We start from the raw sequence: 57,671 nt of genomic DNA on the forward strand, positions 1-57,671 counted from the left end.
GAATAGACCACTAACAAATCAAGGAAAGGCCAACACCTTAAAACCAACAACCACCTGCGGCGCAGACCAAAACCAGCAACATCAATCCCGCGCCGACGAAGCCGCCCCATGACTCAACCAATCGAGCACAGCGCTAGCATCATCATCAGCCCCTTGCCTGGCTTTGGCGACCGTCTCCGCGACATCAGCGCTGGGCACAGCACGCCGAATAGCCACTCCAACGGCAAGAATATCGATCATGACGAGATGCAAGATCCGCGAAATCATGGACAACTGCGACTCACGAATTTCAATGTGATCGGTTTCCAAAGCCACAGTAGCCCGCTTAGCCAACGGCGTATTGCTCGAAGTAATAGCAATCACCTTAGCCCCGGCCTGCATAGCCACATCCAGCACGCGCAGCAATTCAGGCGCGCGCCCTGACTTGGACACAGCAACGATCACATCCCCCTTCCCAAGCAAAGCCGCTGACGCCGCCTGCATATACAAATCGCCATAGGCAATAGTAGGAATACCAAACCGGAAGAACTTGTAATGCGCATCCTGCGCGACGATATTCGAATTCCCGAGCCCATAGAACTCGATCCTCCGCGCGCCGTTCAGAAGATCGATAGCCCGCTCGACCTGATCGAAGTTCAAATGCTCGCGCAACTGCAAAATCGCCGACACGGTGTTATCCAGCACTTTCGCGCCGAAGTCCGTCGCGGTATCACCCAGATGCACCTGGCTATGACTCACCGGAATCGTACCGGTTAACCCCGTGGCCAGCTTCAGCTTGAAATCCGACAACCCTTGGCAACCGAGCGAACGACAAAACCGGATCACCGTCGGCTGACTCACATCCGCCTTGCGAGCGATATCGACAATCGGATCATTAATAATCGACCGCGGATGATTCAGCGCGAGATCGGCCACACGTCGCTCGGCTGGCGTCAACGCATCGCGCATCTGCCGAATTCGCTCGAACACCGCTGATGAACTGCCGCCCGCGCGATTCGACAATTGCTCGGCAAGAATCGCCGATACACCGAGAAACGCCGGATATTCAGCGGTAATCACATACGTCGGCACGTTCTGCAGATAAGCCTCGAACCGGCCTTTAGCCTCGAAGCGCTTGCGAAACGACGACCGCGAGAAGAACTCGCCAAGCCGAGGCACGACACCACCGCCGATATAGATCCCGCCCAACGCCCCGAGCGTCACGGCGATATTGCCCGCGAAGGTGCCGAGAATGCCGCAGAACACATCGACGGACTCAGCCGCGAGCGGCTCGCCTTCCAGCGCGCGCTTGACGACCTCGACGGTGTCGACATTTGCCGCCACGCGCTTCTTGTCGCGGCCCGCGAGCGCGCGATAAATCACTTCGATGCCAGGGCCTGCGGCCACTCGCTCGAACGACACATGCGACCATTTCTTGCGCGCATATTGCAGCACGATATCTTCGCGTTCATCAGCCGGCGCGAACGTAGCGTGGCCACCTTCGCTGCCAAGCGCGATCCAGCGGTCGTCAGCGGGAATCAAACCGGACACGCCCATGCCGGTACCCGGACCGAGCAACCCAATCACGCTATTCGGCCGCCGCGCGCCGCCGCCCACCTGCACGCGTTGCTGGTCGGTGAGACCGGGCAGCGCCATCGCCAGCGCGGTAAAGTCGTTCACCACCAGCAGCGTGTCGAAACCAAGCGCGCGTCGCGTGGCTTCGATCGAAAAGCTCCAGTCGTGATTCGTCATGCTCACCTGATCGCCGTCGACCGGGTTCGCAATCGCGATCGCCGCGTGATTCACGCGGCCGATCTTGGTGTCCTTCAGATACTTCTTGATGACTTCGGCAACGCCCGGATAGTCCGCGCACGGATAGACCTTCACCGAGCCGATTTCGCCCGGGCTAGTCTCCAGCGCGAAGCGCGCATTGGTGCCGCCGATGTCGGCCAGCAGCCTCGGTCCATCGGCGTGCTGGCCCGCGCCCGGAACAGCCTTAGTTTGCACACCAGTAGACATCGAGTCTCACTCCCTTGTCGTTTGCCAACTGCGAGATGGCATTTTTTTGTAGCGAAGCGGACGCGGCATTCAGCACGTCCATCTTGCGCGGTCCTGCGATCAGCAAGAACAGATGCTTCACTTCCTTCAACGCGGACATGGACCAACTCACGCGCGCATGCGGCGCGCTGCCGGGGTGCACGGCAACGAAGCGCTCGGTCGTCGTGATCGCGTGGTCCCATTCGGGCGAGTCGGCAAAGATCGACGCGGTGTGGCCGTCTTCGCCCATGCCGAGAATCGCGACGTCCGGCACGACGCTGAAGCGCGAATCGGCATTCAGCGCGGCGACATGCGCGTTCAGATCTTGCGTGGTGTCCACGAGCGGCCAGAAGGTGGCGTCCTTCGCGGCATTCTGCAGCAGCGTGGCGTGCACCAGTTGCGAGTTGCTCGCGCTGTCCGTCTCCGGCACCCAGCGGTCATCGACCAGCGTCACGGCGATGCGCGCCCAGTCGAAGGTTTGCGTGGACAACGTCTGCAGGAACGGGCGCGGACTGCTGCCGCCGGACACTGCAAGCATTGCGGGGCGCGCGCCGGTGGTGGAACCGGCGGCCTGTGCGGCGAGCGACGCATGCAACGCGTCGCCGACCGCTTTCGCCAACGCGTCGGATTGGGCGCGTTGATCGTCGAAAGCGTGAAGCTCGATCACTTCTCCTCCGTGCTGCTTTTTTGTGTGATCTGCGGAATGTGCCGTACTGCTCTCACGCGATGCCTGCAAAGTGGATGACTTGCAGGCGCCCTCGTGATACCGGCGCCATTCCGTTCAGTTCGTCGGTGGGTCTTACGGGCGACACGTCATATTCCATTCAATACGACGCGCCGCCGTGATTCAATTCTCTTCTTCGAGCCAGCAGGTGCCGTGCTGCGCCAGCATCGCGCTCGATGCGGCCGGTCCCCACGTACCCGATGCGTACGGCTTGGGCGGCTTGTTCGACACCTTCCATTCGTTCAGGATCGGTTCGACCCAGCGCCATGCGGCCTCCTGCTCGTCGCGCCGCACAAACAGCGCGAGGCGACCGTTGATCACATCGAGCAGGAGACGCTGATATGCCTCCATCTGTCCTTCGCGGAAGAACTGGTCGAACGCGAGGTCGAGGTGGACGCTGGCCAGGTTCATGCCTTCACCGGGCTGCTTCGCGAGACAGTACAGGCGAATGGTTTCGTTCGGCTGCAGGCGGATCACCAGACGGTTCGCGCCGGCGCGCAATGCGGAGGCGCCCAGCGCTGAATGTGGCACCGCACGAAAGTTCACCACGATCTCGGCGACACGGTCGGCGAGGCGCTTACCGGTGCGCAGGAAAAACGGCACGCCAGCCCAACGCCAGTTTTCGATCTCGACCTTCAGCGCAACGAAGGTTTCGGTCGTGCTGTCCGGTCTCACGCCGGACTCGGTGGCGTACGCCGGCACCGCGGTGCCGCGAATCACGCCCGAATGATACTGCCCACGCACGGCGACCTTGCCGATATCGCGTGGATCGATGGGCTTCAAAGCGCGCAGCACGCGCAGCTTTTCGTCACGCACCGAATCCGAATCCATGGAGTGCGGCGGTTCCATCGCCACGATGGAAAGCAGTTGCAGCAAATGGTTCTGCACCATGTCGCGCAACGCGCCGGTATTGTCGTAGAAGTCGCCGCGCGCTTCCACGCCGAGCTCTTCGGCGATCGTGATCTGGATGCTCTCGACCCACTCGCGGCGCCACAGCGGCTCGAACAGCGCATTGCCGAAGCGCAACGCCAGCAGGTTCTGCACCGGTTCTTTACCGAGGTAGTGGTCGATCCGGTAGATCTGTTCTTCAGCGAAGATTTCGCCGACCGCATCATTAATTGCATTCGACGACTTGAGGTCGTAGCCGAGCGGCTTCTCCAGCACGATGCGCGAATTCTCGTTCAGCCCGACCGATGCCAGCGCATGGCAGATCGGTACGAACAGCGACGGGCCCGTTGCCAGATAGAACACGCGGATGCCCGGCAGATCCTTGATCGCGTCGCGCAAATGGACGAAGTCTTCCGCTTTGCCGAGGTCGATATTCACGAACTCGATGCGCTCCAGAAAGCTCGCCCATGCCGTTTCGTCCACACCGTTCTTCGACACGTGCGGTTTGACGTGCTCGTTCACCCACTCAATGTACTCGCGGCGATCCGTGGCATGCCGCGCCACCGCGACGATCTTGCCGCTGTCGGCCAGCATGCCGCCTGCACGGTGTGCTTCAAACAGTGCGGGCAGGATCTTGCGCATCGACAGGTCGCCGGTGCCGCCGAAGAGAACGAAGGTGAAGCTTGAATCGGTTTGCATGAGTCTCCGTCGATGTCCTGGGGGCCGCGGAAGGTGAGCGAAAGCGCGACCGTAGTCCGATAAAATATTTTTTGACACTGAATTGTAGTTTAACTACAATCCAAATCAAGAGGTAGCGCTAATTCGATGAAAAAAGCGTGCGCTGTGAGTCAAGATGCGCGTTTTCCCGAATCGGCAGGCGTCCCCTGCATGTTAACGGACATTGCGTGTCGGCACGTGCCAGCATGCCCCGGCGGCCCTTACGGAAAGCCGGGGAGCTGAACCGCCGGCAGGGTCTGCCCCAAGTTGACGTGCAAGGCACCTCGAGTCTGCCGCGCGCGACGCGGGCAGGCAAAAATCAAAAGAGGAGACAGTCAGTTGCATCCCGAACCACTCATCTCTTGAGCTTCCAGCGGCCGAAAATCGGTCCGCCGGCACATGCCTAAGGCATGCGCCCGACCGTGCTCGATCGCCCAGTGTTTTGCCTGTTTGAACCAACCACAGCACCCTGGCGACATCAGGGGCCATTTGTTTTTTGTTCAGGTGTCTGGAGGAGATAAGCAATGAAATTTCGCGCGATCATGGGCGCTTTGTGCGCCGCAGGTCTGATGTGTGGCGTCTCGGCTGTGCAAGCCGCCGAGTCGGTCGAAGTGTTGCACTGGTGGACTTCGGGCGGTGAATCGAAAGCCGTCGGCGTCCTCAAGGACGACATGACGAAGCAGGGTTACACGTGGAAGGACTTCGCGGTTGCGGGTGGCGCCGGCGCGGCTGCCATGACGGCACTCAAGACGCAGGTGATCTCGGGCAACGCACCGAGCGCTGCGCAGATCAAGGGTCCTCTGATCCAGGACTGGGCGTCGCAAGGCGTGCTGGTGCCGATCGACTCCGTCGCGGGTGACTGGAAGAAGAACCTGCCGCCGGAAATCGACAAGATCATGCACGCGGACGGTCACTACGTCGCGGCGCCGTTCTCGGTGCACCGCGTGAACTGGCTGTACATCAACAAGGCAGCGCTGGACAAGGCGGGCGGCAAGGCGCCGACCACGTGGCCTGAGTTCTTCGCGGTGGCCGACAAGATGAAGGCCGCGGGCATCCAGCCGATCGCGATGGGTGGCCAGCCGTGGCAAGACCTGACGCTGTGGGAAGACGTCGTGCTGTCGCAAGGCGCGGGCTTCTACAAGAAGGCGCTGGTTGATCTCGACGAGAAGACGCTGACGTCGGATCAGATGGTCGGCGTGTTCGACACGGTCCGCAAGATTCAGGGTTACTTCGACGCGGGCCGCACGGGTCGTGACTGGAACCTGGCAACGGCCATGGTCATCAACGGCAAGGCCGGCATGCAGTTCATGGGCGACTGGGCGAAGGGCGAATTCGCCAACGCCGGCAAGAAGTCGGGCTCGGACTACATCTGCGCCGCTGTGCCGGGCACGGAAAAGTCGTACACGTTCAACGTCGACTCGTTCGTGTTCTTCCAGCAGAAGGGCCAGAAGGCGGCAACGCCGGGTCAGCTCGCACTGGCGAAGACGATCATGTCGCCGGACTTCCAGGAACAGTTCAGCCTGAACAAGGGTTCCATCCCGGTTCGTCTGGGCGTGTCGATGGCCAAGTTCGACGACTGCGCGAAGAAGTCGTACGCGGATGAACAAGTGGCGATCAAGTCGGGCGGCTATGTGCCTTCGCTGGCACACGGCATGGCGCAACCGGATGCAGCAGCCGGCGCGATCTCGGACGTGGTCACGAAGTTCATGAACTCGCAGCAGGATTCGAAGAGCGCAGTTGCCGCGCTCGCGAAGGCAGCGAAGACCAAGTAAGTTGCGTCAAACGAAGCGGCGCGCCCGGCGGTTCAGCAACGGGCGCCGGGCGCGCCCTTCGTGTCGCTGATTGCCGGGGTTTTACTCGTTGCATTGGCAGGCGGCTTCACCCTGGTTTCATAGAGTCACACCTATGTCGTTACGGCCTCGCGTTTTTTCAGCGTGAAGGTCCGGGCGGCACAGTTTCAGCAGGAGTCGAGTAGTGACTGCTTCTATCAGCGGAAACGGGAAAACGGCCACCGTGACCCGCCGCACGTCGCCGATGGCGGCCCTTGCCGATCGCTGGATTCCGAAGCTGGTGCTCGCACCCAGCGTCGTGATCAGCCTGATCTTCGTGTATGGCTTCATCGCCATTACCGGCTTTCTGTCGCTGTCCAGTTCGCGACTGATGCCACGTTATGAATTTGTCGGTCTCGATCGTTATCGCGAGCTGTTCGATAACGATGTGTTCTGGACGTCGGCTGCCAACCTCGGCTGGTTCGGCATCCCGTTTATCGGTATCTGTATCGGTCTGGGTCTGTTCCTCGCGATCCTGCTCGATCAGCAGATCCGCAACGAAGGCGCGCTGCGCGCCGTGTTCCTGTACCCGATGGCGCTCTCGTTCATCGTGACCGGTACGGCGTGGCAATGGATCATGACGCCGAGCATCGGCCTCGAGAAGGTGTTCCACGACTGGGGCTGGACGAGCTTTTCGTTCGGCTGGCTGGGCGACCCGGACAAGGCGATCTTCTGCGTCGTGATCGCGGCCGTGTGGCAATCCGTGGGCTTCGTCATGGCGCTGTTCCTCGCGGGCCTGCGCGGTGTCGACGGTGAAATCTTCAAGGCCGCGCAGATGGACGGCGCGAATCTGCCCACCATCTATCGCAAGATCGTGATTCCGAGCATGCGCCCGGTGTTCTTCTCCGTGCTACTGATTCTCTGCCACATCACGATCAAGACCTTCGACCTGGTCGTTGCGTTGACCGCGGGTGGTCCGGGTACGTCTTCGTCGCTGCCGGCTATTTTCATGTACACGTTTTCGTTCAATCGCGGGCAACTGGGCGTCGGCGCGGCATCGTCGATGATGATGCTCGCCACTGTCGTAGCCGTGCTCGTGCCGCTGATGTATCTGGAATCGAGGAGCACCCGCAATGCAGCCTAAGATGACGATCAGCCGTGCCGTCATTTATGCGGCCTTGATCCTGTTCGCCCTGTACTTCCTGTTCCCGCTGTACGTGATGCTGTCCACGTCGTTCAAGGACATCGATCAACTGCGCACCGGCAACCTGCTCACGCCACCCACGCATTGGACCATCGATCCGTGGATCAAGGCGTGGAGCGGCGCCTGTACGGGTGTGCGTTGCGACGGCATGCAGCCGTTCTTCATGAACTCGGTGCGGATGGTGATTCCGGCCGTGCTGATCTCGTCGATCATCGGCGCGTTCAACGGTTATGTGCTCACGCACTGGCGCTTCCGTGGCGCGGATCCGATCTTCACGATGCTGCTGGTCGGCTGCTTCATTCCGTTCCAGGCGATCCTGCTGCCGATGGCGCGTTTCGAAGGCTTCCTCGGCCTGTCGAACACGACCACCGGGCTGGTGGTGGTGCACGTGATCTACGGCATCGCCTTCACCACGATGTTCTTCCGCAACTTCTACGTCAGCATTCCGGCTGAACTCGTGAAGGCGGCGCGCATCGACGGTGCGGGTTTCTTCACGATCTTCACGAAGATTCTGCTGCCGGTTTCGCTGCCGATTTTCATGGTGTGCCTGATCTGGCAATTCACGCAGATCTGGAATGACTTCCTGTTCGGGATTGTGTTCTCCGGTGTCGATTCGATGCCGATCACGGTGGCGCTGAACAACCTCGTGAACACCTCGACCGGCGTGAAGGAATACAACGTGGACATGGCCGGCGCGATCATCGCCGCGTTGCCCACGCTGCTGGTCTACATCATCGCCGGACGCTATTTCGTGCGCGGCCTGACGGCGGGCGCAGTGAAGGGCTAGACGCCAAGCTAAACCATCCGAGCGCGGCGGCGCTTCATGACGCGCCGCCGTCACCCGAAGACGTTTTCAAGCAGTACCAGAGACAAGAGGATTCACAGCATGGCAAGCCTTTCCATCCGTGACGTGTACAAGACTTACCCGAACGGGGTGCCGGTCCTGAAGGGTGTCAATATCGACATCGAAGACGGCCAGTTCCTGATTCTCGTCGGCGGTTCGGGCTGCGGGAAGTCGACGCTGCTAAACATGATTGCCGGCCTAGAGACCGTGACCAAGGGCGAGATCCAGATCGACGGCAAGACGGTGAACAACCTGTCGCCGAAAGATCGCGACATTGCGATGGTGTTCCAGTCGTACGCGCTGTATCCGTCCATGACGGTGCGCGAGAACATCTCGTTCGGTCTGAACATCCGCAAGGTGCCGAAGAACGAGCAGACGCAGATCGTCGACCGCGTGTCGAACACGCTGCAGATCACACACCTGCTCGATCGCAAACCGGGTCAACTGTCCGGCGGCCAGCGTCAGCGCGTGGCCATGGGCCGTGCCTTGGCACGCGATCCGGTCATGTTCCTGTTCGATGAACCGCTGTCGAACCTCGACGCGAAGCTGCGTATCGAGATGCGTTCGGAAATCAAGCTGCTGCATCAACGCCTCGGCACGACGATCGTCTACGTGACGCACGATCAGATCGAAGCGATGACGCTCGGCGACCGCATCGCGGTGATGAAAGACGGCATCGTGCAGCAGTTCGGCGCACCGCAGGAAATCTACGACTCGCCGTCGAACCTGTTCGTGGCCGGCTTCATCGGCGCGCCGCCGATGAACTTCATCCAGGGCAAGCTGGTGGAGCAGGGCGCGGGCGTGGCGCTCGAACTGGATACGGGTGTCGCACGCACGGCGGTGAACCTGCCGTTCGACTCGGCGAAGGTGAAGTCGCATGTGGGCCGTGAGGTGATTCTCGGTCTGCGTCCGGAGCGCATCACCGATGCGCGCGGCGCGCATGGCGACAACGCGAAGCTGCAGCCGATCGAAGTGAAGGTCGACGTGATCGAGCCGACCGGTCCGGACACGCTGGTGTTCGCGCAGGTCAACGGCAAGCGCATTGTGAGCCGCGTGCACCCGGCCTCGAATCCGCAGCCGCTGACGAACACGACGTTGCTGTTCGATACGTCGAAGGCGGTGCTGTTCGATCCGACGAACGAAGAGCGGATTGCCTGATCGCGAAGTTCGATTGCATTAGAAGAAGAAAAGCCCCATGCGCTTCGCAACGCATGGGGCTTTTCGTTTTTGCGCGCCTCGCTTCGTTAGTCCGTGATGCGCAGATCCGGATTGTTGCGCGCCAGTTCGGTCACCCACTCGATGAACGCACGCAGCCGCGAACTCAGATTCCGGCGATGCGCGTAGAGCACCGAGAGCGGCGTGCCGGGGCTCGTATAGTCGGTGAGAATTTCCTTCAGCACGCCTTGCGCGATCAGATCGGCGACCATGAAACGCGACGGCTGGATGATGCCGTGACCGAGCGCGGCCGCGCCGATGTAGACCGAGCCGTCGTTCACGGCGAGCACGCTCTTGAGCGACACCTTGGCGATCTCGCCGTCCACCTGGTATTCGAACGGGAACGTTCTGCCCGTGCGCGCGGACACGTAGTTGACCGCGCGGTGCTCGCTCAATTCTTCGAGTGTGGTCGGCTCGCCATATTTCTCCAGATACGCCGGCGACGCGCACGTGACGATTCGCGCCTGACCGATCCGCCGCGCGACGAGGCTCGACTCCTCCGGCGTGCCCATGCGGATCACGCAATCCACGCCGTCCTGAATCAGATCGATGTTGCGGTCGGCGAGGCCGAGCCGCACGTCGATCTCGGGGTATTGTCGGTAGAAATCGTCGAGCGCGGGGAGCAGCAGCGCGCGGGCCAGCGTGCCGGACGTATCCACGCGGATCGTGCCGGCCGGATTTTCGCGTTTGTTCGACAGCGACGATTCGGCGTCGGTGACTTCGGCGAGGATGCGCACGCAGCGCTCGTAGAACAGCGCGCCGTCTTCGGTGACGCTGACCTGGCGCGTCGAACGATTCAGCAGACGCACGCCGACGTGTTCTTCCAGCGCCTGGATGGTGCGGCTGACTTTGGCGCGTGGCAGGTCGAGCGACTCGGATACTTTGGTGAAGCTGTTCGCTTCGACCACACGCGTAAATATCTCCATCGCTTCGAAGCGGTCCATGTTTTGCCTTAAGGTTGAGTGGCGGAAGTAGGTTTCGAAGTGAAGTGTATAGGCTGGAAAAAATGTTGTCGCAAACGGTGATGGTGGGCGGGGCGCCGGCGCCCGTCTTTCGGCCGACGCGGCCGCGCCGCCGTCCCTCAATCGCGGTCCGGCGCGCCGAGTGGGAAATACGCGCGATACGGGCGCGCTTCATCCACCGCGCGTGCGAACGACGGCCGCGCCAGCAGGCGTTTGCGGTAGGCGAGCACGTGCGGAAACGCCGGGCCGATGGCGTGCGTCCAGTCGGCGTAAAACAGGAACGGCGCGGCGCCGCAATCGGCGAGGCTGAAGGTGTCGCCAGCCGCCCATTCGCGTTCCGCCATCACCTTGTTCAGCCAGCCGTACGCCGTGTCGAGCATGGCGCGCGCCTCGGCCACGGCTTGCGAGTCGCGCTCCGGCTCAGGGCGCATGCTGTCGTAGACGATCTTTTGCTGCGGCGTCGAGATGTAGTTGTCGAAGAAGCGGTCCATGCTGCGCACCTCCAGCGCGGCGCGGGCGTCGGCCGGCAGCAGCGGCACCGGGCCGGGATGGTAGAGGCCCAGGTACTCGATGATGATGCTCGCCTCCATCACGGTCCGGCTGCCGTCGACCAGCAGCGGAAAGCGCTTGATCGGCCAGAGCGCGGCGAATTCGGCCATGACTTGCGGGTCGTCGTGCGCCAGCAGGCGCAGTTCGAACGGCGTGCCGTTTTCGTAGAGCGCGGTCAGGACCTTCTGGCAGTAAGAGGAGAAGGGATGGGCGTAGAGCTTCAGTGGCATCGTGGTCACCTTGGGCGGTTGCTGATTCCGGGTGCGCTGCGGCGCGACGACGGCCAAAGGGCCGTTTACCTCACGACGAACGGCAGCGGCGTAAATCGACACTATGACGATTCATCCGACCCGGCATTCGTTACGACAAAGACGTCACAAAACTATGAAGAAAGATGGTGTAACATTTGAAAACTTTGTAAGAGACGCCGACGTGACCGGATAAATGGCGCAACAGAAGCGACCGGGGCGTCACTCAACAAATAACGAATAAATTCGACGCACGGGGAGCTTTACATGTCTACGATCACGTCCTCGGTGAATAGCGCGACGGCCAACGCGCAAAGCCAGGTCCAGCAAGCAGCGCAATCCATTATCAGCGGTTCGACCGGCAATTCGTCATGGATGTGGCGACCCTGGTCTCGGCGCTCGTCAACGCCAGGACGGCGGGTCAGGCGGCGGCGCTGCAGGCGAGGCAAACCACCGACAACACCACCTTGTCCGCCTACGGCGCGCTCACTTCGGCGTTGTCCGCCTTGCAGGCGGCGATCAAGAATCTGTCGGATGGGACCACGTTGTCCACCTTCGCGGCCACCGCGAGCGGCAAGGGCCTGGACCCGAAAGCGGGCCCGGGTGCGGTTGCCGGCAGCTATGCGATCGATGTGACGCAGATCGCTTCGTCGCAGAGCCTGTCTTCGGCGGCGTTCGGCGCCACGACGCAACTCGGCACCGGTAAGTTGACGATCTCGGTCGGCGGCAAGTCGATGGACGTCTCGATCGACAGCACCAACAACACGCTGAGCGGTATCGCCAGCGCGATCAACAAGGCGTCCAACAACCCCGGCGTCACGGCGACGATCGTGACCGGCACCGGCGGCGCTCACCTCGTGCTGCGCTCGGCGACCACCGGCTCGGCCAACACGATCAACGTGGCCACCAGCAACGTCCAGAACGACGCGGGCCTGTCGAGCCTCGGCGTGACGTCCACGCCCGGTGCGAACGGCGGAGCGTCCACGATCGTATCGTCGGATGCCGGCAATGCGTGGCATCAGAGCGAAGTGGCGCAGGACGCGTTGCTCACCATCGGCGGGATCGCGGCGCGCAGCGCCAGCAATGCTGTCGCCGATGCGATCGCCGGCGTCACGCTGAATCTGTCGAGCGCTTCGGTCAGCAACCCGCAAACGCTGACCATCGCGCCGGACACCACCGCGCAGAACACGGCCATCACGAATTTCGCCAACCTGTACAACACCGTCGTCACCACGATCAGCAAACTGTCCTCATTCGACAAATCGTCGAAGACGGGCGGCGCACTGCTCGGCGATTCGACGCTATTGACGGTTAAGAACGCGCTGGCGTCGATCGTGGGCGGCGGGGTTGGTAAGGGCACTTCGGTGGTGAGTCTCGGGCATATCGGGATCACGCTGAAGGGCGATCCGGCGGACGGTACGCTGGTCGTCGACAGCGCGAAACTGACTGCGGCGCTCAATTCCAGTCCCGCGCAAGTGGCCGCCTTGTTCAATGCGACCGACGGCGTCGGCGCCAAATTGAACAAGAGCATCGACGAATTCACGCGGACGGGCGGCATCATCGATACGCGCAACAACGCGCTGACCGCCGACCTGAAGAGCGTGACCGCGCAGCAGACCAAGCTGAGCGATTACGCCACGCAATTGACGAAGCAGTATCAAAGTCAGTTCACCGCGCTGAACACGTTGATGGCGACCATGAACAACAACTCGGCCTACCTGACGGCGCTGTTCGGCGGCTCGAAGAGCGCGGGTGCGCTGGCGACCAACAAGTAAGTTTGAATGTAGGGCGGCGCGTTGCCTATTCGCGGGCAACGCGCCGTTTTGCGATTCACTCTGTTAGTGCGGCAAACGCACATTGAACCGGAACGTCACGAGCCGTGCGAGCAGGATGAAGGCAGTCGCGATCAGCACGCTATACACCGTATCGACGTCCGCATAATCCAGCAGCACATACAGCCAGCAGCCCACGAACGCACACGTCGCGTAAGGCCGCGAGTCGCGCAGAATCAGCGGCACTTCGTTGCACAGCACGTCACGAATCACGCCGCCGAAAACCCCCGTCAGCACGCCCATCATCACCGAGGTGAACCACGGCATTTGCGCATCGTGCGCGATCGACGTGCCTCCTATGCTGAACAGCCCCAGCCCGATCGCATCCGCCACCAGCAGAACCCGCTCGGAAACTAGCCGCGAGGTCATTTTCAATAGAGTCGGCGCGAACAGCGACATGACGAAGATCGCGATCAGATAATCCTGATGCTCGACCCAGTAAAAAGGCCGCCGTTCCAGCAGCACGTCGCGCAACGTGCCGCCGCCGAAGGCCGTGGCGACCGCCACCAGAAACGTGCCCACCGCGTCGAGCCGGCGAGTTTTGGCCTCGATGAAACCGGAGAGGGCGTACGCGAAAATCGCCAGCGCCTCCATGATGGTCAGCGCGAGCGTCAGCCTCGGATGGATCACCGTGGCTCCGTCAGGATCTGGCGTGAGCCGGCGACGCGCCCGGCTGCAACAGCACGACCACCGCGCCGGCGCCGCCGTCATGCGGGCGCGCCTGGCAGAACGCGATCACCTCGGACTTCTGCACGAGCCACGCGCGTACTTTGCCCTTCAACACCGGCTCCTTGCCGATCGATCCCAGGCCCTTGCCGTGAATCACGCGCAAACACCGCAAACCGCGCTTCACCGACTCGCGGATGAACTCCGCCAGCGCCTCGCGCGCCTCTTCACGCCGCATGCCATGCAGGTCGATTTGCGCCTGCACGATCCAGTCGCCGCGCCGCAGTTTGCGCACCACTTCCTGGCTCACGCCGGGGCGGCAGTAGGACAGCGTCTCGTCGGTTTCGAGCAGGATCTCGGGATCGAACTCGTCGGAGATCGCTTCGTGCAGCACGGCTTCTTCGTCGAGTTTGGTCTGCACCGGCAGCGGCGGCGGAGGATTGCGCGGCAGCGTGGCGCGCGGCGGCACGGCGAGCGGCGCGACCGCTCCGATTTCGCGGCGAAACAGATCGGCGTCCGCCGAGGCTTCGCGCTGCGCGGCTGCGGCGGCCGCCCGTTCACGCTCACGCCGTTGCGTGTCGACTTTGAGCGCGTCGCGCAACGCGCCGAGGCCGGCAAGACCGGTCGCCGGATCGAGCTTCGGCTCGGCAGCGGGTGCAGCCGGTTCGGGCGCGGGTCGCGCGACGGCTCGCGCGCGCTTCGGTTCGCTCGGATGGGGCTGGTTCTTCGGCATTTTTGGGTAATACACGCAGAAAAAGTAGATCGGTCGCGCGACGTTTTCTTGCGACCGGAATGCAAAAAGGCCGCCGGCTTGGCAGCCGCGGCCTTCTTTCAAGCTGGCGGCCGGGTCACGCCCAGTCGCCATTTTACCGTTGCGCTAGTTTTCCCGACCGGTTCGCAGACCGGCGCGGCCGATTAACGCTCGGCTTCCTGACTCATGGCGTGCTCGCCGACCATCTCGTCGATGGTTTCCAGATAGCGTTGCGCGTCGAGCGCGGCCATACAGCCCGTGCCGGCGCTGGTGATCGCCTGGCGATACACGTGGTCCTGCACGTCGCCCGCTGCGAACACACCCGGCACGCTGGTCGCGGTCGCAAAACCGTTCAGGCCGCCCTTGGTGATGATGTAGCCGTTCTTCATCTCCAGCTGGCCCGCGAAAATGTCCGTGTTCGGCTTGTGGCCGATCGCGACGAACAGACCTTGCAGCGCGATGTCTTCGGTGGCGCCGGTTTGCGTGTTCTTGATGCGCAGGCCGGTCACGCCGGACTGGTCGCCGGTCACTTCGTCGAGCGTGTGGTTCCACTTGATCTCGACCAGGCCTTCCTTTTCCTTCGCGAGCAGACGGTCGATCAGGATCGGCTCGGCGCGGAACTTGTCGCGGCGATGGATCACCGTCACCTTCTTGGCGATGCCGGACAAATAGAGGGCTTCCTCGACCGCGGTATTGCCGCCGCCGATCACGGCCACATGTTGTTGCTTGTAGAAGAAGCCGTCGCAGGTGGCGCAGGCCGACACGCCTTTGCCCATGAACGCTTCTTCCGACGGCAGGCCGAGATATTGCGCCGATGCGCCGGTCGAGATGATCAGCGAGTCGCACGTGTATTCGCCCGAGTCGCCGATCAGGCGGATCGGCTTCTCATCCAGTTTGGCCGTGTGGATGTGGTCGAAAATGATCTCGGTGTTGAAGCGCTCGGCGTGCTCCAGAAAGCGCGCCATCAGTTCCGGGCCTTGCACGCCGTTGCCGTCGGCGGGCCAGTTTTCGACGTCGGTCGTGGTCATGAGCTGGCCGCCTTGGGCCAGACCTGTGACCAGCACCGGCGCGAGATTGGCGCGCGCCGCGTAGACCGCGGCCGTGTAGCCGGCGGGACCGGAACCGAGAATCAGAACCTTGGCGTGTTTCGTGGAAGTTGCGGGCATGATCGAATCCTTTTACGGCGCCCGGCTCGCCCATGCGAGGCCGCGCGACTTGAGCTGAAACTGTAGATGGGTATCAGCGCGACATTATAAAGGGCGGGGCGCCGGGCTGCTCCATGAAGCTTTCCGATCACGCCGATAGCGTCGGCGGCGCGCCCGGCAACGCCTTTCTGTGGCCAAACGGCCAAGTTACCGTCATTTACAGCCTCGCGCGGGGCACTGCGTTTACAATAGGCCGGATCGAAGTTCCCGGAAGCCGGGATCGGGCCCGAAGCCGCGCTGGGCGAGGCTCCCCCACGGCTCAGGCCGGGAATCGGGCACACACGCAACAGGATCAATGGCAAAAGCTCCCTATTCCGCGAGCGCGCAGGCATTGCCGCACCGCATGTCGCGCCTTTTCACCGAAATCCGCTGGATCCTGCAGGTGGCGCTCGGCGTTTTCCTGCTCATGGCGCTCGTCAGCTACAGCCGGCGCGATCCGAGCTGGACCCATGCCGCGCAGGTCGACCATATCGCCAACTGGGCGGGCCGCGTCGGCGCGTGGACGTCCGACATCCTGCTGCTGCTGTTCGGCCTGTCCGCCTACTGGTGGATCGTGCTGCTCGGCCGCCATATCTCCGCAAACTACAAGCGCATTACCCGTCACGAGGAAGAGCAGGAAGACTTGCCGCGTGAGAGCTGGCTCGCCGACGCGTTCGCCTTCATGCTCGTGCTGCTGGCCTGCGACGGCATCGAGGCGCTGCGCATGTGGTCGCTGAAAGTGCAGTTGCCGCGCGCGCCGGGCGGCGTGATCGGCGAGGCGGTCGCGCGCGGTGTGTCGCACGCGCTGGGTTTCACGGGCGGTACGCTGGCGCTCCTGATCGTGCTCGGCATCGGTTTGTCGTTGTATTTCCGTTTTTCGTGGCTGTCCGTGTCGGAGAAGGTCGGCGAATCGATCATTTCCGCGGTGACGTTTGCCAAGCTGCGCCGTGAGGCCGGCCGCGACCGCAAGCTCGGTGAGGCGGCTGCAGTGAAGCGCGAGGGCAAAGTCGAGAAGGGCCGCGTGCGGATCGAGGAGCACGAGCCGGTCATGATCGTGCCGCCGGTAGTCACGCCCGCCAAGTCGGAGCGTGTCGAGAAGGAGCGGCAAGTGCCGCTCTTCACTGACCTGCCGGGCGATTCCACGTTGCCACCCATTTCGCTGCTCGATGCCGCGCCCGTCGCGCAGGAAACCATTTCGGCGGATACGCTGGAATTTACCTCACGTCTGATCGAGAAAAAGCTCAAGGACTTCGGCGTCGAAGTGAGCGTGGTCGCAGCGTATCCGGGTCCGGTGGTCACGCGCTATGAAATCGAGCCGGCCACGGGCGTGAAGGGCAGCCAGATCGTCGGCCTCGCCAAGGACCTCGCGCGGTCGCTGTCGCTCGTGTCGATCCGCGTGGTCGAAACCATTCCGGGCAAGAATTTCATGGCGCTGGAGTTACCGAACCAGCGTCGCCAGACTGTGAGCCTGTCCGAGATTCTCGGCTCGGCGGTTTATGCGGATGCCGCGTCGCCGTTGACCATGGGCCTTGGCAAGGACATCGGCGGCAAGCCGGTGTGCGCCGACCTCGCGAAGATGCCGCACTTGCTGGTGGCGGGTACGACGGGTTCGGGCAAGTCGGTGGGTATCAACGCGATGATCCTGTCGCTGCTCTATAAGGCGAGCGCCGAACAGGTCCGCATGATCCTGATCGATCCGAAGATGCTCGAAATGAGCGTGTACGAAGGCATTCCGCATCTGCTGTGTCCGGTAGTCACGGACATGCGCCAGGCCGGTCACGCGCTGAACTGGGCGGTCGCCGAAATGGAGCGACGCTACAAGCTGATGAGCAAGCTCGGCGTGCGTAACCTCGCCGGCTACAACAACAAGATCGACGAAGCCGCCAAACGCGAAGAAAAGCTGCCGAATCCGTTCAGCCTCACACCGGACGATCCAGAGCCGCTCACGCGCTTGCCGAACATCGTCGTGGTGATCGACGAACTGGCCGACCTGATGATGGTGGTCGGCAAGAAGGTCGAAGAGCTCATCGCGCGGATCGCGCAGAAGGCGCGCGCGGCCGGCATTCATCTGATTCTGGCCACGCAGCGTCCGTCGGTGGACGTGATCACCGGCCTCATCAAGGCCAACGTACCGACGCGGATGGCCTTCCAGGTGTCATCCAAGATCGACTCGCGCACGATTCTCGACCAGCAGGGCGCGGAATCGCTGCTCGGCATGGGCGACATGCTGTATCTGCCGCCGGGCAGCGGCTTGCCGGTGCGCGTGCACGGCGCGTTCGTGTCGGACGAGGAAGTGCACCGCGTCGTCGACAAGCTCAAGGAACAGGGCGAGCCGAACTATATCGAAGGCATTCTCGAGGGCGGCGTGACGGGCGAGGGCGACGAAGGCTCCGCGGGCGCCGGGGGAACCGGCTCGGGCGACGGTGAGTCGGACCCGTTATACGACCAGGCGGTCGATGTGGTGCTGAAGAACCGTCGCGCGTCGATCTCGCTGGTGCAGCGGCATTTGCGCATCGGCTATAACCGCGCGGCGCGCCTGCTCGAGCAGATGGAGAACTCGGGCGTGGTGTCGGCGATGTCGTCGAACGGCAATCGCGAGATTCTTGCGCCGGCGCGGGAAGCGGAATAGGCCGACGGGCCTCAGTTCCGCGGTGAGACGGGCGGTGTGCCGTCGGTTGCGAAGCTGTGCGCCTGCGTTACCGCAGCGGGGAGCGGACGGCAAGCCGTGCTTCCACGACGTTCAGGCGCCGGCCGACTCTCTAAGGCTCGTTTAAGGCTGATTGCCTAAGCTGCTATAACACGTAAGCATGGCCGGCCGAGGGCAAGCCATCTGGCTTTGCGCCAGGCGCTCATCGCCGCGGGCACACAAGGATCGCCCGTGCGCCCACGACCACGGCCGCTCAACGAATTCAATCAAGGGAGAAAACTATATGAAGCTATTCGCGCAGCAGCACGCTCGAGAGAATGCTCAATCCAGCCGTTTCGGTCAGCTTGCCCGCGCCCTCGTGCGTAGCGTGGGCAGCGTGGCGATCGGCGCGTCGGTGCTGTTCGCGTCGCAGGCGTTCGCGAGCGGCACCGAGCAACTGAAGGCGTTCGTCGCGCAAGTGCATTCGGCGCGTGGCACTTTCGTGCAGCAGGAAGTGCGGGCACCGAGCAAGGCGCAAAGTGCGAGCGGCACGTTGTCGACCACGGGTACCGGCAAGACCGGCACGTCGAGCGGCACGTTCACGTTCGCGCGCCCCGGCAAATTCATCTGGCAATACGAGAAGCCGTATGCCCAACTGCTGCAGGCGGACGGCGACAAGCTCTACGTGTACGACAAGGATCTGAATCAGGTGACGGTGCGCAGCCTCGGCGGCGCGCTCGGCGCGAGCCCGGCGGCGATCCTGTTCGGCAGCAACGATCTCGACAAGAACTTCACGCTGCGTGATGCGGGCGTGAAGGCCGGCATCGACTGGCTCGAACTGACGCCGAAGGCGAAGGACACGCAATTCCAACGCGTCGGCATCGGCTTCAAGGACGGCAATCTCGAAGCGATGGAACTGCACGACGTGTTCGGCAACGTGACGTTGCTGACCTTCTCGAACATTCAGAAGAATCCGCCGCTGCCGGCCGATGCATTCAAGTTCACGGTGCCGAAGGGCGCGGACGTGATCAACGGATAAGCCGCCTTGGGGCGAGACGAAGTGCAGAGAAAGCCGCGCCCGAAAGCGCGGCTTTTTTATTGCGCGCGTTTTCTAACTTACTCGTCCACTTCCAGAACCTGCACCGGATGCGCGGCCTTCATGTCGTCGATGAACGCTTCGACGATATCCGTGCGATGCTGCCGCGCCCGCGTGACCATGTGGAACGCGACGCGGTAACGCATCTGCGCCGGATTCAGCGCGCCGAGCAGCCCTTGCTTGACGAACGGCGCCGCGAAATGCCCCGGCAGATAGCCGAGGTGATGCCCGGAGAGCACCAGCATCGCGACCGCTTCCATGTTGTCGGCGACGGCAGTGACGTTCTGCGGCGTGGTCGAACTCTCGGCTTCGGGCAGCGGATAACTGCGCCACGCCCATTCATGCAACGCCGCCTCGGCAGGCGGCACCTCGCCGGCCTGAGCGAACAACGGATGCCCTTTCGCGCAATAAGCGAACTGATCTTCCGCGAACACCTCGGTGTATTCGAGCGACGGCACGCGATGCCAGAAATAGCCGATGCCGATCTGAATCCGCCCATTCAACAGCAACTCTTCGAGTTCGCCCGGCGAGCGAACCAGAATCGAAAACCGCACCGACTGATCGCGCGCCCGGAAGCGGCCGATCGCGTCGCTGATGCGCGCGCTCGCCGACACCGGCGTGTGGCCTATCATGCCGATATCGAGTGTGCCGACGAGCTTGCGACCGACGTTGCGCGCCTGCATGCCGAAGGTGTCGACGGCTGAGAGCAGAGCGCGGGCGGCGTCGATGAACTGCTCGCCGCGCGCGGTCAGGCTGAAGCCGCCGCGGCCTCGCTCGCACAACCGGTAGCCGAGGCGCGTTTCCAGCGTGGCAAGCTGCGTGCTGATGGTCGACTGGCCGACGTTCAGGGTCGCCTGGGCCGGCGACACGCCGCCCGCGTCGACAATGGCGAGAAATACGCGGATCAGCCGCAGGTCGAGATCGGTGAGTTGGGAGAACATAGGTCAGGATACATCGCTGAGAATCAATGTGAAGTTTATTCCGTCGGTATTTTAACTTCTCGAAAACTGCTCAAGAATCGAGATTCGCCCGGCAAGGTGCGGTTTTGATGCTTCTCCTCGGCCGGTCTGCACGATTTTGCTTGCTGCCCCCTTTTCATTGCCGAGACACGATGAATACCTCTTCCTTCATTTCCCCAGAAGCCGGCGAACGGCCGCAGCCGCTGTCCGGCAACGCCATGCCCCGCTGCGGCGGCATCGCGACAATGATGCGGCTGCCGAACGTCGGCTCGGCCGAAGGGTTCGACGCCTGCTTCGTCGGCGTGCCGTTCGACCTCGGCACCTCGAACCGCACCGGCGCGCGCTTCGGCCCGCGCCAGATCCGCAGCGAGTCCGTATTGCTGCGTCCGTACAACATGGCAACGCGCGCGGCGCCCTTCGATTCGCTGCGCGTGGCCGATCTCGGCGACGTCGCGATCAATCCGTATAACCTGCACGATTCGATCAAGCGCATCGAAACCGCGTACGACGAAATTCTCCAGCACGATTGCAAGCCGATCACGCTCGGCGGCGATCACACTATCGCGCTGCCGATCCTGCGCGCGATTCATCGCAAGCACGGCAAGGTCGGCCTGATCCACGTGGATGCGCACGCGGACGTCAACGACACGATGATGGGCGAGAAGATCGCGCACGGCACGCCGTTCCGGCGCGCGGTGGAAGAGGGCTTGCTCGATTGCGATCGTGTCGTGCAGATCGGTTTGCGCGGTACGGGCTACGCGGCGGAAGACTTCGACTGGTGCCGCGATCAGGGCTTCGAAGTGGTGCAGGCCGAGGCGTGCTGGAACCAGTCGCTCGTGCCGTTGATGGCGCGTATTCGCGAGCGTATGGGCGACGGTCCGGTGTACATCACGTTCGACATCGACGGGATCGATCCGGCCTTTGCGCCGGGTACGGGCACGCCGGAAATCGCCGGCCTGACGGTGCCGCAGGCGCTGGAAATCATTCGCGGCTCGCGCGGGCTGAACATCGTCGGCTGCGATCTGGTCGAGGTCGCGCCGCCGTACGATCCGTTCGGCACGACCGCGCTGCTCGGCGCGAATCTCGCGTTCGAATTGCTGTGCGTGTTGCCGGGCGTCGAGTATCGGGCGTCCACGCGCTGAAGCGACTCACGCGATAAGAAAAGGCCTGCATTTGCAGGCCTTTTCGCATTTCTGGGTTCGCGTGACGCTCGCTCAAGACTCAGGCATACGCCGTCTTGCGCGTCGACACGAACACCAGATAGCACGCCGCGCCGATCACCAGCGCGGGCAGCGTCGCGCCGAGATTCGGCAGCCATTGGTTGATCGCCTGATACGCGACGATGCCGATGGCCCACGCGAGGAACGCGCTCAGATGCCAGCCGCCCGAGAAGCCGTAACGGCCGCGCACGTCGGCGAGCGCGGCGGCTTCGATGCGGCGCTTGCGCACGATGAAGTGATCCACCAGCACCACACCGAACAGCGGCGCGAACACCGAGCCGATCAGCAGCAGGAAGTTCTGATACTTCGCCATCGGCACGGCCACGGCGATCAGCGTGCACAACGCACCGAACGCCGCCGACAACAGAGGCACGCTGCCGCGAGCCCAGACCGTGCCGGTCGACACCGCGGCCGAGTGGATATCGGCGAAGGCGTTGTCGACTTCGTCGATCAGGATCAGCAGCAAGGCGAGGCCGCCGCCGGCTTGCGCCAGCGCGCCCGTCAGCAGTGCGTCGCCGCCGCCTGCCGCGAGGCCGTAGATCGCGCCGAGCGCGTAAAACCAGATGTTGGCGATGCCGTAGCCGAGCAGCGTGCCACGGAAGGTTTCGCCGGGCCGCCGTCCGAAGCGCGTGTAGTCGGCGATCAGCGGCAGCCACGACAGCGGCATGGCCACCACCAGATCGATCGCGCCGCCGAACGACATCTCACCCGTGCCCGGACGCTGCATCAGCGCAGCCAGATCGTGCTTGGCGAGCAGATTCCACGTGAGCCAGGCCGCGCCCGCGAGCAGCAGCCAGATGCCCCACGTGCGCAGAAAGCGCCGCACGAACGACAGCGGGCCGCTGATCGCCAGCAGTGTCGCGAGCAAGCCGAAGATCACGGTCCAGATGAGCGGCATGGAGAGGCCGAAGGCCTGTTTGGCGAGGGCGTCGGCGGAGTCGCGCATCACGATCACCTCGAATGAGCCCCAGCCGACCAGTTGCACCGCGTTCAGCACGGCGGGCACGGAAGCGCCGCGCACGCCGAGTGTCGGCCGCAGCGACGACATCGCCGCGAGCCCCGTATCCGTGCCGATGACGCCAGCCAGCGCCAGCAGCACCACGCCGATCACGCTGCCGATCACGATGGCCAGCAACGCATGCGGCAGCGATAGTCCCGGCACCAGCAGCGCGCCCGCTTGCGCGACCAGGAGGCCGATGCCGAGCGAAAACCAGAGCGCGAACGCGTCGCCGGTGCGGAATGCGCGGCGCGCGTCGGGCACCGGCGTGAGCGGTGCGTAGGTGGAACCGGCGTCGCCGGCGAGTGGATCTTGTGCCATCTGTTCTTGTCCCTGTTGGTGTTGCTTGCAAACTTACCTGTGAAGTTGGGTCGGCGGTTGCGTTTGCTGTTATATCCGCGGTTGCTTATCGGGTTGCGTCATTCGCTGCCGGATTTCCGCCCGGCCGAGCCGCCCAAGTCCTCCCGGCGCGCCGCGCGGTCTTCGTCCGGGCGCCGTCACTGTCATAATGCAGGACGTTGCCCGCACTTTCGCGTGCTGGCGTGGCTCACCGGCAGTACGCCGCCTTCACACGGACCGCGTCCGGAAAAGCCGAGATTATCCCCAAAACGTCATGTTTGAAGAAACCCGTGCCAATGTTCCGCTCGCCGAACGCCTGCGGCCCCGCAATATCGACGAAGTGATCGGCCAGAAGCACCTGCTCGGCCCGAACAAGCCGCTGCGGGTCGCGTTCGAATCCGGCGAAGCCCATTCGATGATCCTCTGGGGCCCGCCCGGCGTCGGGAAAACCACGCTCGCCCGGCTCATGGCCGATGCATTTCATGCCGAGTTCATCGCGCTGTCCGCGGTGCTCTCGGGCGTGAAGGACATCCGCGAAGCGGTCGAGACCGCGCAGATTCATCGCGCGAACGGGCATCAGACGCTCGTGTTCGTCGACGAAGTGCATCGCTTCAACAAGAGCCAGCAAGATGCGTTCTTGCCGCACGTCGAGTCGGGACTGTTGGTGTTCGTCGGCGCGACGACCGAGAATCCGTCGTTCGAGGTGAATAGCGCATTGCTCTCGCGTGCGGCCGTCTATGTGCTGAAAAGCCTGAACGACGAAGAGCAGCGCGAGTTGCTCGAACGCGCGCAGCAGGAACTCGGCGGCCTCACGTTCACCGACGAAGCCCGCGACGCCCTGATCGGTTCCGCCGACGGCGACGGCCGCAAGCTGCTGAACAACCTCGAAATCGTCGCCCGGGCGGCCTCGCAGCAAAAGACCACCGAGATCGACGGCGCCTTGCTCGGCAGCGCGCTCGCCGAAAATCTGCGCCGCTTCGACAAGGGCGGCGACGCATTCTACGACCAGATCAGCGCGCTGCATAAATCGGTGCGCGGCAGCAGCCCGGACGGTGCGCTGTACTGGTTCTGCCGCATGCTCGACGGCGGCGCGGACCCGCGTTATCTGGCGCGCCGCATCGTGCGCATGGCTTGGGAAGACATCGGCCTCGCCGATCCGCGCGCCGCGCGCATCGCGCTCGACGCCGCCGAAACCTATGAGCGCCTCGGCACGCCCGAGGGCGAGCTGGCGCTGGCGCAGGCGATCATCTATCTGGCGGTCGCGCCGAAATCGAACGCCGGGTACAACGCGTATAACGAGGCGCGCCGCTTCGTGAGCAAGGACCAGTCGCGCGGCGTGCCGGTGCACTTGCGCAACGCGCCGACCAAGCTGATGAAGGAACTCGGCTACGGTCACGAGTATCGCTACGCGCACGATGAACCCGATGCCTACGCGGCCGGCGAGACCTACCTGCCGGAGAACATGCGCGATCCGCATTGGTACGAGCCGACGCCGCGCGGGCTCGAAGGCAAGATCGGTGACAAGATGGCGCGTCTGGCGGAGCTCGACGCGCAGTGGCGCAGCGAGAACAAGCCGAAGAAGGGGTGAGGGTTTGCGGCGGCATCCGCACGCGTTCACCATCTAACGCACCGGCCGCCCGCGCCGGTGCGCTAAAATCCCACCTTCATATAACGAACACCCGCCCCATCCCATGCTCGACATACAGCTGCTGCGCAAAGACCTCGACGGCGTCGCCAAACGCCTCGCCGACCGCGGCTATACCCTCGACGTGGCGGCCTTCACCGCGCTCGAAGCGGAACGCCGCGATACCCAGACCCGTACCGAAGAGATGCAGGCGCGCCGCAACAGCCTGTCGAAGCAGATCGGCGCGATGAAAGGCAAGGGCGAGGACACGTCGGCGGTGATGGCCGAAGTGGGCGGCATCGGCGACGAAATGAAGGCGTCGGCGGCCAAGCTGGACGAGATCCAGAAGCGTCTGTCGGATCTGCTGCTCGGCGTGCCGAACCTGCCGCACGAAAGCGTGCCGATGGGCGATGACGAAACCGGCAACGTCGAAGTGCGCCGCTGGGGCACGCCGCGCCAGTTCGACTTCGAGGTGAAGGATCACGTCGATGTCGGCGCGCCGCTCGGGCTCGACTTCGAGACCGGCGCGAAGCTCTCGGGCGCGCGCTTCACCATGCTGCGCGGCCAGATTGCGCGGCTGCATCGCGCGCTCGCGCAGTTCATGATCGACACGCACACGCAGCAGCATGGCTATACGGAGATCTACACGCCGTACATCGTGAATCCGGAAATTCTGTACGGCACCGGCCAATTGCCTAAATTCGCCGATGACATGTTCCGCGTCGAGAAGGGCGGTGAAGAGAACACGGTTACGCAGTATCTGATCTCCACCTCGGAAATTTCGCTGACGAACACGGTGCGCGACAGCATCCTCGAAGCGGACGCGCTGCCGGTCAAGCTGACCGCACATTCGCCGTGCTTCCGCTCGGAAGCGGGCTCGTATGGCCGCGACACGCGCGGTCTGATCCGCCAGCATCAGTTCGACAAGGTCGAGATGGTGCAGATCGTCGCGCCGGAAGCGTCTTACGACGCGCTGGAAGAGATGGTCGGCCACGCTGAGACGATTCTGCAGAAGCTGGAACTGCCGTACCGTGTGATCACGCTGTGCACGGGCGATATGGGCTTCTCGGCGGCCAAGACGTACGACCTGGAAGTGTGGGTGCCGGCGCAAAACACGTATCGCGAAATTTCAAGCTGCTCGAACACGGAGTCGTTCCAGGCTCGCCGCATGCAGGCGCGTTATCGCAATGCGCAGGGCAAGCCGGAGCTGGTGCACACGCTGAACGGTTCGGGTCTGGCCGTGGGCCGTACGCTCGTGGCGGTGCTCGAGAACTTCCAGAACGCCGATGGTTCGGTCACCGTGCCGGTGGCGTTGCGTCCGTACCTCGGCGGTGTGGAGCGGCTGGAATTGCCGGCTGCCTGATCGGAGCGCGGCGGGCCGCTGTTGTCGTTTCCAAGCCTCTTCGAAAAATTTTCGTCGAGGGGCTTGGAAATCGAATTCAGCTGTTTTATAATCTTTTTCTCCCAAGCAACGACCCGCTTGGATCTGACTCTGCAGTGACCTAAGCAACCTCGTTGCTGCGAGTAAGAAGACCCGGAAAGGTGGCAGAGTGGTCGAATGCGCTGGACTCGAAATCCAGTGTACCTTTAGGGGTACCGTGAGTTCGAATCTCACCCTTTCCGCCAATTCAGAAAACAGGCCCTTCGGGGCCTGTTTTCGTTTCTGCTGAGCGCGTTCGACAATTCTCGTGGCGATCGATCAATGGATCGAGCCGCTGACCGCACCGAGAGTACCCACAGCTACCGCATCAGCTTCGTCTCGCGGTCGCCGCGCGTTCGAGCGCCAAGTCAACATTCCGCGATACAACTCCACATCGATCTTCACCCATCGCTCCGAATCGCGGCGCAACGACTGACTGTCCATTGTCGTCCGCAGACCGGCCGCCAAACTGAATCGACTCCGCAATCGCGGCTAAACGCATCCATTCCCTTCCTCGCTGCGTAAATCCCCTCAAGGACGCGCAACCCCGCCACACCCGACTGACCAACCGCGCGAGCCGACCAGGAGACGCGCCCATGCCCCATTCCGCACCGGCCTCACCACTACCGCGCGGCTCGCGGGTCGCGGTCATCGGCGCCGGCATTTCGGGTCTGGCCAGCGCGTATCTGCTGGCGCGCAATCATCGGGTCACGCTATTCGAATCGGCCGGCTACCTGGGCGGCCATACCAACACGGTGGATGTCACGCTCCACGGCCACACGCACCCCGTCGACACCGGCTTCCTGGTGTTCAACGACCGCACCTATCCGAACCTGCTCGCGCTGTTCGCCGAACTGGGCGTGCAATCGCATCCGAGCGACATGACCTTTTCGGTCTCGCTCGACGAAGGCGGCCTCGAATGGGCCGGCACCAGTCTGAACACGGTGTTCGCGCAGCGCCGCAACCTGTTGTCGCCGACCTTCATCGGCATGCTGCGCGACATCATGCGTTTTAACGGCAGCGCGCAACGCAACCTCGAACTGGCGATTCAAACGCGCGCGTCGATGGGCGAACTACTGACCGAAGGCGGCTACGGCGGCGCGTTCCAGCGTCAATATCTGCTGCCGATGGCCGCCGCGATCTGGTCGAGTGCCACCGCCGACATCCTCGCGTTCCCGGCCACCACCTTCTTGCGCTTCTGCCTGAACCACGCGCTGCTGCAGGTGAATCGCCGGCCGCAGTGGAAGACCGTGGTCGGCGGCGGTCGGGAGTACGTACAGCGCCTTGCAAGCACGCTCGACGACGTCCGCATCGGAACGGCAGTCCGCGGCGTGCGGCGCGACGCGGACGGTGTCGACGTGTTCACGGACAACGGCACGGAACGCTTCGACGCGCTGGTGCTCGCCACTCACGCACCGACCACACTGCGGCTGCTGGAAGACGCCGATCAGGACGAGCGCGGCGTGCTCGCGGCGGTGCGCTATCAACCGAACGTCGCGGTGCTGCATACGGACACGAACCTGTTGCCGCGTCGTCAGCGCGTGTGGTCGGCGTGGAATTACCTGGGCAGCCGCAGTATCGACGGCATGCATCCGGTGTGCGTCAGTTATCTGGTCAATCAGTTGCAGCCGCTGCCGTTCAAGACGCCGCTCGTCGTCACGCTCAACCCAGTGACCCAGCCGGCGCCGGGCACCGAACTGCGCCGCTTCGTCTACGACCATCCGCTGTTCGATCTGGCCGCGATCGACGCGCAGCATCGTCTGCCTTCACTGCAGGGCAAGCGCCGTACGTGGTTCGCGGGCGCATGGACGGGCTATGGTTTTCACGAGGACGGTCTGAAATCGGCGCTGCGCGTTGCCGCCGATTTTGACGCATCGCCGCCATGGGCCAGGCTATGAAACCGCCGAGCGACAGCGATAGCGACATTGCCGCCTCGATTCCGGCAGCCTGGCTTCTGACCGGCAAGGTGATGCACGAGCGACTGCGGCCAAAACATCATCGCTTCACGTATCCGGTGTTTTACGTGCGCTGCGACCTGGATCGACTGGCCTCGCTCGATAGCGGCTGGTTCGGCATCGACCGATGGCGGCCGCTCAGTCTGTATCGACGCGACCACGGTCCGCGCGACGGCCGCGAACTCGCCACCTGGATGCGCGAGCAACTATCGGCCGCGGGCGTCGAAGAAGCGAACGGCCGGATCTGGTTGCAAGCTTTCCCACGCGTGTTCGGCTACGCGTTCAATCCGGTCAGTTTCTGGTTCTGTCACGACCGCGACGGCCGGTTGCGCGCGCTGCTGGCCGAAGTGCGCAACACATTCGGCGAGCGCCACAGCTATCTGCTCAGCGCAAACGGCAACGCGCCGATCGCCGCGAATACGCGGCTCATGTGCCGCAAAGTGCTGCACGTGTCGCCGTTTTGCCGTGTGGAAGGCGGCTACACCTTTCGCGTGAGGGAAGCTTCCAACAGCGCGTCGGTCTCGATCGATTATCACGACGCCGACGGTCTGTTGATCCGCACCGCACTGGGCGGCCGCCTGACGCCGCTAACACGCGCGAGCGCGCTCGCCGCGCTGCTGCGTCAGCCGCTGCTGACCGTTGGTGTCGTCGCGAGAATCCACTGGCAGGCCTTGCGCCTTGCTCTCAAGAAAGCGCCGTTTCACGGCAAGCATCCCGCGCCGGCCCGCACCGGCGACGCGCCCACCGACCACGCCGCAGCCGGCCGACCATCCGCCGCCGCGCGCCCTATTTCGTCCGATTGAGGAGATTCAGCCATGGCGCTTTCAAGAACCCTGAGCGGGCACCAAACCGCCCCCGCGTCAGGCCGTCTCTTTCTCTCGTTGCTCGAGCGGATCCAGGTGGGGCATCTGGTTCTGATCACGCCCGACGGTCAACAGCGCGTGTTCGGCGATCCGCACGCGGCGCCCGCGGCGCGCCTGGAACTGCGTGACTGGCGCGCGTGCGGCGCGATTCTGCGCAAAGGCGACATCGGTTTCGCGGACGCGTGGCGCGCCTTCTGGGTCGATACGCCCGACCTGGCCGCGCTGCTGCGCGTGGCGATCCGCAACGAGCGTGCGCTGCAACGCACGGTGTATGGCGGCTGGCTCGCTCAACTCTGGTACGGGCTGCGCCATAAGCTGAGGCCGAACACGCGTTCGGGCAGCCGGCGCAATATTCACGCGCATTACGACATCGGCAATGCGTTTTACGCGCAGTGGCTCGACGCGACCTTCACCTATTCGAGCGCGGTGTTCAACGGCAATGTCCATCAATCACTCGAAGACGCGCAGCGTGCGAAGTATCAACGGATCGTCGATACGCTCGGTTTGCGCGAAGGCATGCGCGTTCTGGAAATCGGCTGCGGGTGGGGCGGGTTTGCGATGCACGCGGCGCGTCTGGGCATCCACGTGCATGGCGTGACGATCTCGCCGGCACAACTCGAATTCGCGCAGCAGCGCGTGAACGAAGCAGGCCTGAGCGATCGCGTGCAACTCGAATTGCGCGACTACCGCAGCTTGACCGGTCAGTACGACAGCATCGTATCGATCGAAATGTTCGAGGCCGTCGGCGAAAAATACTGGCCGGCGTACTTTCGCATTCTGCGCGAACGTCTGCGGCCGGGCGCTCGCGCGCTGCTGCAAACCATCACGATCGACGACTCGCATTTTGCTGCTTATCGCGCGACGAGCGACTTTATCCGCGAGTTCATTTTTCCGGGCGGCATGTTGCCGAGTCCGCAGCGCTTCGCGGAAGCCGCGCGGCGTTGCAAGCTCGTGACGCGCACGTCGCTCTCTTTTGGCCGCGATTATGGGGAGACCTTACGCCGCTGGCGCAGCGCGTTCGAAGCGCAACTCGACACGATCCGCACGCAAGGCTTCGACGAGATTTTCGTGCGCACGTGGCGCCTATATCTGGCGTATTGCGAAGCCGGCTTCGACGAAGGGCGCACGGACGTGATGCAGTTCGTGCTCTCGAAGGCCGACTGACGTGCGCGCGTTCACCGCTCTCGCGCTGATGTTGTGGGCAAGCGCCGCCTGCGCCGATTGGCGCGGGGACGTGCAATCCGCGCAACTCGTCGGCGAAGGCGATTTCAGCGTGTTCGGCTTCCGGCTCTATCGCGCGCAGATGTGGAGCGAACGCGTGCCGGTCGATTACGACGAGCGCTTCGCGCTGCACATCGTCTACGCGCGCGGCATCAAGCGCGAGCGCCTCGCGGACACCGGTATCAGCGAGATCAAACGCCTGGCTGCCGCGCCGATTCCGGCCGCCACGCTGGAACGCTGGCGCGCGGACATGCTGCAGGCCTTCGTGGATGTCGGCCCCGGCGATCAGTTGAGCGCGGTGTATCTGCCGGACAAAGGCGTGCGTTTCTATGTCGGCGACCGCATGACCGGCGAGTTCGACGATCCCGCGTTCGCGCGCGCGTTCTTCGGGATCTGGCTCGATCCGTCGACGCGCGCGCCTACTTTACGCAAGCAATTGCTGGGCACGGCGGCGCGGTAGCCGAATTCGCGCGCTGCCGGCGCATTTGATAAACGTCGCCTTGCACATCACCCGCACCGTCACGCGAACGCCGCGCTTCACTGTTCGTCTGCTTGTGGATAAACCCGCTCGCATCGTCGAGCACGGGTCCAAAGCCGCGCAACGGCCCGGCAAACGCGCCCACCAGCAGCGCATGCCCGACGCGCGGATAGTGCTTCACTTCGACATCCGCGTCGCCCGATGCACGCAGTTTCGCCGCTAGCCTATCGGTGTTGCCCGGACCGACGGTGGTATCGCGCTGGCCTGCCGCGAGGAAGATCGGCGGCTCGTCGCCAGCGACAAAGTTGATCGGCTGACTCGCGGCGCGCAACGCGGGCGGGAAGATTTCCTCGAGCGTGGCGTCGTGCAAGGGCAAAAAATCATACGGGCCGGCCAGGCCGATCACACCGCCGATATCGCTTTTGCTCATTTGCTGCGCGGCGAGATAGCGGCCGTCGGTGGCGAGCAGCATCACGATATGCGCGCCCGCCGAATGTCCCATCAGGAAGATTCGCGACGAGTCGCCGCCGAACTCGGCCGCGTGGTCGCGTGCCCAGCGCACGGCCGTGGCCGCATCGTCGACGAAGCCGGGGAAGGCGGTGTCGGGCCACGTCCGATAGTCCGGTAGCACGGCGACGAAGCCGCGCGACGCCAGCGCCGCGCCGACGAACAGGTAGCTGCTGCGCGAGCCGGTCTGCCAACTGCCGCCGTAGAAGAACACCACGACCGGGCGGCCGTGTGAAGCGGCTGGCGGCGCGTCGGTGGTGGGCACGTAGACGTCGAGTTTCTGGCGCGGCGCGTTGCCGTAAGCCAGGCCGTTCTCGGCCCGGAAATGTTTGTGCGATACGGCGGCGTTGAGCACGCCGGCGGCGCTGCAGCCGCCGAGAGCGGCGAGCGCCAACGCGGCGGTCAAGGTAAGCAGGCGTCGAGGCATGAGAGTCGGGTCCGTTCGAAGAGATGCTTTCGAACCATGTACGCGTGAATCCCGAAAGCGGATGCAGGCAGTGCTTGGCGCTGCGAGCGGATGCATCGATAAGTCATGCTGATTTGTCGCCGGACTCCGACATGGCTATGCTCCTCAAATGGTTCGCATACCCAATGTCGCGGACATCTGCTGCTCACGCGATGCGACGACCCAAAAACGCGCACCCAAGAGCCTCCATTCTTCCGAGCAAAACGTTGCGACGAAATCCCCGGCGCGGCGAGTCTGGTGCGGCTCGCCGAGGCTCGGCGGCGATCCTCTGTACAATTGGCCGATCGATTTGAACATCGACCTCCCATTCGACCCACATCGACCGAATTCATGGCCATTACCTACAAGACTCCCGACGACATCGCCAAGCTGCGCATTTCCGGCCGCCTCGCGGCCGACGTGCTGGCGATGATCGGCGAGCACGTCAAGGCCGGTGTCTCCACCGAAGAGCTGGACGCACTGTGCAACGACTACATTGTCAATACGCAAAAGTCGATTCCGGCAAATGTCGGCTATTTGGGTTTTCCGAAGACCGTGTGCACCTCGGTCAACTCGGTGGTGTGCCACGGCATTCCGAATCGCGGCGAGATCCTGAAAGACGGCGACATCATCAATATCGACGTCGCGATCATCAAGGACGGCTACTTCGGCGACACGAGCCGCATGTATTGCGTCGGCCAACCGAGCACGGTGGCGCGCCAGCTGATCGACACGACCTATGAAGCGATGCTCGCCGGCATTCGCGAAGTAAAGCCGGGCGCCACCCTCGGCGACGTGGGCCATGCGATTCAGAAGGTGGCGCAGCGCGACGGCTTCTCGATCGTGCGCGACTATTGCGGGCACGGCATCGGCAAGGTCTACCACGAAGACCCGCAAGTGCTCCACTACGGCCAGCCGGGGCAGGGCGTGCGTCTGAAGCCGGGCATGGTCTTCACGATCGAACCGATGATCAACGCCGGCCGCGCGGGCACCGCGGTGCAACGCGACGGCTGGACCGTGGTCACCAAGGACCGCTCGCTGTCTGCGCAATGGGAACACATGATCGCCGTGACCGACGACGGCTATGAACTGCTGACACCGTGGCCGGACGGCACCGGTAGCTACGAAGCGCCATGACCATGCATGGCGTGTACTGCGTCCGGCGCATGCGCCGCAGGCAGGCGCGCGGCATGCTGCTGAGTCTGGATATGCTCCATATGTAGCCTCCAAAGGGGACTTCCTGCGGCGCGCGCCACATTCCGGTAAAGAATGATTTGACTCTCGCGCCGGTTCGGTTAAAGCTACGCCTTAGGGTTTCAAGGGGTTTTCGTCTGCATGAGTCCGTCATTGACCGTTCGCCGTATCGCCGCTGATCAGGGCGCCGTTTTCCGCGAACTCCGTACTGCGTCGCTGCGGGAGGCACCCTATGCCTTCGGCGCCACGCTCGAGGACGCGTTGTCGGCCGACGCCGCCAGTTTCGACGCCACCGCCGCGGATCACGCGGTTTCCTTCATCATCACCACCTTCATCCTCTACACCGAGGGCCATCCAGCGGGACTGATCGAAGCGCACTTCGACGACACCGCGGCGCGCCGCGCGTTCGTTTGCGAACTGTGGGTGGCGCCGGCCGTGCGTCATCTGCGGGGCGGCGAGCTGCTGGTCGATTCGGCCGCCGCGTGGCTCTCGAATGAAGGCGCCACGGAAATCTACGCGTGGGTCGCCGACGCCAACCGCAATGCCATGCGCTTTTACGAGGCGCTCGGCTTCGGTCCGACCGGCGAGCACCGGCGCGTCATGCGCGCACCGGACCAGGCCGAAAGCCTGCTGGTGCGACACGTGCCGACCACGTCCCAGGTGTTTCAGCAGTGATCTCGCGAGCGGCGCAACAGTCTGCCGCTCGATTCCCTTCCGCGTCTCTTCAGCGTCTGTCGCCGGGTCATCGGCGCGATGCGCGGCCTGAATGGCCACTGCGAGGCCGTCGCGTTGCCTGTGCAGGGCCGCGTCGTCATCGTGGCGGCCCGTTCTCCCGGCAAAAAAGCTGGCCGCGCGCGTCGACGCCTGTAAAATACGCAAAATTTTTTGCCGAACGCTATGTCGCCCAAGAAATCGCCCTTTTTCGAACTTCGCAGCGGCTCTGTCGACACGCTCCTGTTCGTGGTCAAGACAACCGACCTCGACGCCATGCGTGCCGAACTGACCCGGCGCTTCGAGGCGACCCCCGAATTTTTCGCTAACGACGTCGTCGCGATCGACGTGCGCCGTCTCGCCGAGAACGAACGCGTGCCGCTCGCCGACATCGCGCAACTGCTCGACAGCGTGCGCATGCGCCCGGTCGGCGTGGTCGCCAACGCGCAGCAGACGTGGGCTGCGGAGTCGCAGTTGCCGCTTCTGGAAGCTCGTGACCGCCGCGGCGCCGCCGCGAAATCCGCGGACGAAGACAGCGCCAACGCCGCCGCAGCGGCGCCGGTCGCCACCGCCGCCACGGCCACGCCGCCGGCCGATCTGTTCGAGCTCGCCGCCGGCACGCCGGAAAACGGCACACCGGCCACGGCCGCCGCCGTCGAACCCGCTCCCGCCGCGGAGCCGGTGCGTCTTGCCACGTCGTCGCAAACCATGGTGGTCGACAAGCCGCTGCGCTCCGGCCAGCGGATTTATGCCAAGGGCGACCTGGTGGTGCTCGGGCTCGTGAGCTACGGCGCCGAAGTGATCGCGGAAGGCAACATCCATATTTACGCGCCGCTGCGCGGCCGGGCTTTGGCCGGCGTGCAGGGCAATCACGACGCGCGCATTTTCTGCACGTGTCTCGAGCCGGAACTCATCTCGATCGCAGGCATCTATCGAACGACTGAGAACCCATTGCCGGCCGACGTGCTCGGCAAGCCGGTGCAGATCTGGCTCGAAGAAGAAAAGTTGATGATCGAACCGCTGCGGCTCACGTAAGCGACGTGAAGCGCGCTGCCTCGATCGATCTGAGGCACGCTGCGTTTCACGGCAAATATGGCCGCGCATAATTGACGAATTTGACGAACACAAGGTAAGGGTAATGGCAAAAATCATTGTGGTGACTTCGGGCAAGGGTGGCGTGGGCAAGACGACCACGAGCGCGAGTTTTGCATCGGCCCTCGCTCTGCGTGGCAGCAAAACCGCCGTGATCGACTTCGACGTCGGCCTGCGTAACCTCGACCTCATCATGGGTTGTGAACGCCGCGTGGTGTATGACCTGATCAATGTGATCCAGGGCGAAGCCAATCTGAACCAGGCGCTCATCAAGGACAAGAAGTGCGAGAACCTCTTTATCCTGCCGGCCTCGCAGACGCGTGACAAAGACGCGCTGACGATGGAAGGCGTCGAGAAGGTCATCAACGATCTGATCGCGATGGACTTCGAATTCATCGTCTGCGATTCGCCGGCCGGTATCGAATCGGGCGCGCTGCTCGCCATGCATTTCGCCGACGAAGCGCTGATCGTGACGAATCCAGAAGTCTCGTCGGTGCGCGACTCGGACCGCATCCTCGGCATTCTGTCATCGAAGACCAAGCGCGCAATCGAAAGCAAGGAACCGATCAAGGAACACCTGCTGATCACGCGCTACAACCCCAAGCGCGTCAGCGAAGGCGAAATGCTGTCGCTGACCGATATCCAGGAAATCCTGCGCATCGATCTGATCGGCGTGATTCCGGAATCGGAAGCGGTGCTGCACGCATCGAACCAGGGTTTGCCGGCGGTGCATCTGGACGGCACCGATGTGGCCGAAGCCTATAAAGACGTCGTGTCGCGTTTCCTCGGCGAGCAGAAGTCGCTTCGCTTTACCGACTACCAGAAGCCCGGGCTGCTGCAGCGCCTCTTCGGCACCAAGTAAGGGGAGCGCACGTAATGTCGATTCTTTCGTTTTTGCTGGGCGAGAAGAAGAAGTCCGCGTCGGTAGCGAAGGAACGCCTGCAGTTGATCATCGCGCATGAGCGCGCCGGCGGCCATGCGCCTGCCGATTACCTGCCTGCGTTGCAACGCGAATTGGTGGCCGTGATCTCGAAGTACGTGAAGATTTCCAATGACGATATTCGCGTGAGTCTCGAACGTCAGGACGATCTCGAAGTGCTCGAGGTCAAGATCGAAATACCGCAGGCCTGATCGCTTAAAGCCTGTTTCCTCTCGCGGCCGGTTTCTTATGACGTGCTGCGCGCTTCGCTGCGTTGCGTCGAGATGACGTGACGCAGAGTGGTGCGCGAGCGCGCCGCGCTGTTGTGCCGCTTCGTTATTCCCACTTCCTCATTGTTCGTGCGCGCGTGCATGGGCTTGCTCGCGCGCGTCGACCGTGCGTCGAAATAATCCGTTGCACTTCAGCGTGCGGCGTTACACGCCCGCAGTCAGCCGCTTTGTTCCCTCGCGCATTAAACGGGTAATGCCGCCTTCGGTGTCCACCTACAGAGGGAAAACATGAACAAGACCTTTCGTTTGCTGCTTGCCAACACCGTATTGATCGCCGCCGGCGCAGCCGCTGTGGCATCGGCTTCGGCCGCGGAAGTCGTCGTGATCGCGCCGTCCGCGCCGCCGCCGGTGCGCTACGAAGCCGTGCCGGCGCCGCGTGTCGGCTACGTGTGGGATCACGGTCATTGGCGCTGGGATCACGGCCGCTATGTGTGGGTCGGCGGTCACTGGCAAGCCGAACGTGTCGGCTATCACTGGGTGCCGGGCCACTGGGTCGCGCACGGTCCGAACTATCACTGGGTTCAAGGTCACTGGGCGTAACGCTACGGACTTACGCAGTGCGCGGCGCGGCGCGGCGCGGTGAATACCGCGTGTGCCGTCCCTTCCATTTCGACAAGCGCAGACAAATGCAGGCGCCGCGCACGCACTCGGCGTAGCGCTCGCCCGCGCGCGCTTCAGGAAACCATGTGATGAAAAAGAATCTGCTTCTGATCGCCGTGCTGGCGGTCATGCTGGCCGGCTGCGTCGTCGTGCCGGCGCGGCCGGTGTATCTGCGCGCGCCGGCCGTCGTCGTTTACTGACGCGGTGTGCCGCGGTCGGTGTCTTCGGCTAGCGGCTCACCATCGGCTCGCCCAGCGGCCGGACCGGGCGCGTTGACCTGCGGAGCGCTGCCGCTGGCGTGTTCGGCAGGCGGCTCGCTATCTGCTCTCTCCACAACCGGAGCGGGCGCGTCGACTTGCGGAGCGCCGCCATCGGCATCTTCGGCAGACGGCTCGCCGTCAACTTGCGCCGCGGCCGGATCTGTCGGTTCGACGTCCGGCATTTCTGGCGTCGGCGCGGGCGCGGCTTGCGACAGTGGCGCCATATAGCGCGCCGCCAGCGCCTCGTACAGCGGCGGCGCGAACAGGCGCGACACGCGGCTCGAAATCAACGCGGTGGCCATCAGCGAGATCACCAACGCGTGGCCGTTGATCATCTCCATCACGATCACGAACGAGGTGATCGGCGACTGCGTGACGGCGGCCAGATAGCCGACCATGCCGAGCGCGATCAGCATCGGCAGATCCATCGAGCCGAACACCCTGTGCAGCAGATTGCCGAAGCCCGCGCCGATCGCCAGCGACGGCGCGAAGATGCCGCCCGGAATGCCCGGCAGGTAAGAGCCGACCAACGAGATCATTTTCAAGAACGGGTAGAAGACGGACGACTGCACGTGCCCGTCGAGCAAGCCGCGCGCTTCCGCGTACCCGCTGCCGAAAGTCGTGCCGCCGGAAATCAGGCCGACCACCGCGATCACCAAACCGCACAGCGCGGCGAACGCAACCGGCCGCTCGCTATGCAACTGACGCAGCGGCGCCGGAATCCAGCGCGCGGTATTCAACAGCAGCCAGTCGAACAAACCGCCCGCAAGCCCGGTGACGACGGCAGTGAGCAGCACCGCGAGCGCCAGCAGATCGGGAAAGTTCGCGCCGATCTGAATCGTGCCGAAATAGGTGTAGTTGCCATTGACGCCGAGTGCGATCACGCCGGCGATGATGATCGCGGTGATCAGCACGCCGCTCGCGCGCGCCTCGAAGCTGCGCGTCAATTCCTCGATCGCGAAGACGATGCCGGCGAGCGGTGTATTGAACGCCGCGGACAGACCCGCCGCCGCGCCGGCCAGCACCAGTTGCCGCTCGATCAGCGCATTCGAACGGGGATAGAGCCGGCGCAGATTGAACATCAGCGCGGCGCCGACCTGCACGGTCGGCCCTTCGCGGCCGATCGTCAAGCCGCCGAGAATCGCCAGAAACGACACGACGATCTTGCCGAACAGAATTCGAAACGACAGAAGCCGCGCGCCGTATTCGCTGGGTTTCGAGTGAAGAGTGGCGATGACCTGCGGAATGCCGCTGCCTTCGGCGCCGCGGAAGAATTTGCGCGTGAGCCAGACGGCGAGCGCCGTGACCGCGGGCGTGATGATCAAGGGCGCCCACCCGTGCCGTTGCTGCACGGAGTGGAACTCGCTGTAGCCCCAGTCGATCAGTCTCGCGTACAGCACCGCGACGAGCCCGACCGCAATCGCGCCGAGCCAGAAGATGCCATATTGGCGCCAGAGTCGCTTCGCGCGTCGAACGATGGCGGAAGATCGGAGCGGGATGGGCCGGGACATGAGCGAGTGTTGTCGCAAAGGGTGCAGTATAAGGCGCGCCGGGCCCGTAAACCGATATGAAAGTAGTTTGAAATGGTGTAAAAGGGCTGCGTGAAAGGGGCTGGGCGTAACCGCCGCATTGATGACCGATAGACGCGCTGACTCGTTCGGCAATGATTATCCTATTGGTCGGCTAAAATGCTTGGATGTTCGAACAACTGACAGGTCTTTAATGAAGCGAGTCCTTATCGTCAAGGTCACTTCGCTCGGCGATATCGTGCAGGCCCTGCCGGTGGTCGCCGATATCAAGCGCGCGTTTCCTGGCGTTCAGGTGGATTGGGCCGCCGACGAAGCATTCGCCGAAGTGGTGCACTGGAGCGAAAACGTGGACCGCGTGCTGTGCGCGCCGTTGCGCCGCTTCAAGAAAGCGCGCCGTTGGGCCGATTTCAAATCGATCTGGGCGTCCATCGCCGAACTGCGCGCCTATCGCTACGATTTCATCATCGACATTCAAGGCGTGTACAAGAGCGCGATCATTGCGTTTCTGGCGCGCGCGTCGCGGCGCATCGGCTACCAGGCCCCGGATCTGGGGGAGCAGGGCGCCGCGTTCGCTTATACCGGGCGATTCGGCCCGCGTCCGAAATGCAATGCGTGGCATGGCATGCGCATCAGCGCGGGCGAGGCGCTGGGCTATGAAATAGAAGGCCCGGCGGTCTTCAATCTGCGGCTGCCGGAGCCGGCCGGACTTCCCTTCGAGTCGAACGGCGCACCGGTCGCGGCGTTTTTTCACGCCACCTCGAAAGACGACAAGAAATGGCCGGTAGGCCATTGGGTGGCGATCGGCCGCGAGCTGGCGCAGCGTGGTTTTCAACTGGTGCTGCCGTGGGGCTCGGAAGGCGAGCGGCTCGAAGCGGAGCAGATCGCGTCGCAATTGCCGGGCTCGACCGTCCTGCCGAAACTGAGCGTGACGGAAATCGCGCAGATGATTGACGCGTGCTCGCTCGTGGTCGGCACCGACACCGGCTTTGTCCATCTCGCGCACGCGCTGCAGAAGCGCACCGTGATGATCTTCGTGGCGACCCCGCCGTCGCATTACGGCATCGAATCACCGTTCCGCTCCATTTCCATCGGCGACGGCCAGTCAGTGCCGCCCATCAGCGCCGCGCTCGAGGCGATCGACTACGTTCACACCGAGGCGCATGACGTCGCCGTGCAGCACGGCTCCGCTGGCGTCTGAGCACGCCTTCCCGCGGCGCGGTCCTGCGCAATCGTTTGCTCGAAAAGAAAAGAGGCGTGACGCGCAGTCCGCTCAAGCAAATGAGCGCTGCCTCGTAACGCCTCCGAAAACGCCCGTGTCGGGGAACAGCGGGCGGAGAGGAATCGTTGCAAACAACACATCCCAGTACGCACTGAGCGGTGACCACGCACACGCGCTCAGTGTTGACGCGACGGCCGCCGCCTGGCGGTCCGCCGGGTTCATCTCTGGTTCATCTGCCGGGTATGGGTGCGAATGTCCGCACGGTTTCGTGCGGTACTTCGGCTTCCCCACAGCCGCCGATCCAAAAAGGCGTCGCGCATTACACGCCTGTTAAATCTGTCGCTTTTCGTTGAGCGCCTAATTGGCTACTCGCGCATTTTTCACGTCGCCAAAGGCGCCGGCGCGGTGCGCGCATTCGTAGGCACGCTATCCGGCATCTTTACCTTGCACCGCGCATGCGCCGCCAGCAAGGCACGCGCCGGACCGACACGTTCAAACCAGTATAGGCGGTGTTTTCCTCTGATGTGAATTCGTCGTGATCGCGCGCAGGACGCAGCGTGTCGCGCGCGTCGATCATGTAACACCTCGGTGATCTTCCCTTACAAATGGCAACGCTCGCGCAAGGCGCCGTCGTGTTCAATCGAGTCATTCGGGGTTTCGGCTCGAATGAATCTGACTCGACGGAGAACAAATATGAAACGCTTAATCTTGAGCCTGATCGCAGGCACGCTACTCGCAACGGCACTTGGCGGTTGTATCGTCGCGCCGGCACCGGGCTACTACGGCGGCGGTGGTTACTACCATCACGGCGGCTATTACTACCGTTAATGGTTCCATCTGAAGCCGCGGCGCCTATGAGGGCGCTGCGGCGCTGACCGTCAGGCCAGCAGCATTTCAAACGCGACGACCGCGGCGATGGCAGCGGCATTCGCAGCCAGCGCTTCCACGACGATGCCTTTCCATGTCGCCGGCCGAAAGCGCAATGCAAGCAACAGGGAACAGAGCAGCGCCAGCGCAATGATCATCACGACATCCGCGTTGTGAAGATGAACGTTCATCCGTGCCTCCCTGCTACCTATAGGGTTATTTGAGTCGAGTATAGGCATGTCAAAAAGACGCGCAAGGCCGGGAATTTACTCAGGAATGCTCGGCAAGCGGAGGGCGTGAAGCGGCAGGCAGGCAGGCGGGGCGGTGGCCGAGGCCGCCGCGGCGTGAGAAGCGCGCGCCGGGCGGCATCGAGCGAAGAGTCAAGGCGCCGAGATCGGCGCCCCTCGTTACATCAACTGTGTGTCGCGCGTTTCACGCATGCACAGCACGCCGATCATGCTGACGGCAGCGGCGATCGACACATAGGCACCAACCCAAGGCAGCCCGCCGCGCGCGGCGAGCATCTGCGCGATATACGGCGCGACGGACGCGCCGAGAATCCCACCGAGGTTGTACGCCACACCCGCGCCGGTATAGCGCACGTTGGTCGGGAACAACTCCGGCAGCAGCGCGCCCATCGGCGCAAAGGTCACGCCCATCAGGAACAGTTCGATGACGAGGAACAGCAGTACCAGCGACGTCTGTCCGCTGCCGAGGAGCGGCGCCATCGTGAAGCCCGACAGGATCGCCGCGATGATGCCGACGATCAGCACCGGCTTGCGGCCATAGCGGTCGGCGGCCCAGGCCGACAGCGGCGTGGCGAGCGCCATGAACACCACGGCGATGCACAGCAGGCCGAGGAACGTCGGCCGCGGAATATGCAGCACGGAGACGCCGTACGACAGCGAAAACGTGGTGGCGTTGTAGAACAGCGTGTAGCAGACCACCATCGCGAGCGCGCCGAGCAAAGTCGGCAGCCAGTGTTGCGACAGCAGTGTGGCGATCGGCACCTTCACGCGTTCCTGACGGTCGATCGCTGCCTGGAACGCCGGCGTCTCGGCGATTTTCAAGCGCACGTACAAGCCGAGCGCGACCAGCACGGCGCTCACCAGGAACGGCACGCGCCAGCCCCAGCTACGGAATTGTTCGTCGCTCAAGGACAGCGCCAGCGCGAAGAACAGGCCGTTGGAAGCCAGAAAGCCGATCGACGGCCCGAGTTGCGGGAACATGCCGAACCAGCCGCGTTTACCGGCCGGCGCGTTCTCGGTGGCGAGCAGCGCCGCGCCGCCCCATTCGCCGCCCAGACCGATGCCCTGGCCGAAGCGCAAGATGCACAACAGGATCGGCGCGAGGCTGCCGATCGAGTCGTAGCCGGGCACGAAACCGATCAGCGTGGTGGACAGCCCCATCACCAGCAGCGACGCCACCAGCGTCGATTTACGGCCGATCCGGTCGCCGAAGTGGCCGAACAGGAACGAGCCGATCGGCCGCGCCACGAAGGCGATGCCGAACGTGACGAAGGCCGACAAGGCCTGCGCCGTCGCCGAGCCATGCGGGAAAAACACCGGTCCGATGACGAGCGCCGCGGCGGTCGCATAGACGTAGAAATCGTAGAACTCGATCGCGGTGCCGATAAAGCTCGCGAAGATGATCCGCGAACTCTTGTTCTGCCCGGCCGCATTGGGCTGGGTCGCGGAAATCGGCGAAGTGGACATGCAGGGTCTCCATGTGTCGTGATGCCGTTGGGCGGCCGGTTCGTGAGCCGGTGGTACGCGTGTGTGGGCGGCATCTTTGTTCAGGTTCATGCGCCTCGCGTCGGTCGCGGGCCGGTGGCGGCCACGCACGGCGCGAGCGACTGTGCGACAGCTTACAACGGCAACTGGCGAACGCGCTCCTGCCAGGCGAAAAACCAGGCGGGACGCGTGACGTGTGCGGCGAGCAAGGTAAAGCGGCCGGTGCGGTGCGAGGCCTTGATGATTTGCGATCAGGGCAGCGGCGCACGCATCGTGCCTCAAGCAGGCGGCGCTCGCGGGTGGCGCGGCGGCGCTGCAATCGGGCTCTTGCCGCGCCGGCGGGTGAGCGGGCGGCGTGAGCCATGCCGGAAGGATCCGGCGCAGGGAATCGGAAAATTATAACGAGCGCGGCCGCGCCGCAGCAAGGCGGCGCCGGGCTCGCCGCGTGCGTTGCACGAAACGAACCGCGTTCAGTCGATGGTTTGCGCTTGCGGCGAGGCGAACTCGCGAAGCTGGAATTTGCCGTTGTCGTTGAAAAGCCAGTCTTCGAACAGTTCGAGCTGGCCACGGCCGTTCAGCAACTTGCCGGGCGGCTGCGGCAGCGGTGCGGCGCGCCGCAAGGTGGCGAGCGCGGTGCTCTCGGCTTCGTCGTCGCCGTTGGTGCGATACACGGATGACTCCACGACGTGGCCGTTGCGATCGACCGTGAACGACACCACCACCAGCGAGCGCAGCATCGCTTGCGGCGTGCCGCGCAGCACATAAGACGGATTGCGTTCGATGATGCGCCTCGCCACGGCATCGCGGTATTGATCGAGTGTGGCGCTGTTGATGGCGGCCGCAGGCGTCGGTACGGTCGCGCTTGGCGGTGGCGTGATGGTGCAGCCAGCCATGGCGATGCCCAACGCAGCAACGAGCAGCGTGCCGCGCACACGGCGTCCGGTCAGGCAGCGAAGGTGACGCGTGCGAGTGAGCATTGTCGGAGAAAAACTCGGGGCAGGATGTAATTTGATGGTAGTCAAAAACCGCCAGGAATCAATTGGCGTTCGCCCGCAATATGTGGCCCAGCCATCTGTAATAGGCTGAAATATGAGCGAATTGGTGCGCGGCGAAAACGGGCCTACACTCTGATGGCCTCTTTCGAGAGGCATCGGTGGAAGTCTTTCATTTAGCCCGCTTCGCGCGGGCTTTTTCTTTTTCGCGGCGCGGTTCACGCGGGCCCGTGCGGCGCAAAAAACAAAAGGCGAACCCGACTACGAGTTCGCCTTTCTATCCACAAGCTGCGAGCAAGAGACAAGCAAGCGATGAGCGCGTGATCTCGCCTCAGCGCTCACCGCTCACAGCGCGACCTGTTACTTCAACGCTTCGCGTGCCGCCTTAACCGCTGCAAGCACCTGCTCCGGCGCCGTGCCGCCCGGATGATTCCGGCTCGCCACCGACCCTTCCAGCGTCAGATACGAGAACACATCTTCGCCGATCAGATGCGCGACACTCGGCAGTTCCTTGCGCATTTCGTCGAGCGTCAGATCCGCCAGATCGCAGCCGCGATCCGCGCACACGCGCACGGCCAGCGCCACCGCTTCGTGCGCATCGCGGAACGGCAGGCCGCGCTTGACCAGGTAGTCGGCCAGATCGGTAGCCGTGGAGAAACCTTGCAGCGCGGCGTCGCGCATGGCTTGCGGCTTCACCGAAATACCGGCGACCATTTCAGCGAAAATGCGCAGCGTATCCGCAACCGTATCGACGGTGTCGAACAGCGGCTCCTTGTCTTCCTGATTGTCCTTGTTGTACGCGAGCGGCTGGCCTTTCATCAGCGTGAGCAGCGCGATCAGATGGCCGTTCACACGGCCGGTCTTGCCGCGCGCGAGTTCGGGCACGTCCGGGTTCTTCTTCTGCGGCATGATCGACGAGCCGGTGCAGAAGCGGTCCGCCAGATCGATGAAGCCGACGCGCGGGCTCATCCACAGCACGAGCTCTTCGGAGAAGCGCGAGATGTGCGTCATCACGAGTGCCGACGCCGCCGTGAATTCGATCGCGAAGTCACGGTCGGACACCGCGTCGAGCGAGTTCGCGCAGATGCCGTCGAAGCCCAGCGTCTTCGCCACCGCGTGACGGTCGATCGGATAGCTGGTGCCGGCGAGCGCGGCCGCGCCGAGCGGCAAACGGTTCACACGCTTGCGGCAATCGATCATGCGCTCGGCGTCGCGCGAAAACATTTCGACGTAAGCGAGCAGGTGATGGCCGAACGTGACCGGCTGCGCCACTTGCAGGTGCGTGAAGCCCGGCATGATGGTCGAGGCGTTCTTCTCCGCCATATCGAGCAGAGCCGTGCGCAACTCCGTCAGCAAACCGCCGATCCGGTCGATCTCGCCGCGCAACCACAAACGGATATCCGTCGCCACCTGGTCGTTACGCGAGCGGCCAGTGTGCAGGCGCTTGCCGGCGTCGCCGATCAGCGCGGTCAGGCGCGCTTCGATATTCAGGTGCACGTCTTCCAGATCGAGTTGCCACTCGAACTCGCCTCGCTCGATTTCACCCTTGATCTGCGCCATGCCGCGTTGGATCGCGGCGAGGTCGTCGACGGCGATGATCTTCTGCGCGGCCAGCATCGAGGCGTGCGCGAGCGACCCTTCGATATCGACGAGCGCCAGACGCTTGTCGAAGAAAACCGACGACGTGTAGCGTTTGACGAGTTCCGACATCGGCTCCGAGAAGCGAGCCGACCAGGCTTCGCCTTTTTTGTGCAGTTGGGACGTCATGGTGTTGGGCAGTTAAGCGGCAGTTGAGCGAGCGGTGAGGAGGCTGACGACGCGAATGCACGTGCCGTGCAAAGGTGCCGCCGAAGCGAGGAAAGACAGGGATTTTAACACTGGGCGCGGGCCGGAAAGACTCGGCAGGCTTTCAAGTCTCGTACGCGACACAGCCGAAGTTCGCACGGGCAACTTGCGCGAACCCGGGCGGCGCCTCGCCGGCACGGCCCAGGTTGGGCGATGCGGATGGCGGCTGGGGCGCGCACGTCGAGTGCGTGTGACGCCAAGGCCGTCGCCCCGCCGACGCCTACTCGCGCACCAGCACCACCAGCTTCAGATCCTCGCGATGCGCGGGTTTGAACGTGATCTGGTCGTACACGATGCGGCCGTCGCGCGGATGGTTGAACTCGCGCCGTCCGCCTTCGCGGCCGCCGACGTCCTGTGAGGCCCAGAAGCGCGCGAACGCGTCGCTCGCGGCGGTGAGCGAGTCGATCAGCGCGCGGGTGGGCGCGTCATTCAAGTGGCGGATCGAGTCGGCGCGGAATTCGGCGGCGAGCCGCCGCGCGCGGGTTTCCCAATCGACGATCAGCTCGCGCGCGGCCGGTTCCGTGAAGGTGTAGCGCAGCAGATTGCGGTCGTGCGCGCCGTCCAGCCAGCCGACGAACAGGTCCGTGGCGCGCTCGTTCCAGGCGAGCGCATTCCATTGACGGTCGAGCACGTAGGCCGGCGCGCTCACGAGTTGCACGGTTTCCAGCAGGGTGGCGGGCGCGTCGGCCGCGGCCGGATCGGGTTCCGCCGGGTCGCGCTGGGCGGCCAGTTCGAACAGATAAGCCCGTTCGGCGCGCGACAGTTGCAACGCGACCGCGATGCGCGCGAGCGCGTCGGCGGAAGCGGAGACCGGACGTCCCTGTTCGATCCACGTGTACCAGGTCGGGCTCACGCCGCACAGTTGCGCGACTTCTTCACGCCGCAAACCTGGCGTGCGGCGGCGCGGCCCCGGCGGCAGGCCGACCGCTTGCGGCGAGAGCCGCTCGCGGTGAGCACGGATGAAGTCGCCGAGCGCGCGGGCCGGGGTGGCGTCGAGCGGCGGCGGGTTGTCGGCGGAAGACGGCGTGGTCATTCTGTTCGGCGGCAGGCGGCGGAAGTGGAGGGAGGTAATGGAGATACCAGAATAATTGCTTAACTTGTACTGGTACATCGCGGGATCTATTGTAGCGTTTGGAACGGCACAACGCCTTCCAGCGCTACCCCGAATACATAACCGGAGCCTCCCATGAAGCATCACGATCAGGTCGCCGACGCCTTCGGCTCGACCGCCGCCGCCTATTTGACGAGCCCGACCCATGCCACCGGCGCCGATCTGCGGACGCTGGCCGAATCGATCGCGGCGACGCCGGATGCGACGGTGCTCGACATGGGTTGCGGTGCGGGCCACGCGAGTTTCGCGGTCGCGCCGCACGCGAAAGCGGTGGTCGCCTACGACATCGCGCCGCAAATGCTGGCGACGGTGGAAGACGCAGCGAAGGAGCGCGGTCTCGCCAACATTCGCACGCAACAGGGCGCGGCCGAAGTGCTGCCGTTCGACGATCATTCGTTCGACTGGGTGATCAGCCGGATGAGCGCGCATCACTGGCACGACGTGCCGCTCGCGCTCGCCGAAGTACGGCGTGTGCTGAAGCCGGGCGGCAAGGTGTTGTTCATCGATATCGCCGGCAGCGATCATCCATTGCTCGACACGCACATTCAGGCCATCGAGTTATTGCGCGACGGCTCGCATATTCGCGATTACCGTGCCGACGAGTGGCTCGCGTTATTTGCCACGGCGGGGTTCCGGGCATCGATTCGCGAGCGTTGGCGCATCGACATCGAGTTCAGTTCGTGGGTGGCGCGCATGCGCACGCCGGAACCGCGCGTGGCGGCGATTCGCTCGATGTGGGCGAATTCGCCGGATGAAGTCCGCCAATACTTCGGCGTGCAGGAAGACGGCTCATTCAAGCTCGACGCGTTGATGATCGAAGCGCAATGAAAAAAGCCGTGCGCGCCGAACTACGTCGCGCACGGCTTGAGTGCTCGAATGCGTGTGATGAATTGCGTTCGCGCTTAGCCCGTATTGCGCAAGCCCGCCGCAATCCCGTTGATGCTCAAATGAATCCCGCGCCGCACGCGCGCGTTGGTGTCGCCGCCGCGGTGACGCTTGAGCAACTCCACCTGCAAGTGATTGAGTGGATCGAGATACGGGAAGCGATTCTTGATCGAACGCGCGAGCAGCGGGTTCTCTGCGAGCCGCTCACTCTTGCCCGTAATCTCCGACAACACCTTCGACGTGCGCTCCCATTCCGCGACGATCCGCTCGAACACGTGCTTGCGCAGTTTCTTGTCGGATACGAGTGCGGCGTAGCGCGAAGCGACCGCGAGGTCGGTCTTCGCCAGCACCATGTCCATGTTCGACAGCAGGTTCGAGAAGAACGGCCACGTCTTGTGCATTTTCTTCAGCAGCGCGAGACGGCGTGTGCGTTCGGCGTCGCTCGGCGCGCTGTCCAGATGCGCGGCCACCGCGCTGCCGAACCCGTACCAGCCGGTCAGCAGCAAACGGCATTGGCCCCATGAGAAGCCCCACGGAATTGCGCGCAGATCTTCGATCTTGCGCTGCTTCGGGTCCTGCAGTTTGCGCGAGGCCGGCCGGCTGCCGATGTTCAACTCCGCGATCTCCGCGATCGGCGTCGATTCGAAGAAATACTCCTTGAAGCCCGGCGTTTCGTAGACCAGCGCGCGGTAGGACGCCATTGCGGCGTCGGACAACTGCTGCATCGTTTCTTCGAACGCGGGCAGTTGCGCCGGCGCAATGCCGTGCGGCAGCAACGACGCTTCGAGCGTCGCGGCGACCACCGTCTCCAGATTGCGCCGACCGATCTCCGGATTACCGAACTTGCTCGCGATCACTTCGCCCTGCTCGGTCAAACGGATCTGGCCGTCGACGGTGCCCGGCGGCTGCGACAGAATCGCCTGATAGGTCGGACCGCCGCCACGGCCCACGGTGCCTCCGCGTCCATGGAACAGACGCAGCGTCACGCCGCGTTCGTTGAAGAGCGACACCAGCGCGAGTTCGGCGCGGTACAGCTCCCAGTTCGACGTGAGGAAGCCGCCGTCCTTGTTGCTGTCCGAATAGCCGAGCATCACTTCCTGCTCGTTGCCCTGATGTTCGATCAGCGCGTCGACGCCCGGCAGCGCGATCAGATCGCGCATGATGTGCGGTGCGTTGCGCAAGTCGGGGATCGTCTCGAACAGCGGGATCACCATCAGGCCCGCTTGCGCCGGATCGTTCGCATCGCCCAGACGTCCGTGCAGCAGGCCGGTTTCCTTTTGCAGCAACATCACTTCGACCAGATCGCTCACGGTCTCCGTGTGCGAGATGATGTAGTTGCGCACCGCACGCGCGCCGAATTTTTCGCGCGTGATACGCGCTTCTTCGAGCACGCCGAGTTCGCTCTTCACGAGATCGGAGTACTCCGCGTACGGCAGGCGCAACGAACGCGGCTGCGCCAGTTCGGCGAGCAGCACCTTGAGTTTTTCTTCTTCCGTGAGCGCTGCGTAGTCGTCTACGACGCCTGCGCGCTTGAGCAGTTCGGCGATGACCGCTTCGTGAATGTCGGAGCTCTGGCGCAAGTCGATGCTCGCCAGATGGAAGCCGAACACTTCGGCGGCGCGCGCGAGCGGCGACAGACGCGGTGCGGCGAGCGGCGCGCCGTGATGCTCGGCGAGCGAATCGATCAGCACGTGCAGGTCGCGCTCGAATTCGGACGAATCGCCGTACGGCTTGGCGCGAATCGGCGCCGCGCCGCGGCCCGCGCTGCGCACCGGCACGCTGCCTTCACCGAGGCGCACGCGCGCGCTTGCCGCGAGCCGCGTGTACATGCCGATCAATGCGCGGCGATACGGCTCGTCGGTGCGATGCGGCGACTGGTCGGGCGAGGCGGCGGCGAGTTCCTTCAGGGCGTCGCTGGCGCCGGCCAGCAGGTTCGACACCGACAACTCGGCGCCGAGCTTGTGCACCTGCTCCATGTAGTGCTCGAAGATCACCGCGGCCTGGCGGGTGATCGCGTTTTCGAGCGTCTCGGCCGTAACGTTCGGATTGCCGTCGCGGTCGCCGCCGATCCAGCTGCCCATCTGGAAGAACGGCGGCAGGCGCGCGTCGATGCCGTGTTCGGTGAGCGCTTCTTCGATATCGGCGTAGAGCGCCGGGATTTCTTCGAGGAAGGTGGCGCGGTAGTACGACAGCGCGTTCTCGATTTCGTCGGCCACGGAAAGGCGCGAATCACGCAGCATGCGCGTTTGCCACAGCGACGTGACGCGGGCGCGCAGCATCGCTTCGTTGTGCGCGCGTTCGCGGTCGGTCAACTGCTGGTCGCGTTCGGCGAGCAGACGCGCGACGTCGTGCTGCGCGTCGAGAATGCTCTTGCGCTGCACCTCGGTCGGGTGCGCGGTCAGCACCGGCACGATCAACGCGTTGTTGAAGAACTGCTGCAGCACCGGCGTGGCGGCCGCGTTGGCTTCGACGAGCCGCTCGAGCGCATGGGCGATCGTGCCCGGTTGCGAGGTCGAGCCGGCCAGCGCGTGAATCCGGTGGCGGCGATTGCGGTGGCGGTCTTCCGCAATGTTCGCGAGATGCGAAAAGTAGCTGAACGCGCGCACCACGCTGACCGTTTGCTCCGGGCTCAGCGAGCGCAGTTTCTTGTCGAGCGTTTGTGCGGCGGCGCTGTCGTCTTCGCGGCGAAAGCGCACGGCGGTTTGACGGATCGTTTCGACGACGTCGAACACCGCGTCGCCTTCCTGCTCGCGCAGCACGTCGCCGAGCAGGCGTCCGAGATAGCGGATGTCCTGGAACAGCGGATGGTCCTTGTCCTCGCGCGTGCGGCCGTTGTTCTTCGGCGCGGACGCGGAAGAAGGCGCGGCGCTGGACGATTCATCTGGCACAGCCTGCAGCGCGGGCGCTTGCGGCGCGTCGGCGACGACCTTGATCTTCGTGGAGCCGCCCTTGGAGGGCTTTTGCGCCTTGGCGGCGGATGCGGCTTGCGTCGTCTTATCCGTTTTGACTGCCTTCACGGCCTTGTCCGTCTTGACGGGCGCGGAGGTTTTGGCGGCCTTGCCGGCTTTGGCAGCGTGAGCAGCCTGAGCGGGTTTGCCGGCGCGTTTGGCCGATGTCGGCCCGGCAGCGGCGGCGGCAGAGGCGGCGGGCTTGGCGGCGTCGGCCGCGCGAGCGTTGGGCGATGCAGTGTTGCGGCGGGCAGGGCGCGCCGATCCGGAAGACGTCACGATGGGTTTCCTCAGGGAAGCCAGGGTCTGTTGAGTGATGAACTGCTACTGCGGAACTGCACTATGAACTGCAAAGGGAACCGCGCGAAACGGTATACGCCGATGGCGATACGCCTGAGAGGAGACTGTGCGCCGGAACGGTGCCGCGCATCCGCACGACACTTGTTCGAGGCACCTGCGGCACCTGAGCCACGTCAGGCCGCATTGCATCATCCCGCATGCGGCGGCCCGGTGCGCGAACGACCGTGCGTGAACAGGCTGGGATGCGGCAGGCGCGCGCCGCGCGAAGCCCGTCTCCTCCATCGATACCGCTTCAGCACGGCGCTCCGCCGCGTCTTGAGACACAAGGGCGCGTGCTAACATTGTTTGTTATTACATCCCGTCATTCGATCAGCAAGCTAATGAACACCGAGACGTTTTCCACGCCACCCCACACGCTTGTGATTGCGTCGCGAGAAAGCCGCCTGGCCATGTGGCAAGCGGAGCATGTGCGATGTGCGCTGCACAAATTATATCCATCTTGTGACGTAAAAATCCTCGGAATGACAACACGTGGCGATCAAATTCTCGATCGCACTTTGTCGAAGGTTGGTGGTAAGGGCCTCTTCGTGAAGGAACTTGAAGCCGCGCTCGCCGACGGCCGCGCCGACCTCGCCGTGCACTCGCTCAAAGACGTGCCGATGGAATTGCCCGAAGGCTTTGCGCTGTCCACCATCATGGAGCGCGAAGATCCGCGCGACGCGCTGGTCTCCAACGACTACGACTCGCTCGCCGCACTGCCGGCCGGCGCCGTGGTCGGCACCTCCAGCCTGCGCCGCGAGGCCATGCTGCGCATGCGTTATCCGCACCTCGAAGTGCGGCCGTTGCGCGGCAACCTTGATACGCGTCTGTCGAAACTCGATCGCGGCGATTACGCGGCGATCATTCTGGCCGCAGCCGGTCTGAAGCGGCTGGGTCTGGGCGAGCGCATCCGCGCGCTGCTCGATCCCGAAGACAGCCTGCCCGCGGCGGGCCAGGGCGCGCTCGGCATCGAGATTCGCGCCGACCGCGCAGACCTCGCGGCATGGCTCGCACCGTTGCATCACGACCACACGGCAGCCGCCGTCGAAGCGGAGCGCATGGTTTCGCGCGCGCTCGGCGGCAGCTGCGAAGTGCCGCTCGCCGCGTATGCCATGTGGCGAGACGGCGCGCTGCATCTGCGCGGCATCGTCGCCACGCCCGACGGGCAGCGAGTGCTGAGCGCACAGGCGTCGGCGCCCGCGCCCAGCGTCGAACGCGCCGTCGCGCTCGGCCAGGAAGTGGCGAGCGCGCTCGAACAGCAAGGCGCGATGGACATCGTTCGCGCGCTCAGCACCGCCAGCGGTCCCGCCGCTGCGAAGCAGGGCACGGCGCAAGACGGCGCGCCGGACAGCGCGGCGACCGGCGAGTGATGGCGGCCGATATCCCCGGCAACACATCCCCATCCGTCGACAAGGCGGCGTTCACGGTCGTGATTACGCGACCGGCCGGTCAGTCGAACGAACTGATCGCGCGACTCGCCGCGGCCGGCATCGCCACGCTCGACTTTCCGCTGATCGACATCGCGCCCGTCACCGACGAGGCGCCGTTGCGCGCCGCGTTGGCCTCGCTCGAACGCTATGCGCTCGTCGTGTTCGTGTCGCCGAATGCCGTCGATCACGCGTTTGCCCGCAGCGATGCGATCTGGCCGCATGCGCTGCCGATCGGCGTCGTCGGGCCGGGCAGCGTGCAGGCGCTGGCGCGCCACGGCGTGGCCGCGCCTGCCTACAACGTGATCAGTCCGCCGTCCGGCGCGGATGAAGACACCGCGCGCTTCGATTCCGAAGGCCTCTTCGCGGCGATCGACAGCGCGCTCGACGCGACCAGTCTGGAAGGCAAGCGCGTGCTGATCGTGCGCGGCGACGGTGGCCGCGAGTGGCTCGCCGACCGGCTGCGCGAAGCCGGCGCCGAAGTCGACACCGTCGCGGCGTACCGGCGCCTCGTGCCGGAGCCGTCGATCGGCGGCTGGGCGCGCGTGCACGAGTTGCTCGCGGGCGTGCCGCACGTATGGCTGCTCACCAGTTCCGAAGGCGTGCGCAATCTGCACGAGCTGGCGCAAGACCACCTCACCGCCGACGAAATCGCGCAGCTCAAACGCGCCGCGCTCGTCACGCCGCATCCCCGTATCGCGCAGACCGCGCGGGCATTGGGTTTTGATAGCATTACGGTGTCCGGCGCGGGCGATGAGCGCATTGCCCGCGCGCTGATTGCCGCCGTCCCGACCGTAGTCCAACCGGTACCGTCCAACCCGGCTCATTCACCGGCTAAATCACGCATGACTGAAACGAACGCATCCACGAACGCTTCACCCCAGCCGGCCGCGACCACTGCGTTGCCGCCGAATCAACCCTTCACGCCCTACGAAGCGCAAAAGCGCCATAGCGCGAGCGGACCGCTGCTGTGGTTTGTCGTCGTGATCATTGCTTGTGCCGCGGGCGTGGGCGGCTATGCGCTCAATCGCAAGGTGGAGCGCACGGAGCAGCAGCTCGTGCAGCGCCAGCAAGCCAACGACACGCAGACCAACGAGCTGCGCATCAAGACGGAACAGGCGCTCGCCACCGTGCATCAGTCGGACTCGCAGGTCGCGCAACTCGAAGGCAAGCTGGCCGATGCGCAAGCCGGGCAGCAGGCGCTGCAGCAGCAATACGCGGATCTTGCGCGCAATCGCGACGACTGGACCCTTGCCGAAGTCGGCCAGATGCTCTCAGCCGCCAGCCAGCAGTTGCAGCTCACCGGCAACACGCAGCTCGCGCTGTTCGCGCTGCAAAGCGCCGACACGCGTCTCGCCGCCTCGGACAGCCCGCAGGCGGTCACCGTGCGCAAGGCGATCGCGCAAGACATCGACAAGCTGAAGGCCGCGCCTTCCACCGATCTCACGGGCTTGGCCATCAAGCTCGACAACGCGATCGACCAGGTCGACAGCCTGCCGCTCTCGGGCGAAGCACCGATCGCCCATGCCACGCCGCAAGCCGCGACATGGGCCGATACGGCCAAGGTGGCCGCGGCCACCGGCGAGCCGCGCTGGAAGGTGTGGTGGCGTGAAGTGACCACCGGCATCGGCCAGCAGTTGACGAGCCTCGTGCAGGTGCGCCGCATCGACAACGCCGACGCGATGCTGGTCACGCCCGACGAGGGCTACTTCGTGCGCGAGAATCTCAAGCTGCGACTGCTGTCGGCGCGTCTCGCCTTGCTCTCGCGCAACGAGACCACGCTGAAGTCCGACTTGCAGGCGGCGGAGAATGCGCTCACGCGTTACTTCGACAACTCGTCGAAGAAAACCCAAACCGTGACCGATCTCGTCAAGCAGGTGGAGGCGGGCTCGGCCGCGGTTGAACTGCCGAATCTGAACACGAGCCTGCAGGCCGTCAATCAATACCGGAGCCGAGGTTAATCATGGCGATCCGGGGACTTCTATGGCTTGCGTTGCTGTTCGCCATCGCGGTGGTGCTGGCGGTGGTCGGACGCTTCGACATGGGGCAGGTGCTGCTGATCTATCCGCCGTACCGCGTCGACATGTCGTTGAATCTGTTCGTGGTCGGGCTGGTGGTGTTGTTCATTCTGATGTATGCACTGCTGCGCATCTTCCGCAATATCTGGCGCATGCCGCAACGTGTGGCCGCTTATCGCGCGCGCTCGCGTGTCGCGAAAGCGCATGCCGCGCTGCGTGACGCGATCGGCAATCTGTACGCCGGGCGTTTTTCGCGTGCTGAGAAAGCCGCCAAAGACGCGCTCGCGAATGGCGACAACAAGGGCGCGGCCGGCTTGATCGCGGCCACCGCGGCGCATCGCATGCATGAATATGCGCGGCGCGACGAGTGGCTCGCGCAGATCAACGAGGCTGACTGGCAGGACGCACGGCTGATGGCCACCGCCGACATGCGCGCCGATGGCCGTGACGCGGACGGCGCGCTGACGGCGCTGACCGAAATGCAGTCACAAGGCGCGCGGCGCATTCACGCGCAGCAGATCATGTTGCGCGCGCAACAGCAATTGAAGAACTGGAGTGAAGTGCTCAAGCTCGTCAAGATGCTGGAAAAACGCGAAGCGATTCATCCGGCTGTGGCGGTGCGCTTGCGCCAACTCGCGGCGGAAAACCTGCTGCGTGACCGGCGTCACAATGCCGATGCGTTGCTGGAGTTGTGGAATTCGCTGTCGCCCACCGAGCGTCATTCGCCGCGTCTCGCGGATCTCGCGGCCGAACTGTTGGTGGCGTTGAACCGTCCGCAGGAAGCGCGCAAGATCGTCGAGGAAGCGCTGGCGCAAAACTGGGACGCGCGCTTGCTGCGCCGCTATCCGGACACGACCGCGGGCGACGCGTTGCCGCTGATCCAGAAGGCCGAAGCGTGGCAGAAGGATCGTCCGGAAGATGCCGACCTGATGTTCGCGCTAGGCCGCTTGTGCCTGCATCAGCAACTGTGGGGCAAGGCGCAATCGTTCCTTGAGCGCGCATTGAAGCTCGCGGACAACGAGACGCTGAGGATTCGCTCGCATCGTGCATTGGCGCGTTTGCACGAGCAGCTCGGCGACGCGGATAAGGCGAGCCAGCATTATCGTGAGAGTGCGTTGGCGATGAATATCGTTTGAGGGTTTTTTGAGCGGCGCGTGTGTGGTTCTTGAAGCGCTGCTTTGAGACTTTGAAATTGCTGGTTGATGAGTTGATGGCCGCAGCGGATGCTGCGGCCATTTTTTATTCGTGCTTCCTGCTGTGCCTGTTCGGTGGTGCTTGATTTGGTCGCCTAGTGTGGTGCAGTGGACGGTTGTTGCATGGTAGTGGAGGACAACCTGATCATCGCGCTTTTCGTGGATCGGTGATCTGCATCCATCTCCGCTTCGCATGTAGATATTCGTTCTCGACGGGGAAATGGAATTCGAGGCCTCTGACGGAGAGCGCCAACCTGCCCGGCCGGGCGATGCGCTGCTTCTTGAAGATACGATCGGACGAGGACATCGAAGCCGCGTCATCGGCGACACCGCGGCAAAACTTGCAGTCGTTGAGCTTGAACCGGCTGATGACAAGCGACGGTTTCTGCGCGCCCCGGACTGATGGGACCGTTTGCCTTGTAGGGAACTCAGCCGTTCGACGCGATGTGCCGACTGTCTCTTGCTGGCCGACTACCGCCCCACGCCCTCGGCAGTAGTTGGCCAACATTTGTCGAAACCACCATATTCAGCGATGAAGGGGTCGCTCCTTCGCACACCAACGCAAAGCCTCAGCAGTAGATCACTGCCAAGGCCCGCGCCTCCCTCTCACTTATTAACCATCTTCGCCGGCACGCTGATCGCCAGCAGACCGCCAAGCACCAGGAATGCCGCCAGCATATACATGCCGGAGTCGTTCGCGGCCGTCACCTGCTTGAGCCAGCCCACCGCATACGGGCTCAGAAAACCCGCCAGATTGCCGATCGAATTGATCATGGCGATGCCGGCAGCGGCGCCCGTGCCCGCCAGAATCGCTGTCGGCAAACTCCAGAACAGCGGCAGCGTGGTCAGAATGCCCATGGTCGCGAGCGTGAGCGACGCCATCGCCAGCACGGTGTTGTGCGCCCACACGACCGACAGCACGAGCCCGATCGCCCCCGCAAACGCCGGCAACGCAATATGCCAGCGCCGCTCCCGCTTGCGGTCCGCGCTGCGCGACACGAACACCATCGCCACCACAGCTGCCGCGAACGGCACCGCCGAGAGCAGGCCGATCATGAACGCATCTGTCACGCCGGTCGCCTTGATGATGGTCGGCAGCCAGAAGCTCACGCCATACAGACCCATCACGAACGAGAAATACGTGAGGCTCAGCATCAGCACGCGGCCACTCGTGAGCACCTGGCGAATCGGCATGTCGTGCTTGGTGGCTTCTTCGGCGGAGACGTGGCGTTCGAGCAATTGCTGCTCTTCCTTGGTGAGCCACTTCGCCTTCGAGATACGATCGTCCAGCATGACGAACACCATGATGCCGACGATCACCGAAGGAATCCCTTCGAGCAGAAACAGCCACTGCCAGCCATGCCAGCCGTTCACGCCGTTGAAGCTCTTCAGGATATAACCCGACACCGGGCCGCCGATCACGCCCGACAGCGCGATAGCCGTCATGAACCAGGTGGTCATGCGGCCGCGCCGGTGCGACGGATACCAGTAGGTGAGGTACAGAATGATGCCGGGGAAAAATCCCGCTTCTGCGAGACCGAGCAGGAAGCGCATCACGTAGAACATGGTCGGCGTAGTGACGAACATGGTCAGCATGGAGATCACGCCCCACGACACCATGATCCGCGCGATCCACACGCGTGCGCCGACTTTGTGCAAGATCACATTGCTCGGAATTTCGAAGATGAAATAGCCGAGAAAGAAAATCCCCGCGCCGAAACCGTAGACCGCGTCGCTCAGACCGAGATCGCTGGTCATTTGCAGCTTGGCGAAACCGACATTGACGCGATCCAGATACGCGACCACGTAACAGAGCATCAACAGCGGCGCGAGCCGCCAGGTGACCTTGCGGTAGGTCGCCTCTTCGAAGGTGGAAGGCGGCGCACCCGCGCCGGGATGGTGGAGCGGATTTGCGGGACTAGCCATGGTGTCTCCTCTTTTCTTGTGGAATTGAAGTACCGCTGTCGATCGATTCTATCCGCGCTCAGTGGTTTGCACGACGAATCGATACCGGGGGAAAACACTGACTGCGGCGAGGGCCGCAGCACGCGAAACCCTCGCAGACCGGATGCGGCGCGGCGCTACACGCAGCGCCCGCCGTCTACTTCAAGACACACGCCGGTGATGAACTCCGCCTCGTCCGAAGCCAGATAGAGCGCGGCGTTGGCGATGTCCTGCGGCGTCGAGAAACGCCCGAGCGGAATGCCGGCGAGAAAGCGCTGACGATTCTCCGGCGTATCCTCAACGCCCATGAATTCGGACAGCAGCGCCGTCTCGCCGATCACCGGATTCACGCAGTTCACCCGAATGCGGTCCGGACCCAGTTCGACCGCCAGCGACTTGCTCGCGATAATCACCGCGCCTTTGCTGCCGTTGTACCAGACAAGCCCAGGGCGCGGCCGCACACCCGCCGTGGACGCGATATTGATGAAGCAGCCGCCGCCTTGCTCGCGGAAATACGGCACGAATTCCTGCACGCTCCAGTAGATGCTTTTCACGTTCACCGCGTAGACGCGGTCGAATTCGGCTTCCGTCACTTCCAGCACGGGCTTGTTGCGATGCGTGGTGCCGGCGTTGTTGACGACGATCTGCACGCTGCCGAAGTCTTCGAGCGCGGCTTCGCGCAGTTTTTGCCAGTCGTCGCGCTGGGCGACGTTGCCTGCCACCGCGATGGCCTTGCCGCCGGCCAGCGCGATTTCACTCGCCACGCGCTCGGCGGCCGGGCCGTTCAGATCGTTGACCACGACGTTCGCGCCTTCGCGCGCGTAGGTCTTCGCAATGCCTTCGCCGAAACCCGAGCCGCCACCCGTGACGATGGCTGTTTTACCTGTCAACCGCATGATGTCTCCGCTGTTTGTTGTGGATGGTGATACGTATGCTCGACTAACCGTGCCGGATCGCGATGGTTTTCAGCACCGTGAAGCCATACAGCGCCTCGAAGCCCTTTTCGCGGCCGTGGCCCGAATGCTTGACGCCGCCGAACGGCAATTCGACGCCGCCGCCCGCGCCATAGTTGTTGATGAACACCTGGCCGGAGCGCAGGCGGCGCGCGAGCCGCATCTGCCGCCCGCCATCTCGCGTCCAGATGCCGGCGACGAGGCCGAACGGCGTGCCGTTGGCCAGCGCCAGCGCTTCGTCTTCGTCGCTGAAGGACATGGCGGCGAGGACGGGGCCGAACAC

General features: G+C 63.8%; 46 protein-coding genes, 1 tRNA gene and 2 pseudogenes (1 of these 49 running past the window's edge). 28 read left to right on the plus strand and 21 right to left on the minus strand.

What is annotated here, in order from left to right; translation table 11 throughout:
- Positions 1-81 precede the first annotated feature (81 nt).
- The 3 genes from P0D73_RS38015 to zwf form a co-directional block, all read right to left on the minus strand.
- Positions 82-1,998: a bifunctional transcriptional regulator/glucokinase gene (locus tag P0D73_RS38015; protein WP_132375671.1), complete on the minus strand. Its 1,917-nt coding sequence runs from the start codon at positions 1,996-1,998 to the stop codon at positions 82-84.
- Positions 1,976-2,683: a 6-phosphogluconolactonase gene (pgl, locus tag P0D73_RS38020; protein WP_408180684.1), complete on the minus strand. Its 708-nt coding sequence runs from the start codon at positions 2,681-2,683 to the stop codon at positions 1,976-1,978. The genes P0D73_RS38015 and pgl overlap by 23 nt, the downstream gene beginning before the upstream one ends.
- Before the next feature lie 180 nt (positions 2,684-2,863).
- Positions 2,864-4,327, minus strand: a complete 1,464-nt coding sequence (zwf, locus tag P0D73_RS38025) for a glucose-6-phosphate dehydrogenase (RefSeq protein ID WP_408180683.1) — start codon at positions 4,325-4,327, stop codon at positions 2,864-2,866.
- Positions 4,328-4,869: 542 nt separating this feature from the next.
- On the opposite strand from zwf, the gene P0D73_RS38030 reads away from it, so the two are divergent.
- The 4 genes from P0D73_RS38030 (at position 4,870) to P0D73_RS38045 (ending at position 9,320) form a co-directional block, all read left to right on the plus strand.
- On the plus strand, positions 4,870-6,117 hold the full coding sequence (locus P0D73_RS38030) for an ABC transporter substrate-binding protein (protein WP_132375667.1): 1,248 nt from the start codon (positions 4,870-4,872) through the stop codon (positions 6,115-6,117).
- 202 nt (positions 6,118-6,319) lie between these two features.
- A complete protein-coding gene (locus P0D73_RS38035) occupies positions 6,320-7,258 on the plus strand; it encodes a carbohydrate ABC transporter permease (protein ID WP_408435215.1) in 939 nt (312 codons plus the stop codon).
- The gene (locus tag P0D73_RS38040) at positions 7,248-8,105 is read left to right on the plus strand and encodes a carbohydrate ABC transporter permease (protein WP_132375663.1); all 858 of its coding nucleotides are present in this window, start codon (positions 7,248-7,250) and stop codon (positions 8,103-8,105) included. Before P0D73_RS38035 ends, P0D73_RS38040 begins: the two co-directional genes overlap by 11 nt.
- Before the next feature lie 99 nt (positions 8,106-8,204).
- Positions 8,205-9,320: an ABC transporter ATP-binding protein gene (locus P0D73_RS38045; RefSeq protein ID WP_408290934.1), complete on the plus strand. Its 1,116-nt coding sequence runs from the start codon at positions 8,205-8,207 to the stop codon at positions 9,318-9,320.
- An 86-nt stretch (positions 9,321-9,406) separates the two neighbouring features.
- Here P0D73_RS38045 and P0D73_RS38050 read toward each other — a convergent pair whose 3' ends face one another.
- Both P0D73_RS38050 and P0D73_RS38055 read right to left on the minus strand, forming a co-directional pair.
- The gene (locus tag P0D73_RS38050; protein WP_408290931.1) at positions 9,407-10,321 is read right to left on the minus strand and encodes a LysR family transcriptional regulator; all 915 of its coding nucleotides are present in this window, start codon (positions 10,319-10,321) and stop codon (positions 9,407-9,409) included.
- Positions 10,322-10,458: 137 nt separating this feature from the next.
- Positions 10,459-11,118: a glutathione S-transferase family protein gene (locus tag P0D73_RS38055; RefSeq protein ID WP_408180681.1), complete on the minus strand. Its 660-nt coding sequence runs from the start codon at positions 11,116-11,118 to the stop codon at positions 10,459-10,461.
- A gap of 285 nt (positions 11,119-11,403) precedes the next feature.
- Between P0D73_RS38055 and fliD the strand changes: the two are divergent.
- Positions 11,404-12,911 (plus strand): annotated as a pseudogene (fliD, locus tag P0D73_RS38060) (flagellar filament capping protein FliD).
- 63 nt (positions 12,912-12,974) lie between these two features.
- Here fliD and P0D73_RS38065 read toward each other — a convergent pair.
- The 3 genes from P0D73_RS38065 to trxB all read right to left on the minus strand — a co-directional run bounded on the left by P0D73_RS38065 (position 12,975) and on the right by trxB (position 15,551).
- Complete coding sequence (locus P0D73_RS38065) at positions 12,975-13,595, minus strand: trimeric intracellular cation channel family protein (protein WP_132376955.1); 621 nt, start codon at positions 13,593-13,595, stop codon at positions 12,975-12,977.
- 13 nt (positions 13,596-13,608) lie between these two features.
- Positions 13,609-14,367: a Smr/MutS family protein gene (locus P0D73_RS38070; protein ID WP_408435217.1), complete on the minus strand. Its 759-nt coding sequence runs from the start codon at positions 14,365-14,367 to the stop codon at positions 13,609-13,611.
- 182 nt (positions 14,368-14,549) lie between these two features.
- Positions 14,550-15,551 carry a thioredoxin-disulfide reductase gene (gene trxB, locus P0D73_RS38075; RefSeq protein ID WP_132375654.1) on the minus strand — a complete coding sequence of 334 codons (1,002 nt, stop codon included), beginning with the start codon at positions 15,549-15,551 and terminating at the stop codon, positions 14,550-14,552.
- A 334-nt stretch (positions 15,552-15,885) separates the two neighbouring features.
- On the opposite strand from trxB, the gene P0D73_RS38080 reads away from it, so the two are divergent.
- Entirely contained in the window at positions 15,886-18,198 is a 2,313-nt protein-coding gene (locus P0D73_RS38080) for a DNA translocase FtsK (protein ID WP_408180678.1), read from the plus strand.
- A gap of 301 nt (positions 18,199-18,499) precedes the next feature.
- The gene (gene lolA / locus P0D73_RS38085) at positions 18,500-19,234 is read left to right on the plus strand and encodes an outer membrane lipoprotein chaperone LolA (protein WP_132375650.1); all 735 of its coding nucleotides are present in this window, start codon (positions 18,500-18,502) and stop codon (positions 19,232-19,234) included.
- Positions 19,235-19,311: 77 nt separating this feature from the next.
- Here lolA and P0D73_RS38090 read toward each other — a convergent pair whose 3' ends face one another.
- Positions 19,312-20,232 carry a LysR family transcriptional regulator gene (locus P0D73_RS38090; protein ID WP_408180676.1) on the minus strand — a complete coding sequence of 307 codons (921 nt, stop codon included), beginning with the start codon at positions 20,230-20,232 and terminating at the stop codon, positions 19,312-19,314.
- 170 nt (positions 20,233-20,402) lie between these two features.
- Here P0D73_RS38090 and speB point away from each other — a divergent pair, with 170 nt between their 5' ends.
- On the plus strand, positions 20,403-21,392 hold the full coding sequence (speB, locus tag P0D73_RS38095) for an agmatinase (RefSeq protein WP_012432090.1): 990 nt from the start codon (positions 20,403-20,405) through the stop codon (positions 21,390-21,392).
- A gap of 79 nt (positions 21,393-21,471) precedes the next feature.
- Here speB and cytX read toward each other — a convergent pair whose 3' ends face one another.
- Positions 21,472-22,788, minus strand: coding sequence for a putative hydroxymethylpyrimidine transporter CytX (gene cytX, locus P0D73_RS38100; RefSeq protein WP_132375646.1), 1,317 nt, complete (start codon positions 22,786-22,788; stop codon positions 21,472-21,474).
- Between the two features lie 292 nt (positions 22,789-23,080).
- Between cytX and P0D73_RS38105 the strand changes: the two genes are divergently transcribed.
- The 7 genes from P0D73_RS38105 to P0D73_RS38135 all read left to right on the plus strand — a co-directional run bounded on the left by P0D73_RS38105 (position 23,081) and on the right by P0D73_RS38135 (position 30,349).
- Positions 23,081-24,394 carry a replication-associated recombination protein A gene (locus P0D73_RS38105; protein ID WP_408435220.1) on the plus strand — a complete coding sequence of 438 codons (1,314 nt, stop codon included), beginning with the start codon at positions 23,081-23,083 and terminating at the stop codon, positions 24,392-24,394.
- A gap of 103 nt (positions 24,395-24,497) precedes the next feature.
- Positions 24,498-25,793: a serine--tRNA ligase gene (gene serS, locus P0D73_RS38110; protein ID WP_408180674.1), complete on the plus strand. Its 1,296-nt coding sequence runs from the start codon at positions 24,498-24,500 to the stop codon at positions 25,791-25,793.
- A 173-nt stretch (positions 25,794-25,966) separates the two neighbouring features.
- A tRNA-Ser gene (locus tag P0D73_RS38115) sits at positions 25,967-26,056 on the plus strand.
- A gap of 390 nt (positions 26,057-26,446) precedes the next feature.
- Positions 26,447-27,748 (plus strand): NAD(P)/FAD-dependent oxidoreductase, encoded by a 1,302-nt coding sequence (locus P0D73_RS38120; RefSeq protein WP_408180673.1) that lies wholly within the window; start codon positions 26,447-26,449, stop codon positions 27,746-27,748.
- Positions 27,745-28,608 (plus strand): DUF1365 domain-containing protein, encoded by an 864-nt coding sequence (locus P0D73_RS38125; protein WP_408180672.1) that lies wholly within the window; start codon positions 27,745-27,747, stop codon positions 28,606-28,608. The genes P0D73_RS38120 and P0D73_RS38125 overlap by 4 nt, the downstream gene beginning before the upstream one ends.
- A 12-nt stretch (positions 28,609-28,620) precedes the next feature.
- Positions 28,621-29,832, plus strand: coding sequence for a class I SAM-dependent methyltransferase (locus P0D73_RS38130; RefSeq protein WP_408180671.1), 1,212 nt, complete (start codon positions 28,621-28,623; stop codon positions 29,830-29,832).
- A gap of 1 nt (position 29,833) precedes the next feature.
- Positions 29,834-30,349: a chalcone isomerase family protein gene (locus P0D73_RS38135; protein WP_408180670.1), complete on the plus strand. Its 516-nt coding sequence runs from the start codon at positions 29,834-29,836 to the stop codon at positions 30,347-30,349.
- Here the strand turns inward: P0D73_RS38135 and P0D73_RS38140 are convergent.
- The gene (locus P0D73_RS38140; RefSeq protein WP_408435224.1) at positions 30,309-31,301 is read right to left on the minus strand and encodes an alpha/beta hydrolase; all 993 of its coding nucleotides are present in this window, start codon (positions 31,299-31,301) and stop codon (positions 30,309-30,311) included. The genes P0D73_RS38135 and P0D73_RS38140 overlap by 41 nt on opposite strands.
- Positions 31,302-31,670: 369 nt before the next feature.
- On the opposite strand from P0D73_RS38140, the gene map reads away from it, so the two are divergent.
- The 6 genes from map to P0D73_RS38170 all read left to right on the plus strand — a co-directional run bounded on the left by map (position 31,671) and on the right by P0D73_RS38170 (position 36,065).
- Complete coding sequence (gene map, locus P0D73_RS38145; RefSeq protein ID WP_408180668.1) at positions 31,671-32,456, plus strand: type I methionyl aminopeptidase; 786 nt, start codon at positions 31,671-31,673, stop codon at positions 32,454-32,456.
- Between the two features lie 198 nt (positions 32,457-32,654).
- Positions 32,655-33,188 carry a GNAT family N-acetyltransferase gene (locus tag P0D73_RS38150; RefSeq protein ID WP_408180667.1) on the plus strand — a complete coding sequence of 178 codons (534 nt, stop codon included), beginning with the start codon at positions 32,655-32,657 and terminating at the stop codon, positions 33,186-33,188.
- A 222-nt stretch (positions 33,189-33,410) separates the two neighbouring features.
- Positions 33,411-34,259 (plus strand): septum site-determining protein MinC, encoded by an 849-nt coding sequence (gene minC, locus P0D73_RS38155; RefSeq protein ID WP_408435226.1) that lies wholly within the window; start codon positions 33,411-33,413, stop codon positions 34,257-34,259.
- A 103-nt stretch (positions 34,260-34,362) separates the two neighbouring features.
- Positions 34,363-35,178 (plus strand): septum site-determining protein MinD, encoded by an 816-nt coding sequence (gene minD, locus P0D73_RS38160; RefSeq protein ID WP_063495093.1) that lies wholly within the window; start codon positions 34,363-34,365, stop codon positions 35,176-35,178.
- 14 nt (positions 35,179-35,192) lie between these two features.
- The gene (gene minE, locus P0D73_RS38165; protein WP_091796304.1) at positions 35,193-35,447 is read left to right on the plus strand and encodes a cell division topological specificity factor MinE; all 255 of its coding nucleotides are present in this window, start codon (positions 35,193-35,195) and stop codon (positions 35,445-35,447) included.
- A 306-nt stretch (positions 35,448-35,753) separates the two neighbouring features.
- A complete protein-coding gene (locus P0D73_RS38170) occupies positions 35,754-36,065 on the plus strand; it encodes a hypothetical protein (protein WP_408236262.1) in 312 nt (103 codons plus the stop codon).
- Between the two features lie 253 nt (positions 36,066-36,318).
- Here P0D73_RS38170 and P0D73_RS38175 read toward each other — a convergent pair whose 3' ends face one another.
- A complete protein-coding gene (locus P0D73_RS38175) occupies positions 36,319-37,896 on the minus strand; it encodes a chloride channel protein (RefSeq protein WP_408435228.1) in 1,578 nt (525 codons plus the stop codon).
- Positions 37,897-38,107: 211 nt separating this feature from the next.
- Here P0D73_RS38175 and waaC point away from each other — a divergent pair, with 211 nt between their 5' ends.
- Together waaC and P0D73_RS38185 are read left to right on the plus strand one after the other, a co-directional pair.
- Positions 38,108-39,112: a lipopolysaccharide heptosyltransferase I gene (gene waaC / locus P0D73_RS38180; protein WP_408435230.1), complete on the plus strand. Its 1,005-nt coding sequence runs from the start codon at positions 38,108-38,110 to the stop codon at positions 39,110-39,112.
- 714 nt (positions 39,113-39,826) lie between these two features.
- Complete coding sequence (locus P0D73_RS38185; RefSeq protein WP_012432108.1) at positions 39,827-39,961, plus strand: hypothetical protein; 135 nt, start codon at positions 39,827-39,829, stop codon at positions 39,959-39,961.
- A 50-nt stretch (positions 39,962-40,011) separates the two neighbouring features.
- Here the strand turns inward: P0D73_RS38185 and P0D73_RS38190 are convergent, their stop codons facing one another.
- From P0D73_RS38190 to P0D73_RS38210, 5 genes are all read right to left on the minus strand, one after another.
- Entirely contained in the window at positions 40,012-40,191 is a 180-nt protein-coding gene (locus tag P0D73_RS38190; RefSeq protein ID WP_132375620.1) for a hypothetical protein, read from the minus strand.
- 216 nt (positions 40,192-40,407) lie between these two features.
- Entirely contained in the window at positions 40,408-41,715 is a 1,308-nt protein-coding gene (locus P0D73_RS38195) for an MFS transporter (protein ID WP_132375618.1), read from the minus strand.
- Positions 41,716-42,203: 488 nt separating this feature from the next.
- On the minus strand, positions 42,204-42,710 hold the full coding sequence (locus tag P0D73_RS38200) for an energy transducer TonB family protein (protein WP_132375616.1): 507 nt from the start codon (positions 42,708-42,710) through the stop codon (positions 42,204-42,206).
- Positions 42,711-43,085: 375 nt separating this feature from the next.
- Positions 43,086-44,492: an argininosuccinate lyase gene (gene argH, locus P0D73_RS38205; RefSeq protein ID WP_408435232.1), complete on the minus strand. Its 1,407-nt coding sequence runs from the start codon at positions 44,490-44,492 to the stop codon at positions 43,086-43,088.
- Between the two features lie 298 nt (positions 44,493-44,790).
- Positions 44,791-45,603 carry a helix-turn-helix transcriptional regulator gene (locus tag P0D73_RS38210; RefSeq protein WP_408435234.1) on the minus strand — a complete coding sequence of 271 codons (813 nt, stop codon included), beginning with the start codon at positions 45,601-45,603 and terminating at the stop codon, positions 44,791-44,793.
- Positions 45,604-45,756: 153 nt separating this feature from the next.
- Between P0D73_RS38210 and P0D73_RS38215 the strand changes: the two genes are divergently transcribed.
- Positions 45,757-46,509 carry a class I SAM-dependent methyltransferase gene (locus tag P0D73_RS38215; protein ID WP_408435236.1) on the plus strand — a complete coding sequence of 251 codons (753 nt, stop codon included), beginning with the start codon at positions 45,757-45,759 and terminating at the stop codon, positions 46,507-46,509.
- Between the two features lie 74 nt (positions 46,510-46,583).
- Here P0D73_RS38215 and ppc read toward each other — a convergent pair whose 3' ends face one another.
- Positions 46,584-49,793, minus strand: a complete 3,210-nt coding sequence (gene ppc, locus P0D73_RS38220) for a phosphoenolpyruvate carboxylase (protein WP_408435238.1) — start codon at positions 49,791-49,793, stop codon at positions 46,584-46,586.
- Positions 49,794-50,194: 401 nt separating this feature from the next.
- On the opposite strand from ppc, the gene hemC reads away from it, so the two are divergent.
- The 4 genes and pseudogenes from hemC to P0D73_RS38240 form a co-directional block, all read left to right on the plus strand.
- Positions 50,195-51,223 carry a hydroxymethylbilane synthase gene (hemC, locus tag P0D73_RS38225; RefSeq protein ID WP_132375606.1) on the plus strand — a complete coding sequence of 343 codons (1,029 nt, stop codon included), beginning with the start codon at positions 50,195-50,197 and terminating at the stop codon, positions 51,221-51,223.
- Entirely contained in the window at positions 51,223-53,241 is a 2,019-nt protein-coding gene (gene hemDX / locus P0D73_RS38230) for a fused uroporphyrinogen-III synthase HemD/membrane protein HemX (RefSeq protein ID WP_408435240.1), read from the plus strand. Before hemC ends, hemDX begins: the two co-directional genes overlap by 1 nt.
- A 2-nt stretch (positions 53,242-53,243) precedes the next feature.
- Positions 53,244-54,434 (plus strand): heme biosynthesis protein HemY, encoded by a 1,191-nt coding sequence (locus tag P0D73_RS38235; protein ID WP_408183257.1) that lies wholly within the window; start codon positions 53,244-53,246, stop codon positions 54,432-54,434.
- Between the two features lie 217 nt (positions 54,435-54,651).
- Positions 54,652-54,894 (plus strand): annotated as a pseudogene (locus P0D73_RS38240) (cupin domain-containing protein); the annotation flags it as partial.
- A 203-nt stretch (positions 54,895-55,097) separates the two neighbouring features.
- Here the strand turns inward: P0D73_RS38240 and P0D73_RS38245 are convergent.
- From P0D73_RS38245 to P0D73_RS38255, 3 genes are all read right to left on the minus strand, one after another.
- Positions 55,098-56,417 (minus strand): MFS transporter, encoded by a 1,320-nt coding sequence (locus P0D73_RS38245; RefSeq protein WP_408183259.1) that lies wholly within the window; start codon positions 56,415-56,417, stop codon positions 55,098-55,100.
- A gap of 155 nt (positions 56,418-56,572) precedes the next feature.
- Positions 56,573-57,331 (minus strand): SDR family oxidoreductase, encoded by a 759-nt coding sequence (locus P0D73_RS38250; RefSeq protein ID WP_132375598.1) that lies wholly within the window; start codon positions 57,329-57,331, stop codon positions 56,573-56,575.
- Between the two features lie 43 nt (positions 57,332-57,374).
- Positions 57,375-57,671 carry the end of an aldehyde dehydrogenase family protein gene (locus tag P0D73_RS38255; RefSeq protein WP_408183261.1) on the minus strand. 1,143 nt of this gene lie beyond the right edge of the window, so 297 of the gene's 1,440 nt are visible here — the last part of the coding sequence; its start codon lies beyond the right edge, outside the window — the gene reads right to left on this strand; its stop codon occupies positions 57,375-57,377.

The sequence above is a fragment of the Paraburkholderia sp. RL18-101-BIB-B genome, assembly GCF_046026985.1.
Lineage (GTDB): Bacteria > Pseudomonadota > Gammaproteobacteria > Burkholderiales > Burkholderiaceae > Paraburkholderia.

Bases quoted from the DNA above. Each gene is read 5' to 3' on its own strand.
- P0D73_RS38210 (WP_408435234.1), bottom strand. From the start codon at position 45,603: ATGACCACGCCGTCTTCCGCCGACAACCCGCCGCCGCTCGACGCCACC.
- P0D73_RS38040 (WP_132375663.1), top strand. From the start codon at position 7,248: ATGCAGCCTAAGATGACGATCAGCCGTGCCGTCATTTATGCGGCCTTG.
- P0D73_RS38140 (WP_408435224.1), bottom strand. From the start codon at position 31,301: ATGCCTCGACGCCTGCTTACCTTGACCGCCGCGTTGGCGCTCGCCGCT.
- P0D73_RS38070 (WP_408435217.1), bottom strand. From the start codon at position 14,367: ATGCCGAAGAACCAGCCCCATCCGAGCGAACCGAAGCGCGCGCGAGCC.
- P0D73_RS38250 (WP_132375598.1), bottom strand. From the start codon at position 57,331: ATGCGGTTGACAGGTAAAACAGCCATCGTCACGGGTGGCGGCTCGGGT.
- hemC (WP_132375606.1), top strand. From the start codon at position 50,195: ATGAACACCGAGACGTTTTCCACGCCACCCCACACGCTTGTGATTGCG.
- argH (WP_408435232.1), bottom strand. From the start codon at position 44,492: ATGACGTCCCAACTGCACAAAAAAGGCGAAGCCTGGTCGGCTCGCTTC.
- zwf (WP_408180683.1), bottom strand. From the start codon at position 4,327: ATGCAAACCGATTCAAGCTTCACCTTCGTTCTCTTCGGCGGCACCGGC.
- P0D73_RS38200 (WP_132375616.1), bottom strand. From the start codon at position 42,710: ATGCTCACTCGCACGCGTCACCTTCGCTGCCTGACCGGACGCCGTGTG.
- P0D73_RS38045 (WP_408290934.1), top strand. From the start codon at position 8,205: ATGGCAAGCCTTTCCATCCGTGACGTGTACAAGACTTACCCGAACGGG.
- minC (WP_408435226.1), top strand. From the start codon at position 33,411: ATGTCGCCCAAGAAATCGCCCTTTTTCGAACTTCGCAGCGGCTCTGTC.
- P0D73_RS38170 (WP_408236262.1), top strand. From the start codon at position 35,754: ATGAACAAGACCTTTCGTTTGCTGCTTGCCAACACCGTATTGATCGCC.
- P0D73_RS38120 (WP_408180673.1), top strand. From the start codon at position 26,447: ATGCCCCATTCCGCACCGGCCTCACCACTACCGCGCGGCTCGCGGGTC.
- P0D73_RS38195 (WP_132375618.1), bottom strand. From the start codon at position 41,715: ATGTCCACTTCGCCGATTTCCGCGACCCAGCCCAATGCGGCCGGGCAG.
- P0D73_RS38175 (WP_408435228.1), bottom strand. From the start codon at position 37,896: ATGTCCCGGCCCATCCCGCTCCGATCTTCCGCCATCGTTCGACGCGCG.
- P0D73_RS38235 (WP_408183257.1), top strand. From the start codon at position 53,244: ATGGCGATCCGGGGACTTCTATGGCTTGCGTTGCTGTTCGCCATCGCG.
- P0D73_RS38090 (WP_408180676.1), bottom strand. From the start codon at position 20,232: ATGTTCTCCCAACTCACCGATCTCGACCTGCGGCTGATCCGCGTATTT.
- map (WP_408180668.1), top strand. From the start codon at position 31,671: ATGGCCATTACCTACAAGACTCCCGACGACATCGCCAAGCTGCGCATT.
- P0D73_RS38015 (WP_132375671.1), bottom strand. From the start codon at position 1,998: ATGTCTACTGGTGTGCAAACTAAGGCTGTTCCGGGCGCGGGCCAGCAC.
- P0D73_RS38030 (WP_132375667.1), top strand. From the start codon at position 4,870: ATGAAATTTCGCGCGATCATGGGCGCTTTGTGCGCCGCAGGTCTGATG.
- P0D73_RS38125 (WP_408180672.1), top strand. From the start codon at position 27,745: ATGAAACCGCCGAGCGACAGCGATAGCGACATTGCCGCCTCGATTCCG.
- P0D73_RS38105 (WP_408435220.1), top strand. From the start codon at position 23,081: ATGTTTGAAGAAACCCGTGCCAATGTTCCGCTCGCCGAACGCCTGCGG.
- minD (WP_063495093.1), top strand. From the start codon at position 34,363: ATGGCAAAAATCATTGTGGTGACTTCGGGCAAGGGTGGCGTGGGCAAG.
- serS (WP_408180674.1), top strand. From the start codon at position 24,498: ATGCTCGACATACAGCTGCTGCGCAAAGACCTCGACGGCGTCGCCAAA.
- hemDX (WP_408435240.1), top strand. From the start codon at position 51,223: ATGGCGGCCGATATCCCCGGCAACACATCCCCATCCGTCGACAAGGCG.
- trxB (WP_132375654.1), bottom strand. From the start codon at position 15,551: ATGCCCGCAACTTCCACGAAACACGCCAAGGTTCTGATTCTCGGTTCC.
- P0D73_RS38055 (WP_408180681.1), bottom strand. From the start codon at position 11,118: ATGCCACTGAAGCTCTACGCCCATCCCTTCTCCTCTTACTGCCAGAAG.
- P0D73_RS38185 (WP_012432108.1), top strand. From the start codon at position 39,827: ATGAAACGCTTAATCTTGAGCCTGATCGCAGGCACGCTACTCGCAACG.
- P0D73_RS38245 (WP_408183259.1), bottom strand. From the start codon at position 56,417: ATGGCTAGTCCCGCAAATCCGCTCCACCATCCCGGCGCGGGTGCGCCG.
- waaC (WP_408435230.1), top strand. From the start codon at position 38,108: ATGAAGCGAGTCCTTATCGTCAAGGTCACTTCGCTCGGCGATATCGTG.
- P0D73_RS38190 (WP_132375620.1), bottom strand. From the start codon at position 40,191: ATGAACGTTCATCTTCACAACGCGGATGTCGTGATGATCATTGCGCTG.
- P0D73_RS38215 (WP_408435236.1), top strand. From the start codon at position 45,757: ATGAAGCATCACGATCAGGTCGCCGACGCCTTCGGCTCGACCGCCGCC.
- P0D73_RS38050 (WP_408290931.1), bottom strand. From the start codon at position 10,321: ATGGACCGCTTCGAAGCGATGGAGATATTTACGCGTGTGGTCGAAGCG.
- P0D73_RS38080 (WP_408180678.1), top strand. From the start codon at position 15,886: ATGGCAAAAGCTCCCTATTCCGCGAGCGCGCAGGCATTGCCGCACCGC.
- cytX (WP_132375646.1), bottom strand. From the start codon at position 22,788: ATGGCACAAGATCCACTCGCCGGCGACGCCGGTTCCACCTACGCACCG.
- minE (WP_091796304.1), top strand. From the start codon at position 35,193: ATGTCGATTCTTTCGTTTTTGCTGGGCGAGAAGAAGAAGTCCGCGTCG.
- P0D73_RS38150 (WP_408180667.1), top strand. From the start codon at position 32,655: ATGAGTCCGTCATTGACCGTTCGCCGTATCGCCGCTGATCAGGGCGCC.
- lolA (WP_132375650.1), top strand. From the start codon at position 18,500: ATGAAGCTATTCGCGCAGCAGCACGCTCGAGAGAATGCTCAATCCAGC.
- P0D73_RS38130 (WP_408180671.1), top strand. From the start codon at position 28,621: ATGGCGCTTTCAAGAACCCTGAGCGGGCACCAAACCGCCCCCGCGTCA.
- speB (WP_012432090.1), top strand. From the start codon at position 20,403: ATGAATACCTCTTCCTTCATTTCCCCAGAAGCCGGCGAACGGCCGCAG.